Annotated in this window: 36 protein-coding genes and 1 rRNA gene; 6 read left to right on the forward strand and 31 right to left on the reverse strand. The window is 34.3% G+C overall.

Annotation, left to right across the window (positions count from 1 at the left end; all coding sequences use genetic code 11):
* The first annotated feature begins 55 nt into the window (after nucleotides 1-55).
* The 4 genes from HNP35_RS23415 (at nucleotide 56) to HNP35_RS23430 (ending at nucleotide 4343) form a co-directional block, all read left to right on the forward strand.
* Nucleotides 56-1519: a fibronectin type III domain-containing protein gene (locus tag HNP35_RS23415; RefSeq protein ID WP_184168112.1), complete on the forward strand. Its 1464-nt coding sequence runs from the start codon at nucleotides 56-58 to the stop codon at nucleotides 1517-1519.
* 81 nt (nucleotides 1520-1600) lie between these two features.
* Nucleotides 1601-2071, forward strand: coding sequence for a phage holin family protein (locus HNP35_RS23420; RefSeq protein ID WP_246453672.1), 471 nt, complete (start codon nucleotides 1601-1603; stop codon nucleotides 2069-2071).
* Between the two features lie 185 nt (nucleotides 2072-2256).
* Nucleotides 2257-3246, forward strand: coding sequence for a biotin synthase BioB (bioB, locus tag HNP35_RS23425; RefSeq protein ID WP_184168114.1), 990 nt, complete (start codon nucleotides 2257-2259; stop codon nucleotides 3244-3246).
* 176 nt (nucleotides 3247-3422) lie between these two features.
* On the forward strand, nucleotides 3423-4343 hold the full coding sequence (locus tag HNP35_RS23430) for a bifunctional helix-turn-helix transcriptional regulator/GNAT family N-acetyltransferase (protein WP_184168116.1): 921 nt from the start codon (nucleotides 3423-3425) through the stop codon (nucleotides 4341-4343).
* A gap of 58 nt (nucleotides 4344-4401) precedes the next feature.
* Here the strand turns inward: HNP35_RS23430 and HNP35_RS23435 are convergent, their stop codons facing one another.
* The 9 genes from HNP35_RS23435 to HNP35_RS23475 all read right to left on the reverse strand — a co-directional run bounded on the left by HNP35_RS23435 (nucleotide 4402) and on the right by HNP35_RS23475 (nucleotide 21128).
* Nucleotides 4402-5472, reverse strand: a complete 1071-nt coding sequence (locus HNP35_RS23435; RefSeq protein WP_184168118.1) for a DUF1254 domain-containing protein — start codon at nucleotides 5470-5472, stop codon at nucleotides 4402-4404.
* 216 nt (nucleotides 5473-5688) lie between these two features.
* A complete protein-coding gene (locus HNP35_RS23440; RefSeq protein ID WP_246453673.1) occupies nucleotides 5689-7176 on the reverse strand; it encodes an aminotransferase class V-fold PLP-dependent enzyme in 1488 nt (495 codons plus the stop codon).
* 21 nt (nucleotides 7177-7197) lie between these two features.
* A complete protein-coding gene (locus HNP35_RS23445) occupies nucleotides 7198-9204 on the reverse strand; it encodes a protein-disulfide reductase DsbD family protein (RefSeq protein WP_184168122.1) in 2007 nt (668 codons plus the stop codon).
* A gap of 185 nt (nucleotides 9205-9389) precedes the next feature.
* Nucleotides 9390-12182 carry a M16 family metallopeptidase gene (locus HNP35_RS23450; protein ID WP_184168124.1) on the reverse strand — a complete coding sequence of 931 codons (2793 nt, stop codon included), beginning with the start codon at nucleotides 12180-12182 and terminating at the stop codon, nucleotides 9390-9392.
* Between the two features lie 88 nt (nucleotides 12183-12270).
* Nucleotides 12271-13404 carry a TlpA disulfide reductase family protein gene (locus HNP35_RS23455; RefSeq protein WP_184168126.1) on the reverse strand — a complete coding sequence of 378 codons (1134 nt, stop codon included), beginning with the start codon at nucleotides 13402-13404 and terminating at the stop codon, nucleotides 12271-12273.
* An 89-nt stretch (nucleotides 13405-13493) separates the two neighbouring features.
* Nucleotides 13494-14699 (reverse strand): TlpA disulfide reductase family protein, encoded by a 1206-nt coding sequence (locus HNP35_RS23460; protein WP_184168128.1) that lies wholly within the window; start codon nucleotides 14697-14699, stop codon nucleotides 13494-13496.
* Between the two features lie 66 nt (nucleotides 14700-14765).
* The gene (locus HNP35_RS23465) at nucleotides 14766-16172 is read right to left on the reverse strand and encodes a RagB/SusD family nutrient uptake outer membrane protein (RefSeq protein WP_184168130.1); all 1407 of its coding nucleotides are present in this window, start codon (nucleotides 16170-16172) and stop codon (nucleotides 14766-14768) included.
* A 17-nt stretch (nucleotides 16173-16189) separates the two neighbouring features.
* Nucleotides 16190-19720, reverse strand: a complete 3531-nt coding sequence (locus HNP35_RS23470; RefSeq protein ID WP_246453674.1) for a SusC/RagA family TonB-linked outer membrane protein — start codon at nucleotides 19718-19720, stop codon at nucleotides 16190-16192.
* A gap of 262 nt (nucleotides 19721-19982) precedes the next feature.
* The gene (locus tag HNP35_RS23475) at nucleotides 19983-21128 is read right to left on the reverse strand and encodes a FecR family protein (RefSeq protein WP_184168140.1); all 1146 of its coding nucleotides are present in this window, start codon (nucleotides 21126-21128) and stop codon (nucleotides 19983-19985) included.
* A 281-nt stretch (nucleotides 21129-21409) separates the two neighbouring features.
* On the opposite strand from HNP35_RS23475, the gene HNP35_RS23480 reads away from it, so the two are divergent.
* Nucleotides 21410-22015 carry an RNA polymerase sigma factor gene (locus tag HNP35_RS23480; protein WP_184168142.1) on the forward strand — a complete coding sequence of 202 codons (606 nt, stop codon included), beginning with the start codon at nucleotides 21410-21412 and terminating at the stop codon, nucleotides 22013-22015.
* 78 nt (nucleotides 22016-22093) lie between these two features.
* On the opposite strand, the gene HNP35_RS23485 is transcribed toward HNP35_RS23480, so the two are convergent.
* The gene (locus tag HNP35_RS23485) at nucleotides 22094-22846 is read right to left on the reverse strand and encodes an MBL fold metallo-hydrolase (protein WP_184168144.1); all 753 of its coding nucleotides are present in this window, start codon (nucleotides 22844-22846) and stop codon (nucleotides 22094-22096) included.
* Between the two features lie 103 nt (nucleotides 22847-22949).
* Between HNP35_RS23485 and HNP35_RS23490 the strand changes: the two genes are divergently transcribed.
* Nucleotides 22950-23831 (forward strand): LysR substrate-binding domain-containing protein, encoded by an 882-nt coding sequence (locus HNP35_RS23490; RefSeq protein WP_184168146.1) that lies wholly within the window; start codon nucleotides 22950-22952, stop codon nucleotides 23829-23831.
* Between the two features lie 133 nt (nucleotides 23832-23964).
* Here the strand turns inward: HNP35_RS23490 and HNP35_RS23495 are convergent, their stop codons facing one another.
* The 21 genes from HNP35_RS23495 to rrf all read right to left on the reverse strand — a co-directional run.
* A complete protein-coding gene (locus tag HNP35_RS23495; protein WP_184168148.1) occupies nucleotides 23965-25872 on the reverse strand; it encodes a sialate O-acetylesterase in 1908 nt (635 codons plus the stop codon).
* Nucleotides 25873-26037: 165 nt separating this feature from the next.
* On the reverse strand, nucleotides 26038-27660 hold the full coding sequence (locus tag HNP35_RS23500) for a DUF5597 domain-containing protein (protein ID WP_184168149.1): 1623 nt from the start codon (nucleotides 27658-27660) through the stop codon (nucleotides 26038-26040).
* A 93-nt stretch (nucleotides 27661-27753) separates the two neighbouring features.
* Nucleotides 27754-29964: an endo-1,4-beta-xylanase gene (locus HNP35_RS23505; RefSeq protein ID WP_184168151.1), complete on the reverse strand. Its 2211-nt coding sequence runs from the start codon at nucleotides 29962-29964 to the stop codon at nucleotides 27754-27756.
* Nucleotides 29965-29976: 12 nt separating this feature from the next.
* Nucleotides 29977-31347, reverse strand: coding sequence for a glycan-binding surface protein (locus tag HNP35_RS23510; RefSeq protein WP_184168153.1), 1371 nt, complete (start codon nucleotides 31345-31347; stop codon nucleotides 29977-29979).
* 31 nt (nucleotides 31348-31378) lie between these two features.
* The gene (locus HNP35_RS23515) at nucleotides 31379-33010 is read right to left on the reverse strand and encodes a RagB/SusD family nutrient uptake outer membrane protein (RefSeq protein ID WP_184168155.1); all 1632 of its coding nucleotides are present in this window, start codon (nucleotides 33008-33010) and stop codon (nucleotides 31379-31381) included.
* A gap of 10 nt (nucleotides 33011-33020) precedes the next feature.
* Complete coding sequence (locus tag HNP35_RS23520; RefSeq protein ID WP_184168157.1) at nucleotides 33021-36188, reverse strand: SusC/RagA family TonB-linked outer membrane protein; 3168 nt, start codon at nucleotides 36186-36188, stop codon at nucleotides 33021-33023.
* Between the two features lie 577 nt (nucleotides 36189-36765).
* Nucleotides 36766-37422: a fructose-6-phosphate aldolase gene (gene fsa, locus HNP35_RS23525; protein WP_184168159.1), complete on the reverse strand. Its 657-nt coding sequence runs from the start codon at nucleotides 37420-37422 to the stop codon at nucleotides 36766-36768.
* Nucleotides 37423-37914: 492 nt separating this feature from the next.
* Nucleotides 37915-39240, reverse strand: coding sequence for a xylose isomerase (xylA, locus tag HNP35_RS23530; RefSeq protein ID WP_184168161.1), 1326 nt, complete (start codon nucleotides 39238-39240; stop codon nucleotides 37915-37917).
* 8 nt (nucleotides 39241-39248) lie between these two features.
* A complete protein-coding gene (locus tag HNP35_RS23535; protein WP_184168163.1) occupies nucleotides 39249-40730 on the reverse strand; it encodes a xylulokinase in 1482 nt (493 codons plus the stop codon).
* Nucleotides 40731-40732: 2 nt separating this feature from the next.
* Complete coding sequence (locus HNP35_RS23540) at nucleotides 40733-41740, reverse strand: GntR family transcriptional regulator (protein ID WP_184168165.1); 1008 nt, start codon at nucleotides 41738-41740, stop codon at nucleotides 40733-40735.
* 381 nt (nucleotides 41741-42121) lie between these two features.
* A complete protein-coding gene (locus HNP35_RS23545; protein ID WP_184168167.1) occupies nucleotides 42122-43864 on the reverse strand; it encodes a glycoside hydrolase family 43 protein in 1743 nt (580 codons plus the stop codon).
* Between the two features lie 18 nt (nucleotides 43865-43882).
* The gene (locus HNP35_RS23550; RefSeq protein ID WP_184168169.1) at nucleotides 43883-44917 is read right to left on the reverse strand and encodes a glycoside hydrolase family 43 protein; all 1035 of its coding nucleotides are present in this window, start codon (nucleotides 44915-44917) and stop codon (nucleotides 43883-43885) included.
* Nucleotides 44918-44938: 21 nt separating this feature from the next.
* A complete protein-coding gene (locus tag HNP35_RS23555) occupies nucleotides 44939-46372 on the reverse strand; it encodes an MFS transporter (RefSeq protein ID WP_184168194.1) in 1434 nt (477 codons plus the stop codon).
* A 310-nt stretch (nucleotides 46373-46682) separates the two neighbouring features.
* Entirely contained in the window at nucleotides 46683-47792 is a 1110-nt protein-coding gene (locus HNP35_RS23560; RefSeq protein WP_184168171.1) for an endo-1,4-beta-xylanase, read from the reverse strand.
* Nucleotides 47793-47980: 188 nt separating this feature from the next.
* Nucleotides 47981-50587, reverse strand: coding sequence for a glycosyl hydrolase 115 family protein (locus tag HNP35_RS23565; RefSeq protein ID WP_184168173.1), 2607 nt, complete (start codon nucleotides 50585-50587; stop codon nucleotides 47981-47983).
* A gap of 139 nt (nucleotides 50588-50726) precedes the next feature.
* Nucleotides 50727-51890 carry a mannonate dehydratase gene (gene uxuA / locus HNP35_RS23570; protein WP_184168196.1) on the reverse strand — a complete coding sequence of 388 codons (1164 nt, stop codon included), beginning with the start codon at nucleotides 51888-51890 and terminating at the stop codon, nucleotides 50727-50729.
* Nucleotides 51891-52012: 122 nt separating this feature from the next.
* Nucleotides 52013-52750 (reverse strand): SDR family NAD(P)-dependent oxidoreductase, encoded by a 738-nt coding sequence (locus HNP35_RS23575; RefSeq protein WP_184168175.1) that lies wholly within the window; start codon nucleotides 52748-52750, stop codon nucleotides 52013-52015.
* A 166-nt stretch (nucleotides 52751-52916) separates the two neighbouring features.
* The gene (locus HNP35_RS23580) at nucleotides 52917-55070 is read right to left on the reverse strand and encodes an alpha-glucuronidase family glycosyl hydrolase (protein ID WP_184168177.1); all 2154 of its coding nucleotides are present in this window, start codon (nucleotides 55068-55070) and stop codon (nucleotides 52917-52919) included.
* Between the two features lie 276 nt (nucleotides 55071-55346).
* Nucleotides 55347-56375, reverse strand: a complete 1029-nt coding sequence (locus HNP35_RS23585; RefSeq protein WP_184168179.1) for a LacI family DNA-binding transcriptional regulator — start codon at nucleotides 56373-56375, stop codon at nucleotides 55347-55349.
* An 85-nt stretch (nucleotides 56376-56460) separates the two neighbouring features.
* Nucleotides 56461-56907, reverse strand: a complete 447-nt coding sequence (locus tag HNP35_RS23590; protein ID WP_184168181.1) for a PepSY-like domain-containing protein — start codon at nucleotides 56905-56907, stop codon at nucleotides 56461-56463.
* A 138-nt stretch (nucleotides 56908-57045) separates the two neighbouring features.
* Nucleotides 57046-57135 (reverse strand): 5S ribosomal RNA (rrf, locus tag HNP35_RS23595); the annotation flags it as partial.

Here is a 57135-nt window from a genome sequence, read left to right on the forward strand (position 1 = left end):
GTCAGTTTAAATTGAAAAGGAGTGGTCAGTTTGACCCGAAATCGGTGGTCACTTTATGCTGAAAAAGCGTGGTCAATTTGACCGCTTTTTCCAACAAGATTACTTAAAAACAACTCGAATCGGAACCAATTTGGTATACGGAAACGGTATTTCTCAAACCGCTTATTTTGATTTTAATTCAGTTTATATTAAAGAAACAGATTATAATAATCGTCCTGCAAATCCTCCTCGTACGAATGCTTTAACAGAATACTATTTTGATTTGACAAAATTTGTGACTGTAAAAAGTATTAAGACAATTGAAGAAATTCTGCAATCAACAGGTAGCGATATTTCAGCGATTAAGCAAGATATAAATGTGATAAATCAGTCTTATCTTCCTCTTAACGGATCGAAAGCAATGCAGGGAGATTTGAATCTTGGAAATCATCATTTATATTTAAATAATTTAAACGCAGCAACTTCCAATGATTATTTATTAGCTGTAAATAATCAGAATCAAGTGGTTAAAAACGGAACTTTACTTAAATCATTAATTGATCGTATTGAAACTTTAGAACAACAAACTTCTACAGCCGTACCCAAGGGAATGATTGCCATTTGGGGCAAGCCAGCTCCATTTCCTGAAGGATGGGAAGAGTATGTTCCTTTGAGAGGCAGAATGCCTATTGGATTAGATGTAAATGATTCTACATTTAGTGCTTTATTAAATTTTGGTGGTAATAAAGAAAAACGATTGGGAATTAGTGAAATACCTAGTCACGGACATGATTGGTTATATTCATACGAAGGTGATGACGACAATACTGGTCATAGTTTTGATGAATTTACTTTTAAACCAGGAAAAATCCCTCAAACTGATTTGAAAAATCCAATTGGTAAAACAGGTGGAGATCAGCCATTTTCATTGTTAAATCCATACCGAGTTGTTCATTTCATAGAATATACAGGCAAAGCGAGCGATAAAACTGCACCGACAACTCCTGCTAATTTAAGCGCTTCAAATATTGGAAATACAAGTTTAACTTTAAACTGGAATGAATCAACTGATAATGTTGAAGTTACTGGTTATCTTGTTTACAAAGACAATTTTAACACTCCTTTAGCCGAATTAGGAAAAAACACTCTTTCTTATAATGTTAAAGGATTGTCAGCGAATACAAATTATAATTTCTATGTAAAAGCAAAAGATGCTGCAGGAAATTTATCCGATTCAGCAAATTTAAATGCTACAACAACAAATGTAACCCCAACTGTACCAACATTACAGCATGCTTATTACGGAGGTCCAATCATGACGCTTCAATGGCCTAATAATATTGATTTAGGGGATATTACTTATGAATTATATCGTAGAATAAATGGCGGAGGATATCAGCTTATAAAAACATCAACTGAAACTTTTTATTACGATTCGTTATCAAATGGTGTAACCTATTCATATCAAATTCGAATTAATTCTGATGGATATATATCTCCTTACAGTAACACTGTTACAGTGACGGGAAATTTTTCATAAAAAACTACTCATACTCTTTTGGGGTTTTCACCTCAAAAGAGTTCTTCTCTAAACCTCCAAAAAACTCTAAAAAAAATAGCAATGATGCAAAAGATTTCAGAATACTCAAACGAATTAAAACTACTTCTGTACGGAATTTTTATTTATTTAGAAATGGATACAGGTATTGTCAAAGTTTTATTTTACTTAATGATTATGGATACTTTTCTAGGAGTTGTCAAAACTATTGTATTAAATAATCATTTTACTTTCAAAAAATTGGCCGTCGGTTTCGTTTCTAAATTAGCCGTTTTATTAATTCCAACTGCATTAGCTTTAATGAGTAAGGGACTTAACTACAACTTTAATTGGTCGGTAACCGCAGTAATGAATTTACTTATTGTAAGCGATGGTATTTCGATAATTAGCAATATTATAGCAATTAAAACAAAAAAAGAGGTAGAAAATTTTGATGCTATAACACTTATTCTCAACTCCATTAGAAGTCGTTTGATTCTACTATTCAAAAAAATACTAATTACCATAGATCCTAAATACAATAATATGTTATAATAAGAAACAGCCTCTAAAATAAGTTCATTTTGGAGACTGTTTCTTATTATTATTTTTTGTTTATAAAATAGAAATCCCAACCGGACTACCTACAATCTAAAAAGCGGTTCATTTTCAATAAAAAGTAAGAGATTACATTTGATTCCCCATAAAACAAATCGTAATACACTTAACAAAACAAAAAAATGAACGAAATAAGACACGATTGGACTAAAGAAGAAATTCAGGCTATTTACGATAGGCCTTTGTTGGATTTAGTTTATAACGCCGCTACCGTACATCGTCAGTGGCATAAGCCTTCAGAAATACAAGTATGTACTTTGCTCTCTGTAAAAACTGGCGGCTGTCCAGAAGATTGCTCTTATTGCGGACAAGCGGCTCGCTATCATACAGATATTAAAGTACAGTCACTTTTGCCGACAGAAACAGTAATTGAACACGCTCAAAAGGCAAAAGATAATGGTTCTTCTCGCTTTTGTATGGCAGCCGCTTGGCGCGAAGTCCGAAATAATAAAGATTTTGATCGCGTAATTGATATGGTAAAAGGAGTCAATAATCTCGGATTGGAAGTTTGCTGTACTTTAGGAATGCTTACAGAAGAACAAGCGATTCGACTTCAAGAGGCCGGACTTTATGCTTATAACCATAATCTTGATACCTCCGAAAGTTATTATGACGAAATCATTAGTACACGTAAATTTGATCAGCGTATTGATACTATAAATAATGTGAGAAAAGCAGGAATTACGGTTTGTTCGGGCGGAATTATTGGTCTTGGCGAAACTTCTGCTGATCGTGTTTCTATGCTCGCTACATTGGCGACCATGCCTATTCATCCTGAATCTGTGCCTGTAAATGCTCTGGCTAGAGTAAAAGGAACACCTTTAGAAAACAATCCAAAAGTGCCACTTTGGGATATGGTTCGAATGATTGCAACTGCTCGTATTATTATGCCAGCTTCTATAGTCCGCCTTAGCGCTGGACGAATTGAAATGACTGAAGAAGAACAAGCTTGGTGTTTTATGGCTGGCGCTAATTCTATCTTTACTGGAGAACGCGAAACTTTATTGGTAACACCAAATCCAGGAATATCTGAAGATATGCAAATGTTTCAAAATTTAGGACTTAAACCTTTAAAAAAGGAAATCAGTAATGCGAATGCAGTCGTTATCTAAAAGAATCTTTTTTGCTTAAAATAATTTAAAGCCTCAATCTAAATAATTGAGGCTTTATTTTTAAATCCTACTTCTATTTCTTCTTACTTAAATACTTTCTAAAAATATAATTTCATAATTAGTTGACAAAAGCAACTAATTTTATATATTTGTATTTCATAAGACATTTATTAAATATGAAAACTGCAACATCAAAAATCAGAAGTTTTAATCGATTTTATACTGCGCATTTAGACCTTTTAAATCAGCATTATCTTGAAAGCAATTATTCTTTAACAGAAGTACGAATTCTTTATGAAATCAGCGAAAGCAAAATAATTACTGCTCAAAAAATAACGGAGATTTTAAAGCTTGATAAAGGTTATTTAAGCAGAATATTAAAACGTTTTTTAAAGGAAAACTTAATAACCCGAATTTCTTCAGAAGAAGACAAAAGAGCTTTTAATATCAAATTGAGTGATTATGGAAATGAATTATTAAATACTTTAAATGCTAAATCTGAGAAAAAGATTGAGGATAAAATTGAGAAACTGAATTTCACTGAAAAAGAAATGTTAGTCAGTTCTATGCAAAAAATAAAAAATCTTATGACCGAAAATAAAATAGAACGTCATGAGATTTCGTATCGCCATACTATTAATCCTGGAGATATTGGATATATCATTTATCTTCATGGCTATATTTATGGAAATGAATCTAATTTTTCTACCGATTTCGAGAAATATGTGATTAAGACTTTTTACCATTTCTTAGAAAATTATTCTCCAGAAAAAGACCGTATTTGGATGGCAGAATACAATAATAAAATTGTTGGTTGCATTGCGATTCAGCATCAGTTACAAAATGAGGCACAATTGAGATGGTTTTTACTTGATCCAGCTTTTAGAGGATTAGGTATTGGCAAAAAACTCTTAACCGATGCAGTAGATTTTTGCCGAGAAAAGAAATTTGAAAATGTTTTTCTGCTTACCACAAGCCTGCAAAACAAAGCACTTGAAATGTACAAATTGGCAGGTTTTAAACTTACAAAATCTGAAGAAGTTCAAGAATGGGGAAAAGTTTTTAATGAAGAACGATATGATCTAAAACTCAAATAAAAAACAACCTTCAAGTCAAATGATTTGGAGGTTGTTTTTTTTCAATCTTAACCAAAATTTATTTTACCTCCGTAACCGAAGGAAGCTTATAAGTTCCATCTAGAACCTCTTTGCCTGGCAAATAACAGCGCATTAGAAAATTCCATCCATCTGTTATATCTAATCTGTTTTTCGCATCTTTAGGACATTTATCTGCCGCTCCAAAATAGACCGTAAAAGTTTTATCTGCATTGTATTTTACATTCGAAGCATTAATTACACTATTGGTGCTTTTCATAAAACCATCTTTACCATAAACTGTTATAGACCAAAATCCGCTAACATCTGGAACTTTATAAGTCGCCACATAACATTTACTGCCCGAAAGGTTTCCACCGTTGTAATTAATATAAGTCGCATCTTTGTTTGGAAAAAGCCCCCACGCTCCTGCGCAAGCATATTGTCGGGTTTTCTCATTTACTTTTCCTCTCGGTCCCATCCAATCGTCTGGGTAACGATCGTATTTAGAGAATTCTTTTTCATATTCGACATGAAGCGAATCTAAAGATTTCGAATCCCATAGCGGTTTCTTAAACTCTTGTGCACTATTAGACTCAATTATAAACTGATCTTTAAGTTTATTGACCATGGCAATTTCCTTAGCATCATTTGGATTATAAATCTGAATACGAATCGCCATAAACATATATTTAGTATCTGCTGGCAATTTATATTTGCCTGGTTTGTAATATACTACCGGACAATAATGATCATTATCAATCACTAAAATAGAAGCATATCTTTTATCTGGCATCGCAGGAAATGTGACGGAAGCTCCTTTCTCTACATCTACAACAGCTCCAGAATACAAAACATCTTTATTCATGCGCACTACAGTTTGTTTATCTAAAGGCGTTACGTCTCTTATATGATAAAATTTATTAATTCCACCCGCCATTTGGCTAATGTTATAAAACATCTTATCGGTTTCTGCTCGAATAAAATTTTCTGGTTTCACTATGTTTTTTTCATCCACAGTTACAACTTCTTTCTCTAAAGGTTTATCTGAATCTTTTTTCGAATTAGAATTACAAGATAAAAAGACACTTATAACAATAAATGTAAACAGTATTTTAATCTCTGATTTCATGGCAATTTCGTTTTTGTTTAAAAAAAATAGATACAATTAACTAAAAACCAACAACTTAAAAACAATAAATTTATAGAAAAGATACAAAAAATTCTCTCACATTTATAAAGCAATACATTATTTCTTTAACACTATAAGACAAATTCCTATTCTTAAAAAAAAGAAGCCTTCAAATATTACTATCTAAAGGCTTCTGTTATAGAAAAATGAAATTAATTAAATGCTAAACCATTCTTTCACGTCTTCTTCAATCGTTTCTGTTACCACAAGGTTGTCAAACTCATTTGTTGAAGGACTATATTGGTATTCTTTCTTCCAATTTTCAATATTAGAAGCAATCTCTTTAACCGCATTACAAATAAACAAAAGCTCTTCATTGGTCATCGTTGGATGAAGTGAAACTCTAACCCAACCCGGTTTTTCCGTTAAATCCTTTTGAAGAATTCCATTTGTAATTTTGGCTGATTTTTCTTCATTAATATCTAACAAAAAATGAGCGTACGTACTAGCGCAAGACCAACCACCTCGAACTTGAATTCCGAAACGATCATTTAATAATCGAACAATCAGATTGTAATGAATATTTTCTATAGTGAATGAAACACATCCAATTCTCTCGGTTTCTAAATCGCCTAAAAGATGTAATCCTTTTATTTTTTGTAATTCTGAAAAACAAAGATTTAGTAATTCCTTTTCTCGGTTTTTCATGTTTTCGATACCCATTTTATCTTTCAATTCCAAACATAATGCTGTTCGCATTACTTGCAAAAAACCGGGCGTTCCTCCATCTTCTTTTACTTCAATTGCATCGCTGTAATGATATTCTCCCCAAGGATTAGTGCATTTTACATTTCCACCGCCAGGATTATCAGGAAAATTACTTTTGTATAAATTTTCATTAAAAACTAATATTCCGCAAGTTCCTGGCCCGCCAAGAAATTTGTGTGGTGAAAAGAAAATAGCATCCAATCGCTGTTCTGGATCTTCTGGATGCATGTCAATTTTAACATAGGGTGCCGAAGCCGCAAAATCAACAAAACAATAACCGCCGTTTTGATGCATTATTTTAGCCAATTCATGGTACGGCGTAATAATTCCGGTAACATTTGAACAAGCCGTGAACGAACCAATTTTTAGTTTTCTATTGGCATACTTTTTAAGTTCTTCCGAAAGAATTTTTGGGTCGACCAAATTGTTTTCGCCGCAAGGCAAAACCACCACATCTGCAATGGTTTCATACCACGGAACTTGATTAGAATGGTGTTCCATATGGGTAATAAAAACCACTGGTCTTTCGTCATCAAAATGTAATTTTACGTTGTAAATATTATCCTCAGAACGCAATCCCATAATGCGTTGCAGTTTGTTTAGAGCGGCCGTCATTCCAGTTCCTGTTGCAACTAGACAATCTGTATCGGATGCATTAACGTGTTTTTTAATTAATTGTCTTGCATACTGATACGCATAAGTTGAAGCTTTTCCGGTCTGACTTGAAAAAGAATGTGTATTGGCAATCATTGGTCCAATTTTTCGCAACATTATATCCTCAATCGGAAAATAAAGTCTTCCGCTGGCAATCCAATCGGCGTATAATAGATTTTGAGTTCCATAAATCGATTCAAAACTATGATTTGCGCCAATTGTATTTTCTCTAAATGGAGAAAAATATTGTTCTAATTTGCTTGTTTTCAAAGTAGTTTCCATTTCATGTATCATTTCAAAAACCTATTTCTTAAAATTCTTAATTCCGCTTTGAAGCCAGTTATAATATTCCTCAATATCTGGATTATAAGCTGAAGGTTCTGTCAAACTAGCACTTTTATGATCTACAATTACATAAAATGGCTGTGCGTTTGCTTTATAGGTTTTAATCTGCAAATCGCTCCATTTGTTTCCGATAGTTTTTATTCTTTTTCCTGTAGTTTCAGAAGTATATTGTTCGCTTTCAGGCAGTTCTTTTTTATCATCAACATACAATGAAATTAAAACCACGTCATTATTTAAAACACTTAAAACTTTAGAATCTGACCAAACTAATTCTTCCATTTTTCGGCAGTTTACGCAGGCATATCCCGTAAAGTCCAATAAAACTGGTTTTCCTTCTTTTTTCGCAAATTCCATTCCTTTATCATAATCATGAAAAGTGATAATGTTTTGTGGGCCGTGTTCTGCTCCTTCTGGAAGTTCTGAATTGGAACTTTCACTTGAAATTTTAGAACCGCCCAATCCATCTGGAGATTCGCTGTAATGCATTGGAGGCGGAAATCCACTTATTAATTTCAGAGGAGCGCCCCAAAGTCCAGGAATCAAATAAATGGTAAAACTTAAAACTAATAATCCCAAACCTAATCTTCCAACCGAAATATGATTTAAAGGAGAATCGTGTGGCAAAGTAATTTTTCCAAATAAATAAAAAGCCAGCATTCCGAAAACAGCAATCCAGATCGCTAGAAAAACTTCTCTTTCTAACCAATGCAATTGCAGAACCAAATCGGCATTTGATAGAAATTTAAAAGCCAAAGCCAATTCTAAAAATCCTAAAACTACTTTTACTGTATTCAACCATCCGCCAGATTTTGGCAATGCATTTAACCAGCCTGGAAAAGCTGCAAATAATGAAAACGGAAGCGCGATAGCAATAGAAAATCCTAACATCCCGACGATTGGTGCAATTCCTCCTTTTGAAGCTGCTTCAACCAATAATGTTCCAACAATTGGACCTGTACAAGAAAACGATACAATGGCTAAAGCCAAAGCCATGAAGAAAATTCCAATTAAACCTCCTCTATCGGCTTGAGAATCGACTTTATTTGCTAAAGAGCTTGGCAATACAATTTCAAAAGCTCCCAAAAACGAACAAGCGAAAACAACCAATAAAATAAAGAAAATCAAATTGAACCAAACGTTTGTCGAAAGTGCATTTAATGAATCTGCTCCAAAAACTGCCGTGACAATTGAACCCAATAAAACATAAATGATTACAATTGAAAAACCATAAATCATAGCGTTTCTAATTCCTGCTGCTTTGGTTTTACTTTGTTTGGTAAAATAACTCACCGTCATCGGAATCATTGGAAAAACACAAGGCGTTAATAATGCCGCAAAACCTGATAAAAAAGCTAAAATAAAAATAGTCAGCAATCCTCTAGACTCTTTTTTCTTTGGTTCTTGAGCAATTTTGTTTGGTGCTTTTTCTTCAGTTTGAGCAACTTTTTTTTCTTCTATAATAGTTGAATCTTCTTTTACAGCAGCAGTTTCTTCTGCAGAAGCCAATTTTTTCTCTGTCGGAATTTTAAAAGTTAATTCTTCTGAAGTTGGCGGTAAACAATTGCTATCATCACAAACCATGAACTCGACTTCTCCCGCAACATTAGAAATAGCATCTGATGTAAATTTTATTTTTTGAGTAAAAAGCGCTTTATCTTCAAAATATTTAATTTTCATATCAAAGATTTTATCGACCACTTCATGCCCTTTTTCTTCGGTTGTTTTTCCAACTAATTCAAAGTTTTTTTTCGTGTTTTTGAAGGTGAAAGCCGTTCTTGATGGTCCGCCTTCTTCAATATATTGTCCGTACAAATGCCAGCCAGATTGAATCACGGCTTGAGCTTTTAAAACATATTCTTTGTCTCCTGTTTTTTCTACTGATGTTGACCATTTCACTGGATTGTACATTTGTCCAAACGTACTTGCAGAGATCAACAACAGCAAGGTTATGATAATATTTTTCATTGTTTTTTTGAGTTTGATTTAAAAAAAAGAGCTGCTTGCCGACAGCTCTTGAAAGTCTTTCGTATAAAATTTGGCTTACTAATTCAGATTTTAAAATGAAATGAAAGACTTTTTTTAAGTTTTCAGTCGCAGTCGCAGTTTTCAGTTTAAGTATTGACTGAAAACTGCCACTGAAAACTGAAAACTTATTTCAACGGTTTCCCTTCTTTATCAAGAGAACCTGATTTGATGATGATCATTTTATCCAACTGAACATATTTCTTAATGGCATCGTTTACTTGCTGTAAAGTTGCTTTTTCGATATCTTTTGGATATTGTTCAATATAATTTGGCTCTAAACCTCTTTCGATAAAACTTAAAATCGTTCTTGCCATTCCGTTTGTTGTTGACATTCCAACTTTAAAACTTCCAATCAAATTGGTTTTCTTGTTTTCTAACTCTGTCGAAGTGATTCCTTCTTTTACCCATTTGTCAACCTGAACCATAGTCGCATCAAGACCTTTCTGGAATAAATTTGGATTAAAAGATGCGTTTACAAACCAGTAGCCTCCAGTTTCGATATTTCCTCCTAAACCAGAAGAAATGTTATAAGTCAAACCGTCATTATCACGAACTGTCTGCATTAAACGTCCAGCAAAACCTGCTCCTAAAGTATAATTTCCTATGTAAAACGGAATATAATCAGCATCTGCTCTCTTCAAGCCTGTAAACTGTCCGATGAATAATTCTGCACTTGGCTTTTCAGGAATAGTAACCACTTCTGTCTTTGATGCAGCTTTTGAAGCTTCCTCAAATTTTAGTTTTTCTGTAACACCGCCATTCCAATTTTTGAATGATTTTTTAAGTGAAGCATTTAGGTTTGCTCCGTCTGTATCGCCAACAATTACTAGACGCATAGAAGCTGTTCCGAAATATTTTTTATGGAAAGCTTTCACTTCCTCTAACGTTGCTTTTTTAATATTTTCGATATTATCCTCAACGCTTAAACTGTAATTCGGATTTGTTTTTGGATAAATTGACTGCGATAACGCAATGCTTCCTCTCTCTCCTGGATCGTTCAAATCCTGCTGTGTGTTTCCGATAAACTGCTGTTTTAAGTTTTCGAATTCTTTAGCATCAAAAAGCGGATTTCTTAACTCTTCTGCCAATAAAGCAATAACTTGATCCAAATCTTTTTTCAAACACTTAAATCCAATATTGATTTTGAAAGTTGAAGCATTTACATTTAAAGTCACTCCTAACTTTTGAAGCTTTTCTGAAAATTTGAATTTATCATTTAAAGTCGTTCCTTTTGAAAGCATTGAAGCCGTTAAAGCTGGAATTATATCGTTTTTAGTTTCGCTTGCATAATTTCCTAATGAAATACTTGCTGCAACAGTCACAAAATCTTTAGCAGAAGTTTTTACTGAAACCACATCAATTCCTGAAACTTTTTCTCTTTTAAAAGCCGACGCTGATTTTTCGATTGTAGTTTCTAATGCATTATTTTCTTCCAATTTATTTTCTTGCGAAAATGAAGTAGCTGGTAAGCTTTCATTATGAGAATGTTCACCTTCAGGATGTCTGTAATAAAACGGACCGTTTTCTCCTATATAATGGCTAGCTTGAGCCGCATTTTTATTTTGAGAACCAGATTGTTTTGGGATGAAATATCCTGTTGTGCTTTGGTCTTCAACCAGATATTTGTTGGCAACACGCAATACATCTGCTGGCGTTACTTTCTTCAATCGGTCTACACCTGTAATGTAATCTGTCCAATCGCCTGCTGCAATCGCTTCGTTTAATGCCGATGCAATTACGCCAGAACCATCACGAGCCAAAATAGTCTGCGCACTGATTTTTGCCACAACTCTATTTACCTCATCTTGGGTTACGCCTTCTTTCTGGATTTTTGCCACAACCTCGCTGATTTTTGCATCAATATCTTCATGTTTTGAAGTTGTCGGAAATCCAACGCCAATTGTAAAAAGTCCAACTTCTTTAAACTCCGTTGCACTTGCATAAGAATAGATTCCCATACGGGTATCAACGAAAGTTTTATTTAAAATAGCCGAAGGTCCATTGCCAATAATCTGAGCTAGAATTCCTAAAGCAGGAAGATCTTCGTGCAGAGCACCTGGAATTTTATACGCTTTATTTACAACGCCCAATTCTCCAGGTTTTCTAACTGTAATTTTACGAGGACCATACTGTTGAGGTTCTTCTGTATAAGGCTGAGGCATCACGTGAGGCGCTTTGGTGATTTTACCGAAATATTTTTCAATCAGTTCAAAAACATTTTCTTTTCTGAAATCTCCAATAATCGTCAATGTTGCATTATCTGGCCAATAATAGGTATTGTAGAAATTTTTCAGAACCTCAATTGGCGCTTTTTCAATATCCGATTTCCATCCGATTGTTGAATGATGATATGGATGCGCAATATAAGCCGAAGCCCATATTTCTTTATCTAACAAACTATTTGGATTATTTTCGCCTCTTTCAAATTCATTTCGTACCACCGTCATTTCTGCGTCTTTATCTTCTTTTGTCAACAAAGAATTTCGCATTCTGTCCGCTTCAATCTGAATTGCCAATTCGATTTTATCGCTTGGAAGCGTTTCAAAATAGTTTGTACGGTCGTACCAAGTTGTTGCATTTAATTGCGCTCCAGTATTTTGAAGGACATCGGTAATGGTATTTCCATTTTTTTTATTGAAAGTTGGAGTTCCTTTAAACATTAAATGCTCCAAAAGGTGTGTTGATCCTGTATTTCCTAAAACTTCATGTTTAGAACCAACGCGATATACAATTTGCACCGTTGCAACAGGCGAAGCATTATCTTGCAAAAGCAAAACGCTCATGCCGTTTGGCTGATAAAGATATTCTTCAATCCCGCCTAATTCTTTGATTTTCTTAAAATTAACCGATTTGCTCTGCGCTGAAATAAGGGTGCAGAAAGCCAGTGAGCAATAGCCCAGAAAGATGTATTTTTTCATTTTTTGTAATTGAGATTTTTTTTAAGTTTTCAGTCGCAGTCACAGTTTTCAGTTTCACTGTGACTGAAAACTGCGACTGAACACTAATTTATGATTTACCGAAAATTGCTTTCAGTTTAGATTGCAATTCTGCTTCTCTAAGGTTTTTGGCAACAATTTTTCCGTCAGGCCCAATTAAGTAATTGGTTGGAACCATTTTTACTCCGTATAAAACAGCAGCTTCGTTTTGCCATCCTTTTAAATCTGAGACATGAGTCCAAGTTAGACCGTCTTTTTCGATTGCTTTTTCCCAAAGATTCTTCTTATCATCTAAAGAAACTCCCAAAACATCAAAACCTTTATCGTGGTATGTTTTGTAAGCCACAACCACATTTGGATTTTCTTTACGGCATGGTCCGCACCAAGAAGCCCAAAAATCTACTAAAACATATTTTCCTTTATAATCTGATAATTTTACCACTTTTCCGTTTACATCGGTTTGAGAAAATTCTGGAGCAACAACTCCAACAGCCGTTTTGTCATTAAGATCGATTGCTGTTTTTAATCTTTTTCCGTAGAATGATTTTTGAACTTCTGGAGATAAGATTGCGTAATATTCTTTTACTTTTTCTGGAGTTCCGTACGAAACAATTCGGTCTTCAATTACCAATGCTCCACCTAAATTGTCTTTATTTTTTTTAATGAATTTGTCGGTTAAATCATCCGCGAAAGTGCCAAGATCTTTCCATTTTTTATCCATCATTGCTTGCTGTTCAGCAGTTAGCTTCACTTTTCCGCTCTGCGTTAACGAATCAGATAATTTATAGATTGGCCCTGCAATTGCTTGTATTTTTTTGAATTCGTTATCGTAATATGATTTGTAGAAGTCATTTTGAGTAGAACCTGTCACTTTTGCTTTAAAAACAGAATCTTTTTTAGCTTCAATTTTAATGTCTTCATTATCCAAAAGAAAATACGCTCCGTATTCTTGTCCTTTAACTTTAATTGTATGAAATAAAGGTTCTGCTGTTTTTCCTGTAAATGTAAAAACACCTTCTTTTACCTCAGCAGAATCGATGATTTTTTTATCTCCTTTTTCATCTACATATTCCAGATAAACAGTTCCTTTATCTAAACCGGCGATAGTACCATTAATTGAATAACCTTCTTTTTTAGCGCAAGAAGTAAATGCCGTCGACATTGCCAAAGCAAATAAACTTGATTTTAAAATTGTACTTTTCATGTTGCTATTTTTTTGTTATTTTTTGGTTTCGGTTTAGGTTTTCAATCTTAATTTTCGACTGTGACTGAAAACCTCCACCAAAAACTGATTTAAGACTTTAAAAGTTCTTTTAGTTTCGCTTCCAATTCTGCATCTCTTAAATTATCACCGATAATTACACCTTTACTATCAACCAAATAAGTTGCTGGAATTGCTTTTACATTAAATGATTTACTTACTTTATCATCATCCAAAAGGTTATGCCATTGCATATTTTCTTGTCCTAATGCTTTTTGCCAAGCTTTTTCGTCTTTATCAATTGAAATGCTCAAAATTTCAAAACCTTTAGGAGCATATTCTGCATAAGCTGTTTTTAGATTTGGGATTTCTTTACGGCACGGTCCACACCAAGAAGCCCAAAAATCTACCAAAATATATTTTTTCCCTGCTACAATGTCTTTTGCATTATATGGCTTTCCGTCTTTATCTTTTAAGTTGAAATTTGCAATGCTTGTTCCGATTAATGATTTTGGATTCAAATCTTTATCTAAAACTTGTCCGTAATAACTTTTCTTTGCAGCTGGAGAAAATTGCTCATAAATTGGTTTTTGTTCTGGAGTGAAATAGCTGTATTGCGTCATCATAAAAAATGGTCCCCACCAAGTATCTTTATGTTTTGCAATTAAATCTTTTGTTGTTTTTTCTACTTTAGTGAAGAAAGCTTTTTCGTCTGCCTCAAATTTTTTCCAAACTGGAAGATTTTGAAGAGAATCTGCTGCTTTTGTATTTTTCTCTTTTCTTGCTGCACCAATTAATTTGCTTAATTCATTCGATTCTGTTGTATGATAAGCGGCGTAATCTTTTTCTAATTCATTTCTAAAAGCAGTTTCTTTTTTATAATAATCATGAGATTTAGATCCTGTAATTATTTCATTTGTAAACTTAATTCTTTCGTCTTCTTGTTTTGAAACCTCAGCATCTGCAGTAACTTTAATCTTTGCATTTTCTACCATTAAATTCACAAACCCTTTATTTTTTCCAAAAACAATATAGAAGAAACGAGGTTCATTTAGTTTTCCTGTAAAAGTAAATTTGCCATCTTTAACTGCTGTTTCTGCAACTGGAGTTTCTGAAGAATGTGTTGCTCCAGGAATTAATTTTACGGTTGTCCCGTCTGCAAGACCTGTAATATTTCCTTCAATAGAATATGAAGTTGCCGCTGGTGTTGTTACTTTTTTCTTTTGTGCAATAGTTGTGTTTGAAATAGATAACAAACAGATGCACAATCCTAATATTTTATATTTAATTGTATTCATTTTCGATTGATATTTTAGAAAAAGCTTCCCTTTCGGAGTTCCTAATCAGGAAGCTTTTTTAGATTATTATTTAGCTACGTTTTGTGTAATTGTTCCATTTCCTGGATTTTGCGTTGCTCCTTGCGGGAAAGGCATTGTCCATAAATGAGAATCTGATTTTAATGTGTACGTATTTCCGTTTGCTGTTTTTGTAAAACTTACTTTGTAAACACCTTCTGCATTTAGACGACGTGCATCTGCAAATGGAATCAGCGTATTAATAAGTTCATTATTTTTAGTTTTAAAAATAGCATTCAAAGCTGTCGTTTTATCTGAAGTTGAAATATCCTGATAAGAAGCCGGAAGAATACGAGTTTTACGAACTGTATTTAAAACAGCTAATGCATCGCTAATTTGTCCCGCACGAGCCAGACATTCTGCTTTAATTAAGTATATTTCAACAGTTGTAATACCTCCAAAATTGAACATTCCTGTTAAAGTTCTTCGGTATGAAGTTTCAGCACCAACAGTTCTGATTTTCCAGCGAGATAAAAAACGGGCATCACCAGTTTCAAAACGTTGTGCACGCTCTACCGGAATATCAAACTCTGCTGCTAAATAATAAATCGATCCATGACGATAAGTATAATTCTCAACATAAGTGTAACCCATCGGAGATACAGTAGTTGTATACGAATTCGGAACATCAATAATTGCTTTATTGGTATTATAATAACCAATCCAGTCATACAATTTATTATTTTCAGCCAATGCTAAATCTGCATATTTTAAAGCTTCTGTATAATTATTCATCTGCAGATAAACTCTAGAATAAAATGCATAACCAGCGCCCAAAGTTGGATGCAAAGCAGTTTGAGAAACTTTCGGCAAATACGGAATTGCATCTTTAAGATCATTTAATATAAAATCATACAACTCCTGAATAGTTACTTGTTTACTTGGCGCATTGATATTGGCACTTGTAATTAAAGGAACTGATAATTTTGTTCCCGCAGTTGAAGCAACATAAGTATCTGCATAAAAATTTACAAGATTAAAGTAATTCATAGCTCTCAAAACTTTTGCCTGTGCCCAAAGAACTCTTTGTTCTTGTTCTGTTGCTCTGGTTGTTGTAAGCGCATTTTCTATAATCAAATTGAAAGTCGAAATACCAGCATAACTTCTGTAATAAGCCGTTTCATCAGATTGTTTCAAATCAATTCTGTTGGCATTCTCATCCCACATATAATTTGCGTTAAACAATCTATTATTTGATAAAGTCGCCGCGGTCAAAAATTGATCATTCATTAAATAAATGGCTCCATCGACATTTACGACCTGATTTGTATATTCATCTCTTAAAAATGCCTCATAATCTGCTAATGTTGTAGGTACTTTTGATCCTTTTGGCACATCATCCAAATAATTGTCACAAGATGCCAAAGTCAATCCTAAAGCTAATATGCACGCTACATTTTTATATATATTTTTCATCTTTTAGTCTTTATAAATTAGAAATTAACATTTACTCCCATAACATAATTTGGAGATTGGAAACCGTTCAAAAGATACTTAGCATCTCTACTTTTAGCGAAAGTGTATACATTTTCTGCATTCAAATTGAAACGTACACCGTCTAATTTCACTCTCTTCAGAAAGTCTTTTGGAAGTTGATATGATAATGAAACGTTGCTTAATCTCACATTCGAAGCATCTAAAATATTAATATCTGCATAAGAATAAATGGTACGCGAATCTGAGCTAAAATCTGCTTCATATTCATAAACTACTCTCGGAACATTTGTAAATGCTTCATCTCCCGGTTGCTGCCAACGGTTTTCGATGTTCTTATTTACAGTTGTAATATTTGTTACATAACCTCCAGCTGAGCTATTGTAACTATTATTCAACATAGGCAAAAAGGTGTTTCTAATTTTATGACCCAATTCATAAATGAAAAGTGCAGAAAGCGAGAAGTTTTTATAATTTGCAGAAGTATGGAAAGAACCACTATGTGTTGGAACTGTAGAGCCAAAATCTTTAATTGCATCTAATTGACCAGGGTTAAATTTTACTGCTGTTCCAGAAGCATCATAAACCTGAGGTAATCCTGCACTGCTCAAACCTGCCCATTTATAACCATAAATAGTATTGAAGTTGTTTCCAACTCGCGGAAAAGATTGAGGATAATCTAACTGAAGATAATATACTGGAGCTTTTACATTTACGTAATCAACTTTATTTTTATTGTTCGCATATAAAACGGCTGCATCCCAAGAGAATGATGGTGTTTTTACGATAGTTCCTCTCAAAGTAACTTCGATACCTTTGTTAGTCATTTCTCCGTTATTAATTTTATAAGTAGAATAACCCCATCCTTCTGTTGGAATTCCTTGGCTACTTGCTAACAAATCTTCTCCTTTTTTATTGTAATAATCCACTGTTCCGCTTATTCTACTTTTGAATAATGAAAAATCTAAACCAACGTTTGTTGTCGTTGTTTTTTCCCAAGACAATTCAGGATTTGGTCTTGAATTAATAGTACCTTGAGATCCTCCAACGTTTGAATTTGAATTATAATATGCTGTCAAATAAGGTGCTGAATCTTTAGCAACGTTTCCTCCAATACCATAAGACGTACGAATTTTAAGTGCATCTACCCATGAAACTTTAAAAAATGACTCTTTATCAATATTCCATGCCGCTCCAGCAGACCAAGTTGGTTTGTTTTGATATTTACTGTCAGTTCCCCAAAGATTAGAACGATCCCAACGCACGCTTCCAGAAAGATTATATTTATTATTATACGTATAGCCTCCTGTTGAATAAACTGAAACGTAACGATTTAGCAATTCTTTTTCTAAAGAAAATTCTTGTTGCGACATATAACCGCTAAAAACACTTCCGTACACTTTAAGTAAATCTGCCTGATTTATTGGGGTAAAAGCTAAAGTCTGACTGTCATAACCATAACGAGTATTGTCATTGTATTCTAATTTCATATGACGCATTTCCATACCAGCAATTGCAGAAAAATCATGTTTATCATTAAAAGTCTGGTTGAAATTTAACTGCTGACGGAAATTATAAGCATTTGTAAACTGATTTGTCCCTTTGATAATATCTCCGTAAGGCAAATTATAAACAGCTTTATTATTGGCAATAGTTACCATTCCGTTTACTTTACTTCTCACGTAATAAGAGTCTTTACCAAATAATTGGCTTGCACGATCTGAACCGTATTCATATTGGAACATAGCATTATAAGAAAATGCTTTGCTGAATTTTACATTAAACTTAGCGAAAGTTCTATTTTGGAAACTTTTATTTTCAATTAGATTTCTTCCAAATTCATCCATTGGTGTAATATCCATATTGTATAAACCATAATTTTGGATAGACTGCAATGTGAAATTGTTGTAACGTGAAGCTGCTGTAGAAACAAAATTAGTTCCATCATTATTCACTAATTGATTATATGGTTGATATTTAAACCCTGGGCCTGAAGTAAAAGCAGGATCTGAAGCAAAATAACTTTGTGTATCACCAGTTCCATAATTCAAATAAGTTCCTAAATCAAGAGATAACCAACTATTGATTTGAGTTGAATTTTTGATATTAATACCAACCGATTCATTTTCAGAGTGAATATTTTCCAGTTGATTATTTTTATATGTAATCGATGCATTAAAAGTATTGCTCTCGGTTGCTTTACCTAAACTAAGGTTGTGCTGCATAAAATACTGATCGCGTTTTGCATATTTTGCAATATCATCAAAATATTTATAACCTTGTGAACCTAACGCATCTAAACGACTGTTCATGTCTGCCTGAGTAATTTTTCCTGCATAGCCATTTAAAATTGTCTGCATTCCTAAACTAGTAAATACAGCATTATTCAATAATGATTGCGCATAAGTAGCTGCATTTGCCGTTTTCAAATTAGGATTTCCATTTGCCCATCCTCTTTCTAGAGCTATAATATCTCCAGAATCCGTTAGATTTCCAGTGTAATTTCTATAAGGATCTATAGTTAAATTACTTGAAAATGAAATAGTTGTTTTTCCTGCTTTTGCCTTTTTAGTAGTAATTACAACAACTCCGTTAGCTGCACGAGCACCGTAAATAGAAGAAGCTGCAGCATCTTTTAAAACTGTTATAGTTTCAATATCTTCTAAGTTAAGATTTGGAACATTTTCTTCAATAGTTGCATATGGCGTTAATTTTGTGTTTTCTACAGGAAATCCATCAATTACATATAACGGAGCTGTAACACCTGTCATAGAAGTTGTTCCACGAATTTTTCCATTTTGATAACCTGCTACACGTCCTTCTAAAATAGCATTTATACTGCTTAAGCGCTGTTCTGCAAAATCTTTTGATTTTAAATTAGAATACGCTCCAGTTGCTTGCTCTGCGGCAATACTCTGGTAACCAGTTGTTAAAACAACCCCTTCTAATTCCTGTACATCTTCTTTTAAAACTACGTTGATAACGCTTCTGCCATCTACTTTTATTTCTTGTCTAATAAATCCTAAATAAGAAAATGCCAAAGTCGTTTCGCTGCTTACTGCAATAATCTGATATTCACCATTAAAATCAGTGTTTACACCTCTTCCTGAACCATTATCTGCGACTGCCGCGCCAACTAAAGGCATACCTTTAGAATCTGTAACTCTACCTTTTACAATAAAATCTGCCTCTGGTTTTTTAACTTCGGCTGTTTTATCAGCAGAAAGTTTTTTAGGCATCAAAATAATATGGTTTCCAGATACTTTAAAATCGGTACTGGTATTATTAAAAATTTTATTCAAAATTACTTCAATCGAAGTTTCACTCGCATTTACGTCGATTACTCTATTTAAATCGACAGATCTTACATTGTAAACAAATCTGTAATCTGTAGTATATTCAAGTCTTTCAATCACTTTTGCAACAGTCATATTATTGACATTAAAAGAAATCTTGGATTTTTGAGAATAACTAGTTCCGGCATGCATTACGCTTAAGGCAGTTAGGAGAAATAATGTGGTCAATTTCATTTTCAAATCAAATTTCAAAAAAGGCTTATCAAACCTGATTTTGTTCAAGAGTTTTTTCATACTTTTAAAATGTTTTTTTTAATGTTGGTTGGTTAATTAACTGACCGCATATACTCTACCGGGAAATGTTGGCGCATTTTCCGGTTTTTTTATAACGATCCTTTTCATTTTTGGATTTTTGTTACATAGGCGTTTTTAATTTTAGATTTCTGATTTTAGATTTTAGATTATTTTCAAATCTTGTTTCTTTCTTCTATTCTCTTTATTTTATCGTGATTTTATCTCTGTCTATCTGGTAATCAATCTTATAACTATCGCTAAAATATTTCAAGACCACTTCAATAGGTTCATTGTCAAAGCGGGCGTTAAAAATTTCTTTTCCTAAAGTTTTGTTTCTATTAATGAAAGTCACATTATATTGACGTTCCAGTTTTTTGATGATATCAGCAAAAGAAGCATTCTTAAAAACCAAACTTCCTTTTACCCAAGCTGTATAATAATCTGTATTAACCTGTTCTGTGCTAATTGCATCCTGACCTTTTAAATTTGATCCTTTTAAACCTGGAGTCAGATACACTTGATTTGTTTTCTGCTGTTTATAAAGCGAAACTTTACCTTCGACCAAAACAACATCTGTACTTGTATTATTAGTATACGAATCAACATTGAATTTAGTTCCTAAAACCTCAACATTAACCTCTTGAGCATTTACGGTAAACGGATGCGCCTTGTCTTTACTTACTTCAAAATAAGCTTCACCGGTTAAGTAAACTTCTCTTCTTTTATTCTTGCCAAACTGCACCGGATAACGTAATGATGTTCCCGAATTTAAATGCACTACAGTTCCGTCAGACAACTGGACTTCGAATTTTTTTCCATACGGAATTTTCAAAGTATTATAAACCAGCGCTCCTTCTGCGAAAGCTTTTGTATAAACCAATCTATTTTTTTCTTGTTTTCCGATAATATTTCCTTCTTTATCGGTCACCGATTTTTCATCAGATGTATCAATTGTTTCAGAAGAACCGTTACCTAATTGTAAAACAATTTCGTCTACACGAGGAATGATAACATTCTGTTTAACTTGTTCTGCACCAGAATTTTTATAAAAATAGAATCCGCCTAAAGCGATAATCAAAATTGCTGCATATTTATAGTACGATGAAAATCTTCTTTTAGTAAAAACATTATTTTCTTCTTCAATTCTTTTTAGAAGCTGTTTTCTAACTTCTGTAGAATCAAAAGAATTTAAAGCCGCATCTATTGCGTAATTAGTTTTTACAAAATCCTTAAACACAATTTTATTTTCGTCATCTTTTAACCACTCTGTCAGCTGCTCAATTTCGTCTGTAGAAGCCTGATTTGTGATAAATTTAACGATTAATCGCTCTGATTTTTTCTCGGTCATTTGGGGCATTTTTAATATTATTACGAAGCCAAAAAACAAAACCCTAACAATTTGATAAAGTTTTTTTCATTTTGATGATTTTTTTTCTTTTCACAAGTCTTTTCTTTCAATTAAACTATACTAATTCTATAGAATTTATAAAATAAATAAATTATATTTGCACTTTTAATTCTCTTTTTATTTGTAATAAATTTCAAATAGAAAATGAAAAAAATGAGCATTTTTAAGAAAATCAGCTCATTTTTAAGGCATAAATTTTATAAATTAATATATTTGTTTTTATGAAGATGGATGATTACAGCGATAATACCACATTAATTGAATCTCTAAAAAATGGAGATGAAACCGCTTACACCTATCTCATCGATACGTATCATCATAAACTTTGTGTGTATGCTAACAGTCTGGTAAAGAATGTTTACAGCGCAGAAGATATTGTACAAAACGTTTTTATTAAAGTTTGGGAACAGCGTACGAGATTAAAAACAGATCATTCTTTAAAAAGTTTTCTTTATAAATTGGTTTACAATGAATTCATCGATTTATATCGAAAAAACCAATCTTTGTTTTCTCTAGAAAAATCATATTACGATGCATTGAACGGAATTGTTCAAGAAGAGGATTCTGAAGCCTTTCAAAGAGTTTTAAATGCGGTTAACAAAGAAATTCAAAATCTGCCTCCGAGGTGCAAAGAGGTTTTTATTTTAAGTAAAAAAGAAGGTTTAACCAATATCGAGATTGCTGAACATCTTGATGTTTCCATAAAAACCGTTGAAGCACAGATTACTAAAGCTTTTTCTATTCTTCGTAGTTCTTTAGAAGAAAAAGTGAAAAGTGTTCTGTTTCTTTTATTTTCTGCAAAAAAAAAATTCAGACTAAACAATTAATCTGAATTTTCTTTTATTGTTTTAAAAGCATAAATCTATCGAATTCTACTTTTCAATCTTTCTTCTTTACTCTTTCTTCTACATTCCCGCTTCTTCCATTTTTTCTTCAAACAATTCTAAAACAGGTATTTTCATATCGTGATAAAAAAGCACTTTCCAGTTTTCGTCTTTGGCTTGTTGTTCCCATTTTTTGCGTGATTCCCTTGCACGTTTTCCATCAAAGTCTGTTTTGTACGCAACATGCATAGACCAATATATTTTTTGAGGCAAATCATCGGCGCCGTAAAACACAATTTCATCATCGGCTTTTATCCAGAAAACTTGATGAAATTTGGTATGTCCTGCCGAAACTTCGTAGAAAATTTCATGAGTAATATTTCCGTTGTCTGAATTTAGCAATTCGACATTAGGAAGTTTTTTCAATTGATTTAATATTTCAAAAACATAAGACGGATTATTGATTTGTTCTAAAGCAAAATCTATTTCTCTTTCCTGAATATAAATCTTGGCATTCGGAAAATTTTGAACAAAACTACCGTTCACAAAATAACCAATTCCTTCGATATGATCTTTATGTAAATGCGAAACCAAAACTTTCGTTATTTCATTCGGATTGATATTATTTTTTAGAAGCATTTCATGAATAAACGGAACTCCGTTATTTACGAATCCCAAACCAAAATCTAGTAAAATAACATCATTGTCAGTAATAATAACAAAAGGCTGAATTGCCATTTTTAAGCCAGACTCTTTACTTTCTTCTGTTAAAAGTTTGAATTCTTTTTGGGCATTTGCCACATAATTTCCTTCTTGTAAAGCTATGATTTTCATTTTTTCTCTTCTATAATTTTGCAACATTACAAAGTTCTTAAGATTTTCTATATTTGTAAAACCTTATTTTTCGATATAATCAATCGATAAAACCGATTTAGAAATGGAACTTCGACAGCTTAAATATTTTCTAAAAGCAAAAGAATTATTGAATTTTACTGAAGCTGCTGCAGCTCTTTACATTAGTCAAAGCACTTTATCACAACAAATTAAACAGTTGGAAGATGAACTTCAAGTACCACTTTTTAATAGAATTGGAAAAAGAATTACGCTGACCGAAGCAGGAAATTTATTTGCCGTTTACGCACAGCAATCTGTAAATAAAGCTTCAGATGGACTTCAATTTATTAAGGATTTGAATAATCTTGAAACTGGAAAAATTGCGATTGGCGTAACGTATGCATTACGTCATGTGGTTACTAAAGCCTTGATACTGTTTAGTTCTGAATATCCTAAAATTCAATTCGAAATTGTATTTGGAACTTCGCAAGAATTAATTCAGAAACTGAATCATTTTGAATTGGATGTGATTTTGACTTTTGAAGAAATTGCTTCAGAAGAACATTTCAAATATCAAGAATTGTTTACTTCTCCAATGGCTTTAGTTACGTCTACAGAAACGCCTTTTAGTAATAAAAAAAGTATTTCTCTAGAAGAAGTTAGTGCACTTCCGCTTGCGCTTCCTTCAAATGGTTTTAGCACTACACAGTTTATCAATAAAGCTTTTAAGAAGGATAATCTCAATCCGAAAGTTACAATTGAAATCAATGATATTCCTACTTTACTAGAATTAATCAAAACCGGAAATTGGCACACAATATTGACCAAAACGACAATAGAAAACGAAAAAGATTTACACGCCATTCCAATAAAAGGAGAAAATATGACGCGAACTGCCATGCTGATTTCTCTTAAAGATGTTTATGAGAAAAAAGCAGTTATAGCGTTTTTGAAAATATTGATGGAGAATTTGGCTGTCAATTAAGAATTAAAATTTGGTAATATAAATTTTTATACGTGTTTATCGTAGAGACGCACCGCAGTGCGTCTAACACAATTTTTGTCGATATACTAGATGTAGACGCACTGCGGTGCGTCTCTACAGAAAATCTTTGTAACTATTTCAATTCGGCTTCAAAAGGTGATGCTGCCAAATTTTCTTTATTGTATAAATTCGCATTATCAGGGTTATCGGCCCAAGCATAACGAACTTTTACAGGATTTCGAATATCATTATTCCAAACAATAATTTTATCTCCTTCGATAGTGGCTTTTGCCCAAACAAACTTTCCATCTGAACCCGCAACAGCAAAGCCATTTAGAATATTGCCTCCTTTGCTCATTAAACCAGAACCAACTGATTTAAAACTCAAAATAAGCTGCTCGTCTTTTTGTTTCATTGAATCAAAAATTGGTCCCGAAGCAACTAATTTTCTTTCGCCATAAACCAATTTTCTCGCCTGAAGCGCCAATCTTTTTCCAACATCATATTTGTTTAACGGATGAATATCATTCCATTCTCCTAAATCTATCGTAACCGCCAATCCTGTATTTTCAATTTTTAATAAATTGCTTTGCTGTTGTCTCAATGCTGCCCAACTGCTTTCTACTGGTTCCGATTTTGGATCCATGTAATTGGTTAGCTGAACGATTAAAAACGGTAATTTTTCTTGATTGAGTTGCGCGCGCCAAGTTTCTATAAGCGTTTTCATCAAATCGAAATATTCTGATGGTTTTTTCGTATTCGATTCGCCTTGATACCATAAAACGCCTTTTAAAGAATAGTTTTTTAAAGGTGCAATCATTGCATTATAAAGTCCGACTGGTTTCCATCTCACAAAAGTCTGCCCCGGAAGTGGTTGCATTTTTGAGCCTAATTTGTATTTCCAATCTCCTTTTAAATCAATAGTTTTACTTCCAATTATTAATTCATAAGGTTTATCGGTTACAAAACCTCCTCTTCCCGAATTATTAATTACTCGAACCGTAATTTCATTTTTTCCTTCTTTTAAAATATTCGCATTAAAAGAATAAATTCTTGGCGGATATTGATACGAAGTTGTTCCAATAAAATTACCGTTTACAAAAACAGAATCGGCATCGACAATTCTTCCTAAAATCAATTTTGCTTGATTTTCTTTTACTTTTTCTAAAACAAATTCTTTTTTAAACCAAACAGAACCATTTGTGTTTCCAAGTGCATTATCTGCCCAATAACCTGGAATTTTCATTGTTTTCCAATCTGAAATATCGATTGTGTTTTTCCAATTATTCTTTAATCCTAAATCTGTATTATTCAATAATTTGTACCAATCTGAACTTACTTTTCGGTCGTTTGCATCAATTTCTTTTTCAAGTTTTCCGTCTTTAAACTTTAAATATTCCTGCTCATAATCTGGAAACTTTTTAATTCCTTCCTCGTTAATCCAAGATTCAGCTGGAGAACCGCCCAAAGCACTATTTATTAATCCGATTGGAATCTGATATTTTTCGTAAATTTCTGTAGCAAAAAAATACCCCACTCCTGAAAATTGTAAAACACTGTTTGGGTTCACTGAGATCCATTCGCCTGACGAAAAATCATTTCTTTCTTTTTCAAAATAATATTCATCTGGAACTAAAAATTGCCTGATATTCGAATTCTCCGATTTTGCAATTACATCTTTGTATTTCTCTTTTAGTCGATCCATCGGAAGTTCCATATTGGACTGACCTGAACAAAGCCAAACATCTCCAAAAAGAATATTTTTTAGAACGATTGTATTTGTTGCTTTTAAAGTGATTTCATAAGGTCCGCCCGCTTTTTGTGATGGAAGTTGAATAAGCCATTTCCCTTCTTCGGAGGTTGTTGTGGTATATTTTTTTCCTTTAAAATCAAGTTCAATATTTTCGTTTGCCGAAGCCCAACCCCAAATATTGACTTTAGTGTCGCGCTGTAAAACCATTCCGTCGCTGATTAATCGCGGCAATTTTATTTGCGCATTGATGCTGAAGGTTATTAGAAATGCTAGTAATATTTTTTTCATTGTATTGTGTTTTTTTGCCACGTTTTTTTTCGCCACGAATTTCACGAATTGGCACTAATTCATACTTTGTCTATAACATTAGAATCTCACGAATTTTTTAATTTGTGAAATTAATGACAACTGCAAAAAAATTAGTGCCAATTCGTGAAATTCGTGGCAAAAAAACTACTCATAAGTATATAATTTTATTTTTTGAATTTCGTAATCGCCAACTGAAATTCTTAAATGTCTTCCTTGATGCGTTTGATCTCCGTTAAAATGTCTTATGGTTTTCCAAATATTATTTTCAAATCTGCCTTGATCTGTTTTCAAAATTCCTGCATTTAAGTTTTCTTTTAAAGGCTTAAAAGTGACCACAATTCCTGAACCCGAAATATAAAATTCATCTTTAGCAATTTCGATAATAATGGCGCTAGACATTGGCCAAACCTCCGCTTTTGCTCCATCAGACCAATTTAAAGTATAATCATGTTTGAAAGTGAATTCGTAATCACCCATTTTTATAATCTGAGTATTATTTTCTTTGTCTAACAAAACACCATCGATTTTCCCTTGTCCTTTATAAGTTTCAATAGTAGGAGTTAATTGCTGAATCAAATCGTAAATTTTGCCCAAAGGTTCTTTTTTTGCGTCGGCAACTGATTCTATAGAAAATGGAGAAAAGCCAATCGCTTCGTAATGTCCAATTGCATACAAACCTTTGAATGGCGCTGTTTCATCAAAACGATGTTCTGGTATAAATAATGGATCTCCTTGACGCGTAAATAAATCATTCCATTGCTTAAAAGACGGATTGTAAAAATCGGGCGCTAAAAAATCGATGGAATTTCCTGCTGCTTTCCAAACATCCATAATATGCGGCAACGGACCTGCGCTCGGATATTGTCCTGGTTTTTTTTCTGGAGCGTTTAAAGCGGCATTAACAAACATTGGAATCGGATAAACGTCTTTTCCTGCTTTTGCAATTTTATTGGTAAATGCTGAAAAATACCAAGCCATGAAAATTTCGTCTGTATGAAGTCCTTTTCCAAAAATTTCTTCCCAATTTCCTTTGGTTTTGAATCCGTTTTTCTTCCAGATTTCTAAAAATTCTGGAACCAGTTTATCTTTATTTTTTTGAAGATGTTGCAATAATTCTTTTGGAACTTCTTTTTTGAAAGCTTCATTTGCCAATGGATGATAATCGCGTGCAGTAGGCAACATTCCTATTTCATTTTCAACCTGAATCATGATAACAGTTTGCTCTTTTTGATCAAAATCTTTAATGTGAGACATCAATTTCTTGAACGCAATCAAATCGGCTTGCAGATTGTTTTCGCTAAAAGGCGTTAAAATTTCATGACTTTTATTTTTATCGTCTTTAACTCGCGGATATTTTTTCTGATTTAATTTTATCCAAGCTGGCGCGTGACTTGACATGCTATTTTTCCAAGAGCCAAACCAAAGAAAAACCAATTTCAAATTTTCTTTTCGAGCGCGAATAATTAAATCATCAACCAAAGCAAAATCAAATTTTCCTTCTTCGGGTTCAATCAATTCCCAATAAATTGGCGTGAGAACAGTATTGAGATTCATGTCTGTCAATTTTGGCCAAATCGCTTCCATGCTTTCCATACTTGTTGCTGAGGAATTTCCTAATTCACCGCCTCGTATTAAAAATGGTTTTTGATTGACAATCAACTGCATTTTATTTCCTTTCTGCTGAAGATTTGGGATATTTTGACAGAAGCCAAAATACGTTGAAAATAAAGCAATTAGAAGAAACTTATTCTTTAGAAATTTAAACATATGTTTTATTTTAATAGTAAAACTAAACAAAGCAGCTTTGTCAAAGTTTAAAACTTTGACAAAGCTTTTTTGCTACTCAACAGATTTTAATTATTAAGGTTTTACTAACTCACCCGAAAATCCTAAACTTACATCTTTTCCTGCAAGACCATCTGCGGTACCTTTATATGCGTGTTTACGAACATAATTAGCATCCCAAAGATTTGGAGATTCGTTTGGAAGCCAGTATTCATGTTCTTTTGCGTTATCAGAAACACCCCAAATTGTGATTCCATATTGCTGAGGTACAGGAATATATTTTTTGTACATATCAATAACGTATTGATACATTTCTGCTTGCGAAGCCTGTTGTGCAACTGTTGGTGTAGCAGTTCCTAATCGAATATCTAACTCAGAAATTTTAATCAATTTTCCTGATGCCGCCAATTTTTGGAACATCTGAACAATTTTATCTTTATCTGTAGTTAAACCAATATGCATTTGCGTTCCGATTCCATCAACTGTTGCGCCTTTGCTTTCTATATATTTTACATATTCAATCAATCCGTCGCATTTGTCTAGTCTCGATTCTAAATTGTAATCGTTAATGAAAAGTTTATCGGTTGCGTTTCCGTACTGACGTGCCAATTTGAAAGCTGTTACAGCGTAATCTTTTCCAAGATATTTAACCCATGAGAAATAATCTGTTGCGGTATCGCCTTCAGTTCCATTTCTAAGAGTTCCATCTTCCTTCATCGGCTCATTTACAACATCCCAAGCAAAAACACCAGTTTTGTAATGCGTCATCATTTTCGAAATCCAATCGGTCATGGCATCGCCAATAATTTTGGTTTTCTCAGCATCTGTTTTATCAATTGTAACTGGAGCAGTAGCGCCACCGCCAGAAGATGTTCCGTCGGTCACTAAAACATTATCAATGTAGTATGTTCCTGCTGCACCTCCTAAATCAAAACCAAAACCAGTCTCACCACCTTTTGCTGTGATTTTCCATTCTATCAGTTTCCATGCAGTAGTTGTAGCCTGATCTCCTTGATAACTTGCCAAAGTTCCAGGTGTAGTTGAACATCTTACAGAACCAGCCGCTTCAGAGCGAATCATATAAGAAATCGTATAGCTTTTTCCTGCTACAAGTGCAGAAGTGAAAGTTGTTTGAATTTGAGTTCTCCATTGCTCAGTTGCAGTACTTGTAGCATTTACCACTTTCATTGATCCGCTTCCCTCATAAACATTTGCAGTTCCTGTTCCTGCGCTTAATGCATCTGCCGCTCCATTTGCTCTCGTCCAACCTGTAATACCTGAATTAAAAGTTCCGTTAGAAACTAAATTAACTGGCCCAGTTGCAGCATCAAGATCTACTACGGCAAGTGTATTAGCGTCAATCAAATACGTTACATTTGGAAGATATCCTAAATCTAAATTAAACTGAAACGTTGTGCTTCCTGTTTTGAAATCGCCTGGAGCCAATTTAATTTTAACTTGCTGCCAAGATGAAGTTGTTGCAAATGCTTCTGTCCAAGTTCCACCAGTTGCAAACCAATCTTTGTAAGGATATTGATTGGTTAAAGAGGCATTGAATGAAATACGTCCTTTTCCTGCAACATCAGATTTAATATAAAATGAAATCTCATAATTATGTCCTGCCACGATTGGCACGTTTGGCGAAGTTAACTGAAGACTGTAAGCTGCTGCAGATGTAGCGCTAGAAGCCAGTTGAATTGCTGCCGAAGTACTTGTAAGACCAGAATTGGCTACAGTAGTAATTCCTTTTCCTGGATTATTTCTAGACCAGCCTGTAAAAGTTCCGTTTTTAATAGGCGTCAAATCTAAAATATTTGTTCCGCTAGAACCTGGAATTACTGTTGGGGCAATTATTCCATTTAAATAACTTGCATTTTGGTTGGAATGCCAGATTAAAGTATGTCCAAAAACTTTTAGACCAGCACTTTTTGTAGCGGCGATAAATGCGTCAACATTGGTAAAATTGATTTCTCCTTTTGAATTTACCATTGCGCCGTGTTTCATTTCGTAACCCGGCGTTACCTCATCAAAGTTTTCATTTACAATTTTTCTATAATTAGCATCGCTCATGTACAAACTGATTCCGATTCCGTTTCCTAAAGAAAAATCCGAATATACTTTTAATGGCTCATAACGGCTTATTTTTTCAACTAAAGCTAAAGGAAGCTCCGCTCCTGTTATTTCTCCATGTTCTGGGTCTTTTCCCCACTCCATCAAATTATCATCGCATGATGACAAAATCATTAGTGATGAAGCAATTATTGGTATGATAAATTTATATTTCATTTTGTGGTTGTGTTAGTTAAAATCATTGTAAACTGGTGTATCTAATGGCACAATTCTCCAGTTGTCTGTGTAGACTCTTACAGAAGTTGCTTTTGAAGGGAATTCTACTGCGCTATCTGTTCCTAGAACGTCTTTCATTTTTACATCAGTATTTTCAAACCAAATTCCAAAATTTTGATACGTTGCTGCTTCGCGGTAAGCCAAAACAGTTTCGAATGTCGCCGCTTCTTTAGACCATTGGTAAAATTTATTTAACGGAATAGTTACCGTTACCCAGCCTGTAGTTTGAAAAGCTACAGATTTTCCATCAACAAGCCACGGAATGTAATTGTAAACTCCACCAGCCCATGTACCTGCATTAAAATTATTGATTGTACATATTTTTAAGTAACCTGAATCTTTCCATGCATCGGGAACATAGATATCAAACTGAAACGCTACTTTATCAAGAGGTGTATTAGTCGGAATAAAAGGAGTCAATTGTGTTCTCCAATTATCTACTCCAGTTCCCGCTGTCCAAGCTTCTGTTGCTCTTCCTGTTGCTGCAGCAATAGAAGCAAGACGTGCCGGACGATGCGGTACGTATTTACCGTGTGAAGCATTTCCTATACCAACTGCCGCTGATTCAAGATCTGCAGGTGCAATCATACCCGGAATTGTAGCAGTACTCCAAGATCCTTGAGTTCCTCTTCCATCAAAATCTAAAATAATGCCTCTTTTGCAGTTAAAATATGCAGGAGAATAAACGCCTCCGTTTGAAGTTTGAACAAATAATGAACCTCCATTATCTGAAACACCATTTGGAACTGTAACAATAAAGAATTCTCCATCTTCATCAGATGTAATTCCAGATGTCACTTCAACATTTCCTGGGAAAACAACTTTACTTACTTCTGTTAAACCACTTCCAGATACAACAATAATTTCTCCTGCATTTGGCATTGTATTAGAAATACCTGAAATAGCTGGTTTTCCTGAACGAATTTCGAAAGGGAAAGTAAATTCATTAGAATCATTTACAAAACGAATTGTATTTCTAACCGATGGATCGGCATCTAAAATTGGCGTATCGGCAGAAACATTGACCAACATTGAGTTATCAGATACAAAAACCACATTAAAATAAGTCGAATATCCGTTGATATAAACTTTCTTTAAACCTGAAAATCCTGAACCTTCAATACGTAGTAGCTGTCCTAAACGTGCAAAAGTAACTTCTCTATCTGGCACAGTCGAATTTACATCTTCTAAAAATACCTTTGTAATCGTAATTGCTCGTCCTTCTGAATCGTTATTGTCGCAGGAAGTAAACAGCATACCGAAAACCATCATGCTTAAAAGTGCGATGGGCGCCCAATACTTTTTATTTAAAATATATTTCATATTTATGTCTTTTAGTTTTTTATTTATGAAACTAGAATAAGTCTTTTATTTTCTCTTCTGTAAACTGATACGGAACAGGACTTTCTCTTAATAATGGATTCTGAACTAACTCAGATTCTGGATAAGGAAGTGTAAAAATTGTCGCATCGATTACACCAATAGCTCGCGGACTGCTGCTTCTTGCCGGGTCGATAGAAACAGTATTAGTTGCAGCATCATAAAGAATAGGCTGAATTACTCCTCTATCTTGTCCAGTTATATAGTTAATTACTTCTTGTTGTTTGTAATAAGCTCTTCTTACCAAATCATACCAATATTGTCCTTCCATAGCCAACTCGACTCTTCTTTCATGTTTAATATCTGCATATGTTAAAGATGTTTTTGGAGTAAGACCTGCACGTGTACGCAATTTGTTTATTCCTTCTAAAGCTAATGCATCTGAAGTTGAAGTATTGTTTCCTAAAGCCGCCTCTGCATAATTTAAATACACTTCAGCCAAACGTAACATATTGGTATTCAAAGAAGAATTCATACGAGTAATTTTTGAATTGTCTTTGGTAGATCCAACAACTCCTTTCTTTACGTTTACAAATTCTTTGCTATGATTAACTGTATAACCTCCATTTGACTTATTAATTTCTGGATAAAAATCATCATCAGCCATCCATGTCGCTCTACGGCGAAGGTCTTTTGATTCGTATTCTTTTAAGACATCATACGAAGCTCTTGTCCAATATCCCCAAGCAGCATCATCTCCTGTAATATCAGATCCTAATGCAAAATAAGCCTGTTGTGTATTGTTAACTCCATAATCTCCGTTTGGAACCCATTGTAAAGCAAACATTGATTCTGGATTATTGTTATTGTCAATCATAAATATATCTTCATAGTTGGCCATTAAACTATATGGACCAGAAGTCATTACTTTTTCAGCTGCTTTTTTTGCTAAATCAAGATATTCTTGGCTACGTGTACCGCTGTTTGGATTATCGCTGATTCCTGAAAATGACAAGTAAACGCGAGATAACATTCCGAATGCGCTGTATCTTGTTAAACGTCCAGCTTGGCCAGCAGTTTCTGGAAGATATTTAGCCGCAAATTCTAAATCACGCATAGAAAATTCGTAAACATCTTTCAGCGGATTTTTATTTACAATTGGATTTTTCACCAATTCTCTCGGATCTGTAGAAATAATTACATCACCCCATAACGAAGCTAAATACCAGTATGCTGTTCCTCTCATAAAACGAGCTTCTGCAATGTATTTGTTTTTAACAGCATCACTTAACGGACTACCAGAAATACCGATAATAACGTTATTTGATTGTTGTACAACATTATACAATGATCCCCAAGCTGAAACTAAAGGTCCTGTTAAACCTGTTTCTGTTAAATCGGTAAAAGGATAAACGTAATCTGAAAAAGGTGCATACATATTTGCGCCTCTACCGTCTCCTAAACCATAGTAGAATTTATCATTAAAATCGAACCAAACTTTATTGTATAATGGTCCAGTAGCAGCCTGAAAATCAGACTCTGTTTTATAAAAGTTTTCTTTTGTAATGACATCATTTGGTTCAACGTCTAAAAGATCGCTGCAACTCGTCCAAACAAATGGCAATGCAATAATTAAAGCCGTGTAAAATATTTTCTTTGTTTTCATTGTGCGTTTTTTAGAAATTAACAGTTAATCCAAGCGTAGTTACCATAGGTGAAGGATAACGTCCGTTATCAATACCATTTAAAAGTTGGTTTTGATTGATTGCACCAACCTCTGGGTCATATCCTTTATATTTCGTAAAAGTCAAAACATTCTGCATATTTGAGTATACTTTAATGTTTGAGATTCCGTATTTAGAATATAAATCTTTTGGAAGATTGTATCCGATTGAAATATTTTTAAGTCTAACGAAAGATCCGTCTTCAACAAATCTGTTGCTCAAACGATAGTTAGAAGCCGAAGATGCTGATGAAGCTCCGATTCTTGGCATGTATGGATCACCGCCTACAATCTGAACGTTACGATAATCGTTTGGCCCATTCGGATCAATTAACTCTAATTGAGCATATCCTAAAGCTGATTTCAATAAATTGGTATTTTCACGAGGATTTTCTAACCAACGTCTTTGATAATTTAAAACATCATTTCCATAAGATCCAGTGAACATAATAGCTACATCAAAACCTTTGAATGAAAAATTATTTGTAAAACCAAAAGTAAAGTCTGGGTTTGGGTCTCCGATATAACCAGCATCTTTCTCGTTGATTACACCATCTTTATTTACATCTTCAAACATATAATCTCCAATCCAAACGCCGTTTTCGCCAATTGCCATTCCTTCTGGCAATGCAGTTGGTTTTACAGTTCCTGTTGCATCTTTGTAATAGAAATCGGTTGCTTTTTCAAAACGTCCAATTACTTTGTAGCCATAAAATTGCCCTAAAGTTTGGCCTACAGCACTACGAGTAACAACTGTTACATCTGAACCTTGCTGTAAAGTCTGGTCATAAACTCCTGATTCTGAATTCAATTTCAATACTTTAAATCTATTCATTGTAATATTGAAATTTGTTTTCCAAAGAAAATCTTTATGCTCCATATTGATTGTATTGATAGAAAACTCAAAACCTTTATTTTCTAAAGAACCAATATTTGCATAAGGCGGAGCTGTAGATCCTTGTCCTGTTGTACCTACGTAAGCTGGAAGTGATAATCTTAATAATAAATCATCTGTTTTTTTGTAATAAACATCTGTTGTAATTTCAATTCTATTATTGAAAAATCCAAAATCTAAACCGATGTTAGTTTGGTTAGATTTTTCCCATCTTAAATCTGGATTCGCTGTATTGGTTGCAATCTGACCACTTCCCCAATTGGTTGCTGAGGTTCCGTAAACAGAAGTATATGCATTATTTGGTACACTTGAATTTCCTGTAATTCCCCATCCTGCACGTAATTTCAGATTATTAATTACTGCGTTGTCTTTTAAGAATCCTTCGTTTGAAATTTTCCATGCTAAAGAAGCAGATGGAAACCAATCCCATTTATTTCCTTCAGCAAATTGCGAAGACCCGTCTCTTCTGATTGTTCCTGTTAGAATATATCTGTCATTATAAGTATAAACTAATCTTCCTAAATATGAGCTAAGAGAATTTGTAGAACTGGCATTTGAGTTTCTAGCTGTTGTAGGATCTCCTGCATTTAAATCGGTTGCACCATTTGTTAAATAACCAGAACGGTAGCCATATAAATTTTCCCAATTTCTTTCCTGAAGCTCTTGAGTAAACATTGCATTAACATTATGTTTTCCGAATACTTTATTATAAGTAAGAGTATTAGTCCAAATCCAGTTTTCGCTGTTAGATTTTGTTCTTGATCCTTCTCTAACTTCATTAGATAATGCTCCAAAAGTATAAGATGGATTAAAAGTATATCTATTTCCGAAGCCTAAATCTAAAGAGTATTGTGTTCTAAGTTTTAAATCTTTTGTAAAACTAATTTCTGCATAAGCATTTCCTCTAAATCCGTAATCTTTTCCATAATTATCTTTCAACATAGCAATTCCAAGTGGATTTGTTTGAACAAATTCCGTTGTATCTGGACCATCAAAACTTCCATCGGCATTTCGTGCCGCCACACTTGGAGTTTGTTTTAAAGCTGTTAAAATCACTCCATCATCGTTAACCGTCGTTACCTGATTAGTTTTAGATAAATTCATGTTTACACCAACTTTCAGCCATTTTTTAACTTGAGAATCGATAACACCTCGAAGCGTTAGACGATCAAAAGAAGATCCTATTACAGTTCCCTCCTGATCAAAATAAGACATTCCCAATGCATAAGTTGTATTATCAGAACCTCCAGAAGCAGATAAATTATAACTTTGAATTAAACCCACTTGAAACAATTCGTCCTGCCAGTTTGTTCCTTCTCCTAATAATTCAGGACGTATGAAATAAGGGTCTCTCTGTACAATTCCTAAATCGGCACGTGTGTTTTTAAGCGTTCCATATTCGCTAAGATTTAAAACCTGCAATTGTTTTGGCATTTGCTGCCATCCAACATAACTGTCAAAATTTAAGGTTAAGTCTCCTTTTTTACCAGTTTTGGTTGTAACGATAATTACTCCATTTGCAGCTCTAGAACCATAAATTGCTGTTGCAGAAGCATCTTTTAAAATATCTATAGAAGCAATATCGTTCGGGTTAATACCTGCAAGCGGATTTATATTTAACGAACCTGAATTACCATCTATAATTACACCATCAATTACATAAATTGGCTCGTTAGAACCTGTAATAGAACTGATACCACGTATACGTACAGAAGAACTTCCTCCAGGAGTACCACTATTTTGCTGAATTTGTACACCCGCTGCTCTACCTTGTAAAACTTGATCAATAGTTGTAGCAACAGATTGTGTAACCGCCGAACTTGATATAGAAGAAATAGCTCCTGTTAAATCTGCTCTTTTTGCTGTTCCGTATCCGATAACTACGACTTCTTTCAAATCGTTTAAGTTTTCTTCTAGCAAAGCATCAATTTTAGTTTTATTGTTTACTGCAATTTCATACGGTTTGTAACCGATGAAACTAAAAACCAAAGTACTGTTTGCAGGAATGGCTGTTAAGGTATAAGTTCCATCAAAATTAGATACTGTACTTGTTTTGGTTCCCTTTACAATAATATTCACACCTGGTATTGGTCCGCTAGCATCAGATACAGTACCCGAAACTGTAATTTGTGCATTTACTGCAGCAGAAAACACCAGCATGAGAATTAAGAACCCTAAATTCTTAAAGTATTTAGATCTGCTTTTAGTAATTAAAAAGTTAGTCATAAATAATTGGTTTAATTAGTTAATAGTATGGTTTAGTTAGTTTCTTGTCTATCGAGTTATTTATCATTTTTATTTATCACAAATTCAAACGATTCTTACCCTTATTGTCAAAACAAATATATGTAAAAAACAACAACACACAATCGGTTGCGTTAATTTTTTTTATCAATTTCAAAAAAACATCGTTTAAAAAAAACATTTTATATATTTTAAATCAAAAAATATTGAATAATTATCAAAAACAATATTCCTTACAGCGAAAACGTTAGAGATAATAAATCGTTTGTATCAAATTCTTAAAAAAAACATAAAAAGTTAAAATTTAAAATTTTTCCAAATTTAACTAAAACGTTATCGTAAAATGATAAAATTGGCATTAAAAGTAAATACAAGCTCATCCCTTGCAAAATAAGGCACTAAGTCAGTTATCTTCTCAAAATCAACCGACTAGCCTTAAAAGAATATATTTCTTACAAAGCATTGAAAGAAACAATCGGTTGTTTATATTTCACAAAAAATCCCCTCAAAATTACTTGAGGGGATTTTTAAATTATCGTAAAAATGGACGTTCGAGATTTTATAAATTCATCTTTTTAGCATCTTCGACAAATTGTTTTAAACCAATATCGGTTAGAGGATGTTTCAGCAACCCTTTTATTGCAGAAAGTGGTCCTGTCATCACATCTGAACCAATTTTTGCACAGTTAATAATATGCATAGTATGTCTTACAGAAGCAGAAAGTATTTGAGTTTGATAATTATAGTTATCGTAGATTTCTCTGATCTCAGCGATTAAATGCATTCCGTCTGTAGAAACGTCGTCTAATCTTCCTAAAAATGGAGACACATAAGTTGCTCCCGCTTTGGCAGCCAATAAAGCTTGTCCAGCAGAAAATACCAAAGTTACATTGGTACGAATTCCTTTTGAAGAAAAATATTTGCAGGCCTTTACACCGTCGCCAATCATAGGCAGTTTTACTACGATTTGGGGATGCAAAGCCGCAAGTTCTTCTCCTTCTCTGACCATTCCTTCAAAGTCTGTTGAGATCACCTCAGCCGAAACATCGCCGTCTACAATATTACAAATAGCTAAATAATGGTTGAGGATATTTTGTTTTCCTGTAATGCCTTCTTTTGCCATCAAAGACGGATTGGTGGTTACGCCGTCTAAAACGCCTAAAGCCTGCGCTTCTTCAATATCCTGAAGATTAGCAGTGTCAATAAAAAATTTCATAAGTTTTTTGGTTTGATTAGTTGTTATAAATAATTATTTATCTCGAATGGATCGCATAGTTTGTCATTTCGACGAAGGAGAAATGACAAGAGTGAGCGTAAAAAAACTTTGTCAAAGTTTAAAACTTTGACAAAGTTCTCAGCGTGTCCTAGTGAGTGAAAAATGTGCATTTCGATTGATTCTGCTCTTCAAAAAACCTTCAATAAAAAATACTCACTTATTATTTTATCAAACTGACTTTTTCTCAATTTCAATTTTCAAAAAAACAGTAACTAAACCTTCAATCTATTTTTCTTAAATCTCAATGTAAAAAGCCATAATCTTAATACACATTTTCGAAGTCTTTATCTAAAAAAATCATTTTTAAAGAAAATAACGTTTTATAGCTATCACATTAAAAGCTAAAATTCTTTTTAGATTTTCTGTCTCACTAAATATTTTGTAGAAACCTGACAGATTTTAAAAATCTGCCAGGTTATCGAAGTTTACCAATTAAATATATTGGTTAATGATATTTTCAAACAATTCTTGTTTACCGCTTTGAAGATTTAATTCTCCATTTTCGTGAGCGATAGTGTAAAGATCTTTCAAGCTTAATTTTCCATCAGCGAAATCTTTACCTTTTCCAGAATCGAAAGAGCTGTATCTTTCTTTTCTCAATTTTTCGTAAGGAGAAGAAGAAATGATTTTATCTGCAGTTAATAATGCTCTTGCAAAAGTATCAGCACCGCCAATGTGCGCTAAGAAAACATCTTCTAAATCAGTTGAGTTTCTTCTGATTTTAGCATCAAAGTTAACGCCACCGCCTTGCAATCCGCCAGCTTTTAAGAAAACCAACATGGCTTCAGTAGTTTCTTGAATGTTATTTGGGAATTGGTCTGTGTCCCATCCGTTTTGGTAATCTCCTCTGTTTGCATCGATACTTCCTAACATTCCTGCTTTTGCAGCTACTTCTAATTCGTGTTGGAAAGTATGTTGTGCCAATGTAGCGTGGTTTACCTCGATATTGATTTTGAAATCTTTATCTAAACCATAATTTTTCAAGAATCCGATTGCTGTAGCTGAGTCAAAATCGTATTGGTGTTTTGATGGCTCCATTGGTTTGGGTTCGATGAAGAAAGTTCCTTTAAAACCTTGTGCTCTTGCGTAGTCTCTAGACATTGCCAAGAATTTCGCCATATGGTCTAATTCTCTTCCCATATCTGTGTTCAATAAAGACATATAACCTTCTCTACCGCCCCAGAATACGTAGTTTTCTCCGCCTAAAGCGATTGTTGCGTCCAATGCTAATTTTACTTGTCCACCTGCTCTAGCTACTACATTAAAATCTGGATTTGTAGCGGCTCCGTTCATGAATCTTGGGTTTGAGAAACAGTTTGAAGTTCCCCAAAGCAATTTAATTCCAGACTCTGCTTTTTTCCCTTTTAAATATTCTGTAATGAAAGCCAAACGTTTTTCTGATTCTGCGAAAGTTGCTCCTTCAGCAATCAAATCGTAATCGTGGAAACAGAAATAATCGAATCCCATTTTACTGATGAATTCGAAAGCCGCATCTGCTTTATCTTTCGCTGCTTGATATGGATCTGATGAAGCATCCCAAGCAAACTGCTGTGTTCCTGGTCCGAATGGATCGCTTCCTTGTCCGCAGAAAGTATGCCAGTAAGCAATTGCAAATTTAAAGTGCTCACGCATTGTTTTTCCAGCTACAACTTGGTCTGGATTGTAATATTTAAATGCTAAAGGATTGTCAGATTCTTTTCCTTCAAACTTAATTTGGCCAATACCTTTGTAGTATTCTTTATCTCCTAAAACTATCATTTGATTTTTTATTTATTTGTTAATATTAATTCTAATTCTTTTTTCCATTTCTGATAAGCTGTTTCATATTCCTCTTTGTTTTTTAGAGGCAAAAAGGTCATTACGTGATCGTTTGTTGTAATTCCTGAACCAAACTTTTCAAAGTCACCATCTGTTAAGCCTACTGCTCTGGCCGCTCCTACTGCTCCAGTTGTATTATAAATTTCTATTTCATGTCCAATTAATGTTGCCACTGTATTTGAGAAAATTTCAGAACGGAATAAATTATCATTTCCAGCTCTGATTACATTAATCGTCGCATTATCATCTTTCAAACATTCCATTCCGTACACAAAAGAAAAGGCGATGGCTTCCAAAGATGCTCTGAATAAATGTGCGTTGGTATGAATATTAAAATTCAGGTTTAAAATATGAGATCCAATATTTTTGTTATTGAACATTCTTTCAGCGCCATTTCCAAACGGAATCACAACCAATCCTTGTGAGCCAACATTTATCTGAGATGCTTTTTCGTTCATTTCTTCATACGACTCATTTCCGATGTTGTTTCGCATCCATCTGTATTGAATTCCCGCTCCGTTTATGTTCAGCAATTTTCCAACTCTCGGATTTGATTCTGTATAATTTACATGAACAAAGTTGTTTACACGTGTACTTTTTCCTGAGTTTGTTTCCGTAACAGCATAGAAAACACCCGACGTACCACCTGTCGCTGCAACTTCTCCAGAACGAAGCACATTTAACGACAAAGCATTATTTGGCTGATCTCCCGCTCTATAAACAATCGGAATTCCAGCTGGAAGACCTGATTCTTGTGAAGCTTTTTCAGTTACAACTCCTTGATTGGTAAAGTTTTCTACGATTTTTGGAGTCAATGCGGTATCAATTCCATAATATTCTAAAAGCCAATCGGCTACTTTGTTTTCTTTATAATCCCAAAGCATTCCTTCAGACAAACCGTTTTTGGTAGTCGTTACTTCGCCTGTCAATTTCAAAGCGATATAATCTCCCGGAAGCATATATTTAGCAATTTTATTATAAACTGCTGATTCATTTTCTTTAACCCATTTCAGTTTCGAAGCGGTAAAATTTCCTGGTGAATTCAACAAATGTGACATGCATTTCTCTTCTCCAATTTCGGCGAAAGCCTTGTTACCAATTTCAACCGCACGGCTGTCACACCAGATAATAGAATTTCGCAACGGAGCACCTTCTTTGTCTACAATTACCAATCCGTGCATTTGGTACGAAATACCAATTCCCTGAATTTTAGACGCATCGATATTCGCTTCTTTAATCGCTCTTTTCGTCGCTGTACAAATGTACTGCCACCACATTTCGGGATCTTGTTCTGCCCAGTCTGGGTGAATCGAAAGGATTTCCATTTCGTTCTGAGGTTCATTCAAAACGATCACTTTTTTTCCCGTTTCTGCTTCAACAATTGCTGCTTTCACAGAAGAACTTCCAATATCATATCCGATATAATACATACTTACAATGATTCTCTTATTATTAATTTTGTCGGCACATAACACTTCGTTTCTTCGTCATGCGTAATAAATGCCGCTGCTTTGGTTCCTATTTCTTTAAAATCAGTTGAAACAACCGAAATTCCTTTGTATATAAATTTCTTCATCGGGGTTTCGTTGTACGACAAAAAGCCAACATCTTTTCCCGGTTCGTAATCTTTCTCTTTGCACTGCTCCAAAAAGTGCCCTAAAATCCTGTCGCTTACGCTGATGTAGGCAATTCTTTTTTCGATATTGAACTTCTTCGGATCTGTAATCAGATCATATTCAAAACCAAAATCGGCACAGAATTTCTTGAAAAACTCTACTGTTTCCCACGGATGATTCGTAAAATCAGGATATACAAATTGTATCTTTTTATACTTTTTAAATAAATCAACCGCCTCTGTCAAAGACTCATAAAACGCTTTCCCGAAATCCTGAAACACATAATTCTGAGCTTTATCTGCCTGAATATTCCAGTCAATCAAAAGCAGTTTATCGCTTGCAATTGCCAACAATGCCGGAGCAATGTCTCGGTGATCAAAATTCATCACCACATATTTATAATACTTCCCGATTCCGTTATTGATGATCGTTTTAAAAACATCAATATTATAATGATGAAACTGCACATCGATAATCACATTATCCGGCAGATTATTCACAACCGAATGATACAAAACCTCTTTATAAGCCTTAAACGTATCTAAAACCAAAAGCACTTTTCGAGTTTCCCCGGCTACGTAATAGCCTTTATTCGGTACCGATTCAATCGTATTCTGCTCTTTCAAAATCGAGTAAGCCTTAAAAACCGTATCTCTCGAAAGCTGATATGTTTTGCAGATCACATTCACTGACGGAAGTAAATCTCCCTTTTGTAAAATATTCTCTGCAATTGAATTTGTGATTCCGTCCACCAACTGCTGGTACTTCGGAATATCACTTTCATGATTGATTATAAACTCAAATTTTTCTTCTTCTTTTGGCATACCGTTCTGTTCCGTTCTGTTATGCTAAAGTACACAAAAATCTTTTATAAAAAATTGTTTTTTATATTAATTATGTTATTTTTTAAGCTTCAGAAAATAATCCAACCGCAAAGTTCGCAAGGGATTACGCAAGGTTCGCCAAGTATTTACTCTCTGTTTTGTCATTTCGACGTAAGGAGAAATCTTCACAAGTAACTCCTCAACGCATATCGCCAATCTTTGTCGAGCTACTTGCGAAGATTTCTCGTTCCTCGAAATGACAAGATCGTGTGGATTTCTTTGCGTTCTTTGCGTAATCCATTGCGAACCATGCGGTTAAATCACTTTGTCGATTCGCGAGTTAGATTGCTTCGTTCCTCGCAATGACATACTGAACCGAAACTATCCCCCAAAATGCTCACTCGAAGAATACATCGCCAAATGCGTCCCCACAAAACCTCCCGCTTCTTTTGTACTCAAAATCGATCCATCAACATCTTTAATCAATAAAATCCAATCAGCTTTTTGAATTGTTTTATAATAAAAACTATAATTCCTTCCATTTCCTTCAATCTTCACAAACAATATTTTATCAGCACTTAAAAGCTCTTTATTAGCAATTATCTCAGACTTTCCATTATTAATCTTGCTTGCCGTTCTTTCAACAAAAACTTCTTGTTTTCCCTCTGAATTCAATCGCTTTCCAATCAGCAAATAATGTTTTTCATTTTGAAACGCTGTCAAACCAGCAACTTGTAAATTATCTTTTGGCGTAAACTCAAATTTTATCGAAGCTTCAAACTTTAAATGCTGTTGTCTTCTTCCTATAAAAGAAAAATTCGTTTCAGTATGAATCGATTCTTTTCTTGGTTTGATTAATAGTTTTCCATTAATTAGTTCGTACCATTTTTTAGAAGGCGTTCTGATAAAATTCCATTTCAAATTCAATTCATTCGAATCAAAATCATCTTTCCAAACAAAATTGCCATTATTCGGTTCTACCTTTTCTTTTAAAAAAGGCAAATTCGGACGCTTGTTTTTCATCGGAATGGCTTCATTACCGCCAATAATTTCTGGCCAACCGTTTTTCCATTCCACAGGCATCATAAAGGTTTCTCTTCCTGTATTGTATAAATCGCCTTCATATGGACGACAACCTAAAAATACTGACCACCAATCGCCATTTGGCAATTCAACAAAATCCACATGACCTGTTGTCGAAACTAAATTTTTACGATTTGGGTCTAAATGTGATTGTGTCAAAATCGGATTATGAACATAACTTTCATAAGGACCATAAACATTTTTACTTCTAAAAACCACTTCTGAATGATTAAAACCTGTTCCACCCTGCGCACAAATCAGATAATAAAATCTGTCTTTTTTAATTACATGTGGCCCTTCAATCCAGACTGGTTTTATCGCCATATCGGTTCCGCCGTTAATAACCAATTTGGGAGCTGTTGTGGTTTTTTGTTTTTCCAAATCGTATTCCAGCATATAAATGGCACGATGACCATCATGAACTGAAACATTATTGGGCGGAGGTCCGTTATGTGTGATATACACTTTTCCGTCTTCATCGAAGAAAATATCAGGATCAATCCCGTTAACTTCAGGAAGCGCAATCGGATTTGACCAAGGCCCAGACGGATTCTTAGCCGTAACAATAAAATTACCCACTCCGCTGACATTGGTACAAATCACATAAAAAATGCCTTTGTTGTATCGAATTGTTGGAGCGTACATACCGCCTGACAAACGAGAATTTCCAAAATCGGCTTGTTCGCGACGATTGATGATATTTCCAATCTGTTTCCAATTGACTAAGTCTGTACTTTCAAAAATAGGAAGCCCAGGAAAATAACAAAAAGAAGAATTGACCAAATAAAATTTTCCGTTTGCACTGCAGATTGTAGGATCAGGATAAAATCCCGCCAAAATCGGATTCAGATATTCATTTTCAGATTTCGTCAGATTTTGGTACGCATCGTCATTTCCTCGGTAATCAAACCAGTCAAAAACAGCATAATTAGAATACACAACCGATTGTGAACTTTGCGAAATTTTTTTACACGATGAAAAAGCACTCATTAAAATGACTGCGCTGACCAATGCACTACCTAATCTGCTTCTTTTAACCATTTTTTAAGGACTAAAATCTTAATCAAACAATCTTCTTATTCCGTACGGATCAATTGTTACTATCGAACCGTCTTCGAGATAATCGATTTTGGTTACTTTCATGCTTCTTAAATGCGTTACACCTTTTGACAAGCTTGAATCGTGGTAAAACAAATACCATTCGCTCTCAACTTCACAAATAGAATGATGTGAAGTCCAACCCACAACGGGATTTAAAATTCTTCCCTGATACGTAAACGGCCCATACGGATTGTCGCCAATAGCATAACAAATAAAATGCGTATCTCCCGTTGAATAAGAGAAATAATATTTTCCGTTGTATTTATGAACCCATGAAGCTTCAAAAAAGCGACGGTCGTTATCGCTTGCCAAAATCACTTTTCCGTTTTCATCGAGAATTTGAATTTCTTTTGGTTCTTCCGCAAATTCGAGCATATCATCACGAAGCATCGCTACGATTGGTCCTAAAGCAGGTTCATTTCCAAACGGCTCTTCGTTGTTGTCATCGTATTTATTGTCGCGGTATTTCTGAAGCTGTCCACCCCAAATACCTCCAAAGTAGATATAATGTTTTCCGTCTTCATCTTCAAAAACAGCAGGATCGATACTGTAACTTCCTTTTATGGCATCGGGCTGCGGTATAAACGGGCCTTCCGGTGCATCGCCTATCGCTACTCCAATCTGGAAAATTCCGTTGGCACGTTTAGCTGGGAAATACAAATAGTATTTTCCGTTTTTATGTCCTGCATCGGGTGCCCACATTTGTTTTTCAGCCCAGGCCACATCATCTACATGAAGTGCTACTCCGTTATCCACAACTTCAGATGAAATGGTGTCCATCGAAAAAACGTGATAATCTTCCATCCCGAAATGGTCGCCATTATCGTTAAACGGAATTCCGGCATCTATATCATGCGACGGATAAATGTAAATTTTCCCATTGAATACATGCGCCGAAGGATCGGCTGTATACATATGCGATACTAATGGCTTTGAAATCGCCAAATCATTAATTTCCTCAAAATTAATGTGTTCAATGCTATCTTCAGGCATAGTTATATTTTATTTAAATAATTAAGTTCTTCTTTCTTTTAATTCACTTTCAATTTGCACTTCCATTTCTTTATTGATTTTATAGAAAAACAGCAATCCAACTCCAATTAAAAAAGGGATTGCAGGGAAAATACTCACTAATAATTTGATTCCGTTTATAGCTGTTTCAGATTGTTCTGACGCATTCGGAACGTAATGAAAATAACCTAGGAATAAGGTAGTTAAAGCACCGCCAATACTTAATCCGCTTTTCAATCCCACCATCATTGCAGAAAAGATAATGGCTGTCGCTCTTCGATTATTAAGCCATTCCGAATAATCGGCAACATCTGCAATCATCGCCCATAAAATTGGAATTGTGATTCCGTAGAAAAATCCGTGCAGAATTTGAGAGAAAAATATCAATCCGATTGATGTTGGCGGATAGAAATAAAAAGCGATGATAAAAAGTGTCGAAATGAATAAAAACAATCCGAACACATTTCGTTTTCCGTACTTATCAGCGAGATTTTTAGACAACGTAATTCCGACAATCATAAAGATAATTCCACCAGCATTAAACAGTCCAAATCCGGCCGAAACGGGATCATTCCCAAAATGATTCAATCCAACATTCGTAAGAAAATCCAAAATAGGCTGAATAAAAACTGCCAATTGTTCTTTATCTACATAATTCTCAAAATAATATACATACGAACCGCCTTTCATAGCTAAAGTCACAAAAACCAAAGTCGTCAGCGAAAGCATGATAACCCAAGGTCTGTTTTTGATTAGATCGCTCAAATCTTCTTTTACGCTTGATTTTTGCTCTGGTTTCGGAATGATTCTTTCTTTCGTCGTTAAAAAAGTAATTAAAAGCATGATTGTTCCGATAATCGCCAAAGCGGTCATTACTTTTTCGATTCCAATTGCTTTATCACCATTTCCGGCACTTTTGATAATTCCAAGCATGAAAACCTGAACAAAAAACTGTGCAAACATTACCGCAACAAAACGATAGGATGACATACTGTTTCGTTCTTTCATATCGCCTGTAATCACTCCGCTTAAAGCAGAATACGGCAGATTGTTTCCGGCATAAAAAAGCAGTAATAAAGTGTAGGTTACAACAGCATAAATTACTTTTCCTTTATAAGAGAAATCGGGAGTTGAAAAGGCTAATAATGCCACTACTCCAAGCGGAATTGCGGTTATTAAAATCCATGGTCTGAATTTTCCCCATTTGGTACTGGTTCGATCTGCCAAAACTCCAATAATCGGATTAAAAATAAAAGCTGCAATTAATCCAACAATCAGCATGATGATGGAAGAATCTGTTGGTGATAATCCGTAAATGTCGGTGTAGAAATACGCCAGATAGGTCATCAAAGTCTGAAAAACTAAATTGGCAGCTAAGTCCCCTAAGCTGTACCCAATTTTTTCCTTAATGGATAGTTTTTGTGAAAGGTTAGTCATTCGTGGGTTTGTGGTCATTTTATTGATTAGTTATGTAAGCAAAAGTGGTTTCTAAAAAATAAAGTTAGTCAGTTTTTCTCCTGCAAGGTTTTCAAAAGCATATAGGGTTCAATTATTTTATACAATTTCTAAAATCATACCTACAAGGTTTTGAAAACCTTGCAGGAACGTGAATTACAATTAAAACAATCGGTTGTGTAAAATTAGACAAAAAAACATATTATGCAAATTTAGTTTACTTTATTTAAGTTATTTTTCATTTCACAACCGATTGCTGATTAATTTATCAATCTTGAGCCGTTTTGACTGCTTATTCTTTAGTTTCTTTCAACTTTAAGATGCTGTCGTAAGCTGGTTTATGTTTTAATTCCTTGTCAAACGGAAGCGGATAATTGGTTCTTCCTTTAATCGGCCAATCGTTTAGCCAAGATTGACCATCATGAACGCCCCAAAACGTAACTCTGCTGATTTTGTCTTTATGCTTTAAAAATAGTTTAAAAATCGATGAGTAACGTTCTGCCAATTGTGTTTGAACTGAATCGGGTAATTTTTCAGGATACGGATTCATTTTAGGGTTTCCTTCAAATTTCTGATTTACGTCTGCTCCTTTTAAATCCCAAGGATTTGGCAAAACGGTAATATCCAATTCTGTAAAAGCTACTTTGATTCCTAAAGCCGAATATTCCAAAATGCTTTTTTCAATTTCCTCTAATGACGGACTTTGTAATCGCCAGTGTCCTTGAATACCAACTCCGTCGACTTTTCCGCCTTCGGCTTTTATTTTTTTGATCAAAGCAATCGCTCCTGCTCTTTTTGCTGGTTCTTCGATATTATAATCGTTGTAATATAACTCTGCTTTTGGGTCGGCTTTTTCTGCCAGTTTGAAAGCATCAACCAAATATTTCTCGCCAAGTGTATTCAAAAAAACTGATTTCCTCAAAGTTCCATCGTCATTTAAAGCTTCGTTGACAACATCCCACGAATTGATTCTACCTTTGTATTTGGAAACGATTGTCGTAATATGATCTTTCATAAAGGCTTTCATTTCTGTACTGTCGGCAATTTTTTCCATCCATGGAGCTAATTGACTGTGCCAGATTAAAGTATGTCCATGAATAAACATTTTATTCTTCTCTCCATACGCCACAAATTTATCCGATAAAGCAAAATCGTATTTATCCTTCTGTGGATGCGTGTACATCGATTTCATAATATTTTCTGCCGTAATCGCATTAAATTCTTTTCGAATCAAAGAGTCTACTTTCTTGTCTTTTTCTTCGATTTGATTGGCACTTAAAGCAGTTCCAATGTAGAAATCGCTTTTATAGACATCTTTTAATGAAGCAGTTTCTTTTTGCGACGTACAGCTTATGGTCAGCAAGGCCGTGACGGCAAATAAATAAGGTTTAATGCATTTCATATCTTTTTGGTTTAAATAGTTAATCGTTTTTCTTTTTCAATTCATAATAATTATCTCCAATCTTGTCATTTCGACGAAAGGAGAAATCTTCGCGAGTATCTCCGCATGCTGGATCAACTTTGTAGAGTTTCTTGCGAAGATTTCTCCTTTCGTCGAAATGACAAACAGAACGTAGTATTATAAAAATATCATTCCTTCCTAAAACTCTCTGGCGGTCCCAAATACGACTCCAAAACTTTTCCCTCTTCAGTTTCAATTACAATTTTCTGAAGCACCAGCGCTGGATCAATTCCATAAATCTTTAGAATATGATTTCCTGCTTTTTCAATATTATGTGTCGATGTTATGATTTTAATATTATTCGCAACAGATTCAGCCCAAGCTTTTTCTGAAGCATCTGCGTTGAGGTTCATAATTTGTGGTTTCTCATTGTCAAAAGCAATTCCGTATTTTAATCCGTCACCTTTTTTAAAATTGATTGTTGGCGAAAAATAAGCGTTTACTTTTATTTTTCCTTTATTAAAAAAATGAACGGTGTACTCTAATCTTGGAGATTGTTCTGAAATCTCAATTGACTGAATATTAGAAGGTTTTAAAGTTACACCTGACGATGTTTTTCCAAGATTCGGAATTATCGTCCATTTTACTGAATCTGAATTTATTGCTTTAGAATAATTTTCACTCTCTATTGAAATATAACCGTCGTTCTCAATAAAACCATAAGCTTGAGCTAAATCTTGTTTTTTACTAATTGATGTCTCTTTTTTTAAAATCTCTTCAGCGGTAATCACTTTTACCGCTTGAACTGCAAGCGCAATTTTCTTTGTTTTCGGAATCACATTTTTATCCGGTTGCTGCCAATTATCATAACCAATATGCGTCTGCGACATCATGTGATTCCACTTTCCATTTGCTATTTGGGCATGGTAATAATTTGTGAGCTCGACATCTTTTTCAAATAACTTCTTAACTTTTTCAGCATAATCATTTGCTATGACATTTCTCTGTTCTGCATACAATTGATTTTTAGCCTGCGCCACATATAATTCATTCAAATTAGCGCTTGCCAAAACAGGAAATAAAACCAGCTGATAAAAAGCATCTTTGTATTCTGGTTTCAATTTTTCGTTTATCGAATTAGCCTTTTCAACCAGTTTCTGATATTCTGCGACAATTCTATCTGCTTCATTATAATTTGTAATACTATATGTTTTTGAGTCTAATAATTCAGGTTTTCTTCGTGAATTGTATTTTGTATATAATTTCAAAATCTCTGCAATTTCACCAGTAAACTGATTGTCAAAATTTTCTTTAGCCCAATCTGCATAATATTGTTCTAAATTTCCTGCATTAAATTTTTCAGGATTCCACGCCATATCCAAGAAAAACTCAATCGGAAATTCCATTGGTTTGATGTCGCCCACATTTACAATCCAGATTTTATCGACACCGTATTGATACGCCAAATCCATTTGTTCCCAAACCCTTTCAATTTGGTTCGTGTTGATCCATTTGTAATTTCTCGGACCACCAACATAATCATAATGATAATAAATGCCGTAACCGCCTTTTCTGGGTTTCGAATCCAGTTCCGGAAGTTTTCGGATATTTCCCCAATTATCATCGCACAACAAAAGCGTAATATCATCAGGAACTGTCATGCCTTTGTCGTAATAATCCTGAACTTCTTTGTAAAGCGCCCACATTTGCGGCGTTTCTTCTGCCGGTTTTTGGGTCCCTTCTGCAATGATATTTCTTTGCGTTTTTACGATGTTTTCTAATAATTCAATCGCCGTTCCTTCGGTCATCGGTTCGTCACCGTCGCCACGCATTCCAACGGTAACAATGGTTTCTTTGTTTCCCATTCGTTTAATTCCGTCTTTCCAGAATTGAATCAAAGCTTCTGAATTGGTCGTAAAATCCCATTTCCCATTAGATTTCCCCCATTCTGCATGCGCTCTTGTTAGCGGTTCGTGATGTGAAGTTCCCATTACAACGCCATATTCATCGGCCAAAATAGCATTCTGCAGATCTTCAACATAAAACATTCTGCCCCACATGGCTGGCCATAAATAGTTGCCTTTCATTCGCAGAATCAATTCAAAAACTTTATCATAGAATTTCGAATTGAATCCTCCAAATTTTTCGAATGCCCAACCAGTTAATGCCGGAGCTTCATCATTTATGAAAATTCCTCTGTATTTTACTTTTGGTTCTTCCTGCGAATGAATTCCAGGCAGAACATGCAATTCTGATTGTTTCTTCACTGGAACGTCTGCCCAATAATACCAAGGCGAAACTCCAATTTGATTAGACAAATCGTAGATTCCGTAAATCGTTCCTCGCTTATCTGAACCTGCAATTACCAGCGCTTTCTTGATTCCTTTAAACGGATTTTCGACTATCTGCGTGGTAAATTTTTCCCATTTTCCCTGAAGCAAATTTGCATCAATTTTTCCTTTTTTGGCTAATTGATTGATGATTTCACTTTTTCCAAGCGTGCCAATAATAACCACAAAATCTTCTGCTTCTGAAATCTTTTTTATTCTCTTCGAATGTAAATCGGAAACGTTAAAAATATCATTTTCTAAATGTCCTGTTACTTTTAAAACTCCTACATAATCTTTATCGTCAACCAAAATCGAAGCTATTTTGCCTTTACTTACTAAAGGAAAATTTTCATTAGAAGCCTGATTGACTACATATTTCTCTGGATTTATGGCATACGAATTTCTGCTTAATCCGATTAGAAAAAGCAATAGAATTAAGTATGAAGTTTTAATTTTTGAACACATAGCGTCACAAACTTTTTTATTTAATCTCGCAAAGTCGCAGAGTCGCAAAGCAATTCTTTTTAAGCTTTTTTAAATAAAAACTTTGCGCCTCTGCGACTTTGCGAGAAATTTTCAGCGTATTAGATTTAGGAAACTTTTATTACAAATTCAATTTATACCCAATTCCCATTTCCAAACCTCGTAATTCGGCCAAACCTTTTAATCTTCCAGTTAACGAATAACCAGGATAAGTTTCAGTTTCTTCATCAACTCGATGCAGAAAACCGTGATCTGGGCGCATTGGCAGACTTATTTTGGTTTCGTTCATTAGCAACAATAATTTCTCAACAATCACTTCCATTTTAACATCGCCATTTAAATGCTCTGATTCCCTAAAAATAGTTTCGCTTTCGCGGATGGTATTTCTCAGATGTAAAAAATGAATTCGATTTCCGTAATCGTCTATTATTTTTTCAAGATTATTTTTTGGATCAGCACTTAAGGAACCTGTACAATAACACAATCCGTTTGCTGTTGATGGAACGGCGTTAAAAATCGCTCTCAGATCATCTTCTGTCGAGACAATTCTTGGAAGTCCTAAAACCGAAAACGGCGGATCATCGGGATGAATGGCTAATTTTTGCCCATTTTTTTCCGCAATCGGCGTTACTTCTGATAAAAAATAAATCAGGTTCTCTCTTAGTTTATGATTGTCGATTTCAGCATAATTTTCTAAAAGAGATAAGATTTGTTCTGCCGTAAAATTGATTTTACTTCCCGGCAATCCCAACAAAACATTTTTAAATAATAATGCTTTTTCCTCTTCCGATAATTGATTTCCAAACTGCAACGCTTTTTCTTTTTCAGCATCAGAATAATCGTTTTCTGAATTCGGTCTTTTCAAAAGAAAAACATCAAAATAAGTAAACGCATCCTGATTGTACAGCAAAGCTTTGCTTCCATCTTCGTTTATAAAATTATGATTCGTTCGCACCCAATCCAGAATCGGCATAAAATTGTAGGTTATGATTTTGATGCCACAGTCCGCAAGATTTTGCAAACTGATTTTATAATTTTCAATGTATTGCAGATAATTTCCAGAAGCTCTTTTGATTTCTTCATGAACAGGCAAACTTTCAACTACAGTCCATTCCAGTCCATAATTGCGAATAATTTCCTGTCTCTCTTTTATAGCTTCAATAGTCCATATCTCTCCAACAGGAATTTGATGCAATGCGGTTACAATTCCCGTTGCACCAGCTTGCTTAATATCGATAAGTTTTACGTTGTCTTGAGGTCCAAACCAACGCATGGTTTGCTGCATTTTTATCATACTTATTTTTTTAATCTCGCAAAGACACGAAGTCGCAAAGTATTTTTCTTTTTAAGTCTTTTTAAATAAAAACTTTGCGCCTCTGCGTCTTTGCGAGCAATTTTCAGCATTCTCTAAAAACCTATACTATTTCCGCCATCAACTGGCAAAACTGTACCCGTAGTATATTTTGATTCGCTTAAAGCGAAATAATAAACCGCATCTGCAATGTCTGAAGGTTCGCCCAAATATCCCATTGGCGTTCTTCCTAATACTTTATTTTTTCTTTCCGGATCGTTATCAAGCGCTGTTGATGACATTTTAGTTTTAATGAATCCCGGAGCAATGCAATTTACACGTATTCCTGAAGGTGCTAATTCTGTTGCCATTGCACGTGTCATGGCTTCAATGGCGCCTTTACTTGACGAATACGCAATTACTTTTGGAATTCCGTATTGAGATGCCATCGAACTGATATTAATGATGCTTCCGCCTCCGTTTTCTTTCATGTTTTTAATCACTTCTCGACTTACGGCGAAAACGCTCAATAAATTGGTGTGAATTATAGAAAGAAAATCTTCATCGGTTACATCAGGAATTTCTTTTTTCATATTGATTCCGGCATTGTTAACCAAAATATCGACTGAACCGTTTTTGGTAATACTTTCAATCATTGCCGGAATTCCTTTTAAATCATTTAAATCAAAGATTACCGGAATGGCATTTTCTCCAATTTCCTTACAGGCATCTTCTGTTTTTTCTTTTGATCTTCCGATTATATACGTCGTGATTCCGTTGTCACAAAGTTTTTTTGCCGTTGCAAAACCTAATCCCGAATTTCCTCCGGTTACAATTGCCGTTTTCTTGCTCATAATTTTTATACTATATTTTTAGAACGCAGATAAAACGGATTCGCTATCGCGAAAACGCTGATTTCCACGGATTTTTATTTAAGCTTTTAATTGGAAAAAATCCGTTTTTTCCGTGTCTTTGCGATAGCGAATCTGCTTCATCCGCGTTACAATTATTTAATTTTATTTATCCATTCCCCGGTGCAAAAGGGAATTTTAATGATTTAAAATACTCTAATGTTTGTGTCGGTTTTTCTACTCCAGCAGGAAGCTCTTTTCTTGAAAACTGCTGAAAATACAGCAAACAGGCATCGCGCCACCATTTTGCTTCTTTATACTGAATTTCCAATAACATTTTCACTTCATTAAAACGTTCGCTGTCCACATATTTTTCAGTTTTGTTCCAAACATTCTGCATTTCTTTTACCTGATTTACACCTTCTTGATATTTTAGCGCCAGACCATTCCAAAGTGTCTCTCCGTTTTTCAGTTTATAATCCCATGAAAGATGATGAAACCATAACAGCTCTTTTTCGGGACAAGTTTCTAAATTATCAAAAAGTTTGGTAGCTTCTGGTGCGTATTGCGAAACGGCATTTGTACCCGATTTCGATCGGTCGAAACCAATTCCATTTTTGTCTGCTTTATGATAATAAGTCGGATTCCATTCTGGTCTTGATAAATTGGAAACCCATGGGCCAGGGCCGTAATGATGTCCTGTATCCATAATATGATGCAAACCTAATGGAGTCATATAATTGACAACAGCTTCGCGCGATTCAATCATGATGTTTTTTACTGGTTTAATGAAATTTTCATCATTAGAAAATGTACTTCTCAACCATTCCTCTGCAATAACTTCAGAATCTAAATACGGATTCCATGCCAGTCTTCCGAAGCCATACCAATTGGCCTGTGCAAAAGGGTGTCCAGTCCAATTTAAATCGTTTCCGATATTAGCAACGCCAGCAATTCCCGTTAGTTTATTTTGATATAAAGTGCCATCAATAACCTTGGCTACATTTGAACCATTTCCTTTTTGATAGGTATCAGATTCTAAAACTTCCTGAAATAATTTAGGCAGAAAAACCAAGTGCGTACTAAAACCTAAATATTCCTGCGTAATTTGAAATTCCATCATTAAAGGCGTTTTTGACATAGATCCAAATAACGGATGAAACGGTTCTCTCGGTTGAAAATCAATCGCTCCATTTTTCACCTGAACAATTACATTGTCTTTGAATTTTCCGTCATACGGCTGAAATTCGGCGTAAGCTTGTTTCGCGCGATCATTGGCATCATGTTCAGAATACACGAAGGCTCTCCACATAATTACACCGCCAAAAGGTGCGACGGCATCAGCCAGCATATTAGCACCATCGACATGATCTCTGCCATAATTTTGAGGGCCAGGCTGACCTTCTGAATGGGCTTTTACCAAAAAACCACCAAAATCTGGGATTCGTTTATAGATTTCAGCCGACTTATTTTTCCACCAATTAATGACCTCAGGATCTTTTGGATCGGCAGTTTTTAGGTTTCCAATTTCAATCGGTGCCGAAAATCTTGCGGTTAAATAAACTTTTATTCCATAAGGTCTGAAAACATTGGCCAAGGCTTCTACTTTTTTTAAATACTGTGGAGTTAGAATTAAGGCGTTTGCATTTACATTGGTCAAAACCGTTCCGTTGATTCCGATTGAGGCATTCGCTCTGGCGTAATCAATATAACGCTGGTCTATAAAATCTGGAAGTTTCTGCCAGTTCCAAAGAGAAAATCCGGCATAACCACGTTCTACCGTTCTGTCAAGATTATCCCAATGATTTAAGATTCTGATATTCGTTTTTGGAGAATCAGCAATATTTAAATTTTTAACTGATATATTGGTCTGCAATATTCTAAGAAAATCAAAAACGCCATATAAAACAGCAACATCATTTTTCCCTGTAATAATGATTTGCTTTCTATTTTTAAGTGAAATGGATTTAATTATGAAACCTTCATTATTAATTTTTTCGAAATCTGCTTTCAGTTCAGATTTAATTTCGGAACTTAAATTCAATTCTGAACCAATAATAAGATTGTTCTCTCCTTTAACATCTTGTTTGATTTCAGGAATACTTTCTAACATATCGAAAAATCCTGTTTTAAGTTCTCTTTCAGCAATTTTGATGGTTTCTGAATTTCCCAAAACAACAATGCCTTTAAGATTGTTTTTGTATTCTAATGCCATTGAAGAATTTACAACCGTATTATACTGAAGCCACAATTTATAATCCTTTTGAGCCAAAGCCGAAAAGGAAATAAGAAGAAACAGGAAAACAAATCTTAATGAAGTCATTGGTTTTAATTTATTCTTTACAATTTCATTTTTACAACATCAATATTTTATTCCTGATTAAAAGTATTTGATAAAATTTTAATTCAAAAAATACATTATTCTAAATAAAACAACAATTGCAATCGGTTGCGTAAAAATATAAGATTGTTATTTAATAAAAAAACTTTAGCTGTATTTTTTTCCAAAAAAATTATTTCTATAACAAATAAAAGCAGGATAATTATAAAAACTATCCTGCTTTGGAGGGGTTTGATTTAGGTTTTAAATCCTATTTTTTTACTTCTCCGAAGATTCTCTAGCCAGTACTTCGGTATTTAAGAATGTGATCTCTTTAGCATCATCATTTTTAGACGATTTTAGGTTTTTGATAATAATTTCGGCCGCCGCTTTTCCCATCTTTTCGGCAGGATGTGTTATAGTCGATAAATTAGGATCTATAATCTGCGAAATCGGGTCGTTATTAAAACCAATTACCTTAAATTCTTCAGGTACTTTAATTCCACGTTTTTTAGCAGTCTGCACAGCACTTACTGCCAAAATATCTCCTGGTGCAAACAATCCGTCTGGAATTGGATTTAAATCGAATAAAGCGTTGCTGGCTTTTACACCATCTTCGTAAGTAACAGAATTCAGATTGATAATCAATTCCTCTTCCACTTCTATATTATGATCTTTTAAGGCTTCAATATATCCTCTTTTTCTTTCGCTATATAAATTTCCCAATTCTGAGCCAGCCGTTAAATGCGCGATACGAATACAACCTTGCTCTATAAGGTGTTTAGTCGCTTTGTAACCTGCAGAATAATTATCAATAACAACTCTAAAAGTATTGTAATCTTTAGGAACCCTATCAACAAAAACTAACGGAATATTATTGTTGGAAAACTGATGAAAATGCGCTGTGTCTCTGGTTTCCATTGCCAAAGAGCAAATAACACCGCTCACACGATTGCTGTACAAAGATTTCGCCATATTCACTTCTTCTTCATACGAGTCATGTGACTGCATAATGATAACCGTATAATCCGATTTTTGGGCTGTAATTTCAATCCCGCTGATTAATGAAGATAAAAAGGGCTGTGTAACGGTGGGGATCAAAACACCAATGGTTCGGGTTTTGTTTCCGCGTAAACCTGCTGCTAAAGTATTCGGCACAAATCCCATTTCTTCAGCGGTTTTTTTGACTTTCTTAATTGTCTTGTCGCTTATTGTGTGATGGTCTTTTAAAGCTCTTGAAATAGTTGATGTTGCCAGATTGAGTCTTTCGGCAATATCGTATATCGTTACATGTTTATTTTCTTCCATGAAATAAAAAATAAAGATGTAAATATAAACTATTTTCTCTCAAGATGTTCCTATATAAGATTTCGATCGAACCAAAATTTGCTGTCTACTTTTTGACATTATTCTTTTTGTCTTTTAGAATTTTACCGTCTTTAGTAAATTCTAAGTCAATTTTATTGGTCAAATCAACATCCAGATCTTTGTGTCCATAGTCGATGTGCGTTATTTTTTCGTTCGGATGATTTTTCGCTACATAAGCCTTAATATTATCAGGAATAAAATCAGTCGGAATTGGCTCATCTCCTCCATCAACTTCACGATACGAACCATCTTTCCAGAACTCTACTTCTGTTCCATCTTTCAACTTAACTTCATAACCTTTTTCTCCGTGTTCGGCATCTTTTTGAGCTTTTACAACTGTAGTATGGGTAAAATGTTTCTTTAAAAATTCTTGTGCAGGTTTTGGGAGTTCTGTCACTTCAATTTTCTTCTGTGCACTGGCCGAAACTGTTACCAATAACAAGTTTACAGCTAATAATATCTTCATCTTCATAATTCATTTCTTTAAAGTATAGTATTACTAATTTACCACTTCAAAAAATGCATTCAAACAAATTTAAGAAAGTTTTAATTTCTCAAAATATAATAAACAAAAAAATCCTCATCAAATAAATGATGAGGATTCTAAAAAGAAAGGCGACGACATACTCTCCCACATAACTGCAGTACCATCTGCGCAGGCGGGCTTAACTTCTCTGTTCGGGATGGGAAGAGGTGAGCC

It is taken from the genome of Flavobacterium notoginsengisoli, assembly GCF_014207905.1.
GTDB lineage: Bacteria > Bacteroidota > Bacteroidia > Flavobacteriales > Flavobacteriaceae > Flavobacterium > Flavobacterium notoginsengisoli_A.

Excerpts from the sequence above, each read along its gene's own strand:
- HNP35_RS23415 (WP_184168112.1), top strand. The coding sequence starts at position 56 with ATGCTGAAAAAGCGTGGTCAATTTGACCGCTTTTTCCAACAAGATTAC.
- HNP35_RS23420 (WP_246453672.1), top strand. The coding sequence starts at position 1,601 with ATGATGCAAAAGATTTCAGAATACTCAAACGAATTAAAACTACTTCTG.
- bioB (WP_184168114.1), top strand. The coding sequence starts at position 2,257 with ATGAACGAAATAAGACACGATTGGACTAAAGAAGAAATTCAGGCTATT.
- HNP35_RS23430 (WP_184168116.1), top strand. The coding sequence starts at position 3,423 with ATGAAAACTGCAACATCAAAAATCAGAAGTTTTAATCGATTTTATACT.
- HNP35_RS23435 (WP_184168118.1), bottom strand. The coding sequence starts at position 5,472 with ATGAAATCAGAGATTAAAATACTGTTTACATTTATTGTTATAAGTGTC.
- HNP35_RS23440 (WP_246453673.1), bottom strand. The coding sequence starts at position 7,176 with ATGGAAACTACTTTGAAAACAAGCAAATTAGAACAATATTTTTCTCCA.
- HNP35_RS23445 (WP_184168122.1), bottom strand. The coding sequence starts at position 9,204 with ATGAAAAATATTATCATAACCTTGCTGTTGTTGATCTCTGCAAGTACG.
- HNP35_RS23450 (WP_184168124.1), bottom strand. The coding sequence starts at position 12,182 with ATGAAAAAATACATCTTTCTGGGCTATTGCTCACTGGCTTTCTGCACC.
- HNP35_RS23455 (WP_184168126.1), bottom strand. The coding sequence starts at position 13,404 with ATGAAAAGTACAATTTTAAAATCAAGTTTATTTGCTTTGGCAATGTCG.
- HNP35_RS23460 (WP_184168128.1), bottom strand. The coding sequence starts at position 14,699 with ATGAATACAATTAAATATAAAATATTAGGATTGTGCATCTGTTTGTTA.
- HNP35_RS23465 (WP_184168130.1), bottom strand. The coding sequence starts at position 16,172 with ATGAAAAATATATATAAAAATGTAGCGTGCATATTAGCTTTAGGATTG.
- HNP35_RS23470 (WP_246453674.1), bottom strand. The coding sequence starts at position 19,720 with ATGAAATTGACCACATTATTTCTCCTAACTGCCTTAAGCGTAATGCAT.
- HNP35_RS23475 (WP_184168140.1), bottom strand. The coding sequence starts at position 21,128 with ATGACCGAGAAAAAATCAGAGCGATTAATCGTTAAATTTATCACAAAT.
- HNP35_RS23480 (WP_184168142.1), top strand. The coding sequence starts at position 21,410 with ATGAAGATGGATGATTACAGCGATAATACCACATTAATTGAATCTCTA.
- HNP35_RS23485 (WP_184168144.1), bottom strand. The coding sequence starts at position 22,846 with ATGAAAATCATAGCTTTACAAGAAGGAAATTATGTGGCAAATGCCCAA.
- HNP35_RS23490 (WP_184168146.1), top strand. The coding sequence starts at position 22,950 with ATGGAACTTCGACAGCTTAAATATTTTCTAAAAGCAAAAGAATTATTG.
- HNP35_RS23495 (WP_184168148.1), bottom strand. The coding sequence starts at position 25,872 with ATGAAAAAAATATTACTAGCATTTCTAATAACCTTCAGCATCAATGCG.
- HNP35_RS23500 (WP_184168149.1), bottom strand. The coding sequence starts at position 27,660 with ATGTTTAAATTTCTAAAGAATAAGTTTCTTCTAATTGCTTTATTTTCA.
- HNP35_RS23505 (WP_184168151.1), bottom strand. The coding sequence starts at position 29,964 with ATGAAATATAAATTTATCATACCAATAATTGCTTCATCACTAATGATT.
- HNP35_RS23510 (WP_184168153.1), bottom strand. The coding sequence starts at position 31,347 with ATGAAATATATTTTAAATAAAAAGTATTGGGCGCCCATCGCACTTTTA.
- HNP35_RS23515 (WP_184168155.1), bottom strand. The coding sequence starts at position 33,010 with ATGAAAACAAAGAAAATATTTTACACGGCTTTAATTATTGCATTGCCA.
- HNP35_RS23520 (WP_184168157.1), bottom strand. The coding sequence starts at position 36,188 with ATGACTAACTTTTTAATTACTAAAAGCAGATCTAAATACTTTAAGAAT.
- fsa (WP_184168159.1), bottom strand. The coding sequence starts at position 37,422 with ATGAAATTTTTTATTGACACTGCTAATCTTCAGGATATTGAAGAAGCG.
- xylA (WP_184168161.1), bottom strand. The coding sequence starts at position 39,240 with ATGATAGTTTTAGGAGATAAAGAATACTACAAAGGTATTGGCCAAATT.
- HNP35_RS23535 (WP_184168163.1), bottom strand. The coding sequence starts at position 40,730 with ATGTATTATATCGGATATGATATTGGAAGTTCTTCTGTGAAAGCAGCA.
- HNP35_RS23540 (WP_184168165.1), bottom strand. The coding sequence starts at position 41,740 with ATGCCAAAAGAAGAAGAAAAATTTGAGTTTATAATCAATCATGAAAGT.
- HNP35_RS23545 (WP_184168167.1), bottom strand. The coding sequence starts at position 43,864 with ATGGTTAAAAGAAGCAGATTAGGTAGTGCATTGGTCAGCGCAGTCATT.
- HNP35_RS23550 (WP_184168169.1), bottom strand. The coding sequence starts at position 44,917 with ATGCCTGAAGATAGCATTGAACACATTAATTTTGAGGAAATTAATGAT.
- HNP35_RS23555 (WP_184168194.1), bottom strand. The coding sequence starts at position 46,372 with ATGACTAACCTTTCACAAAAACTATCCATTAAGGAAAAAATTGGGTAC.
- HNP35_RS23560 (WP_184168171.1), bottom strand. The coding sequence starts at position 47,792 with ATGAAATGCATTAAACCTTATTTATTTGCCGTCACGGCCTTGCTGACC.
- HNP35_RS23565 (WP_184168173.1), bottom strand. The coding sequence starts at position 50,587 with ATGTGTTCAAAAATTAAAACTTCATACTTAATTCTATTGCTTTTTCTA.
- uxuA (WP_184168196.1), bottom strand. The coding sequence starts at position 51,890 with ATGCAGCAAACCATGCGTTGGTTTGGACCTCAAGACAACGTAAAACTT.
- HNP35_RS23575 (WP_184168175.1), bottom strand. The coding sequence starts at position 52,750 with ATGAGCAAGAAAACGGCAATTGTAACCGGAGGAAATTCGGGATTAGGT.
- HNP35_RS23580 (WP_184168177.1), bottom strand. The coding sequence starts at position 55,070 with ATGACTTCATTAAGATTTGTTTTCCTGTTTCTTCTTATTTCCTTTTCG.
- HNP35_RS23585 (WP_184168179.1), bottom strand. The coding sequence starts at position 56,375 with ATGGAAGAAAATAAACATGTAACGATATACGATATTGCCGAAAGACTC.
- HNP35_RS23590 (WP_184168181.1), bottom strand. The coding sequence starts at position 56,907 with ATGAAGATGAAGATATTATTAGCTGTAAACTTGTTATTGGTAACAGTT.